Source organism: Yersinia hibernica, assembly GCF_004124235.1.
GTDB classification, from domain to species: Bacteria; Pseudomonadota; Gammaproteobacteria; order Enterobacterales; family Enterobacteriaceae; genus Yersinia; species Yersinia hibernica.
Window position 1 is genome coordinate 57,672 of sequence record NZ_CP032487.1, and the last position, 56,108, is coordinate 113,779.

Consider the following 56,108-nt stretch of genomic DNA (forward strand, 5'->3'; position numbering starts at 1 on the left):
GGGTAGAGCGCTTCAAAACCTAGCTCTTCCAGCTCGGTTTTTAAATGATGAATCCCTAGCCGGTGGGCAAGTGGGCTATATATTTCAAGGGTTTCGCGGGCAATGCGGCGACGTTTATCCGGGCGTAAGGAGCCCAGTGTTCGCATGTTATGGGTGCGGTCAGCCAGTTTGATCAAAATGACGCGGATATCTTGCACCATCGCCATGATCATCTTGCGGAAGTTTTCCGCCTGAGCTTCTTTTTTATCGCGGAAGTTTAATTTATCGAGTTTAGAAACACCCTCGACCAACTCGGCTACGCTTTTCCCGAACAACTGCTCCATATCTTGATATGTGGCAGGTGTATCTTCAATGACGTCATGTAACAGCGCCGCCATTAAGGTTTCGTAATCGAGCCGCATCTCCGCGAGAATACAGGCCACAGCTACCGGGTGAGTGATATAGGGCTCACCGCTGGAGCGTGTCTGACCCTCGTGAGCATCACGCGCAACAAGATATGCCTGTTTGAGGCGCTTAATCTGCTCCTCTGGCAGGTAACGTTGAATCAGCAGATTCAGGCTTTCAAACAGGTACAAGGCAGACTCGCTGTCTAATTAACGACGACCTTCAGCAATCGCGGTTACCGCTTGAATCTCTGCGGCTTCCTGCTCTTGCTGTTCTTGGCGTTCACGCACATCGAGAATCTGATTAGTAATCAGGCCTTCTTCGATTTCGCGCAGCGCGATCACAGTCACTTTATCGTTTTCTTCTGGAACCAGTGCGTCTTTACCGCCGGACTGGATTTGACGTGCCCGACGAGCAGCGACCAACACCAGGTCAAAACGGTTACCAATTTTCTCTACAGCGTCTTGAACAGTTACGCGTGCCATAATTCTGCTACTCCACAGGTGACGAAATGACTGGGCATGATACTGAAACTCTGTTCAGTCTGCCAATAATTTGGTGATTAAAGCGTCATGCCGCTGTTTCTGGCGGCCTAAACGCAGTCGTTCAGCACGAATAATGGTTTTCAGATCAGACAATGCCAGATTGAAATCATCATTCACGATTAAATAATCATATTCAGCGTAATGAGCCATTTCAGCGACAGCTTGCGCCATTCGCTTTGCAATAACCTCTTCGCTATCTTGCCCGCGGCCGCGTAAACGGCGATCCAATTCTTCTTTGGATGGCGGCAAAATAAAAATACTGCGCGCGGTGGGCATTTTTGCGCGAATTTGCTGCGCGCCTTGCCAATCGATGTCTAAAAACACATCGACACCAGTTGCAAGAACCTGCTCAATTGCCAGACGTGAGGTGCCATAGTAATTTTCAAAGACTTTGGCATGCTCAAGAAAAGCATCGTCATCAATCATTTGGCAAAACTCTTCCTTAGAAACAAAGAAGTAATGCTCGCCGTGATTCTCCCCTGGACGTTTAGCGCGCGTGGTATGAGAAATAGAAACCTGCGTGTCGTACAAAGGTTGTGTTTTTAACAAAGCCTGAATCAGGCTTGATTTCCCTGCCCCACTGGGTGCGGAAACTATGTATAGCGTGCCTTGAACCATGATGACGTTTCAGTTGATTAGGTTGATTTATAGAAAGCAGAAGTGTGAATCTCCGCACAGTATACACGGCTGCTAAGTGTGATGCAGCGTTACAACGCATTTCACCTCAATGTTTCGTCCATAAACAGCACGTTTTTATGATTTTGCGGGGAGCATTGCGTAATTTCAGCTTGTTGCAGCAAGTGCAAAAGTATTGTTGGACCATGTGCGCATTTAAATTTTTTCACCTTCGACGGATGAGCATTTTCAGGTTTTACTGCCAGCCATCAACGGGGGGACTGATGAATGTGCAAAAAATTGAAAATACTAAGCTTGCTGATTGTCGGTTTTATCAATTGGAATGCTAACGCGGGGCCTATTTGCCCTGAATGGCCAGAAGAAAGAATGTCGGGCGAAATTAATCTATTGGAAAAGCAGCTACGTCAGTGGGATGTAGCTTATCACCAGCAAGGTATTAGCCCGCTTTCAGATGATATTTACGACCAATTGCAGGATAAATTACATGGATGGCGATCATGCCATGGCTTACCCGATAAAACGAATAACACACTGATACCGGGTAACGGAAAGACACCTCATCCTATTGCCCACACTGGATTAAAAAAACTTAAAGATGAAACTGCACTTATTGATTGGATATCAAGGCGGAAAAATCTATGGGTGCAACCCAAAATAGACGGTGTGGCGGTCACTCTGGTGTATCAGACCGGAAAATTGACCCAAGTGTTAAGCCGAGGTAATGGTGTGAAAGGCCAAAATTGGACGGATAAAGCGCCACTTATTTCTGCTATTCCTCAATATATTGCCACTGCCCCGCCTTTGTTAACTCTGCAAGGAGAATTATTCCTACAAATGGAGGGCCACCAACAAGCAAAATCAGGAGGTGTTAGTGCCAGAGCATCCGTTGCAGGTGCCCTGATGCGCAAATCTACATCTCCACTGCTAACCAAGTTGGGTATTTTCATTTGGGCATGGCCAGATGGGCCAAAAGATATGGTTGAGAAAACCAGGCTATTACAAGAAATGGGTTTTCCTTTGACTGCTTACTACAGTAAGCCAGTTACTGCAGCTAGCGATGTTATTTACTGGCGAAAACTTTGGTTTCAAACACCGCTGCCTTTTGTGACGGATGGTGTTGTTATCCGCCAAGAGGAAGAACCCGCAGGGCGGTATTGGCAGGCAATGCCGGGAAACTGGTCTGTAGCGTGGAAATATCGGCCACCGCAGCAGCTCACTGAAATTAAAGATATCCATTTCACGGTTGGGCGTACCGGGAAAATCACTACTATTTTACAGGTTACCCCGGTAAAGATTGATGATAAATGGATCCGCAGAGTGAATATTGGGTCTGTTTCCCGTTGGAAAAAATGGAATATCATACCCGGTGACCAAGTCATTATCACATTAGCTGGTCAGGGTATTCCACGGCTAGATGAGGTTATTTGGCGAGTGAGTCAGCGGCATAAATTTACCCCGCCCGCTGTGGGTACGTTTCATCATCTAAGCTGCTTCAGCCGCTTACCGGTTGAGTGTGAACCCCAGTTTTTATCTCGCCTAGTGTGGCTTAGTGGGGCCAACGGCCTCGACATGCAGGGAGTAGGGAGCGGTTTGTGGCGAGATCTTGTCCATTATGGGCTTATTAATGATTTAGTCGGTTGGCTCTCACTGTCTGTTGAGCAAATTGCGGCGGTTCCTGGTATTGGGCAGGGACGGGCAGAAAAGATTTATCAGCAATTTCAACGCACCAGACAGCAACCTTTTTCTAAATGGCTGCAGGCTTTGGGATTCCCGTTAGCAATATCTGTTGATTCTCCATGGCGCTCTTTACAGCAAAAGAGTAGTGCCGAGTGGCGATTAATATCGGGTGTTGGGCCGATACGTGCAAACCAAATTAATCATTTCTTACATCATCCGGAAGTACAGGCTATGGTTGATTTCTTGTCACTGCAGGGAATTGCAGGGTTTCGGCCGGAAGAGTAGTCCCCTTATTTAACTTAATGTTCAGAATGCTCATATTTGAATACTGGTAGACCCAATCGAAATCTCAATGCTAGCAATCGAGCACTTAGCCCAGTGACAAGTGTAATGATAACAACCCAGTTATGAGATAGCGGTGTGTACTGCAGTGCAATATATATCCATGCGGCAGCAAATGAGATGCCAGCATAAATTTCTTTCTGAAATACCAATGGGATACAGTTACAGAACATATCGCGTAGGACACCGCCAAAGACACCGGTAATCACTGCGGCGATAGCTGCAATGATAGTGCTATGGCCCATGTCGAGAGCTATTTGTGCGCCAATAATGGAAAATACAATGAGCCCAATAGCATCAAGCACTAAAAATAAATGGCGTAAATGCTTCATTAATGGAGCCATCCACGTTGTGACGATTGCAGCAACGGCGACAATAACAATATATTCAGGATGCTTAACCCAACCAAGTGGATAGTGGCCTAACAGCATATCTCTGACCGAACCGCCACCGATGGCAGTTGCGGATGCAATGATAATAACGCCGAACATATCCATCTGACGGCGTCCCGCAGCCAGAGCTCCGGTCATGGCTTCAGCTGTGATACCAATAATATAAAGAACACTGAGTAGCATATTGAATTTAATTTCTTAAGGGCTGCGAGGGCCGCAGAGTAGTCATTAAACTAGGCTGTCGCGACTGAGATTTTCTAAGTCGTACATTTCAGATTATTTTATCTAATCTTAGTATTAATTATTTAATTGATATCAATTAATAAAAAATGAAAAATAGATTTATTAATCATTAATAATTCTATGGAAAAATCGATCGTCAAGATGATGTTAGAGTCCTAAAGCTAGACTTGAGCACTATTCCGCCTGATTGCAGAGTGACTTATCGAATGGTAGTTTTTATCTCTATTTTATCTTTTGTTTCAGTGGGATTATGGATATGTGTCTTAATTCGTTCCAATACCGAGCCTGGCTCTTCACGAGTATGGCTGCCATCGGAATATCACTAAGCGGTTGTATTGATAGAGCAAACCCGGTAAATACAGCAACGGTAAAGGTTCCAGCTCCCCACTGTGTTAAAGGTGAACTGATGACACAAACAACGCTCTATTTTGGCTCGAACCGACCTCATGGCTCCGTTATTTCATCCACTGAATGGCAGTCTTTTGTTAATAATGATGTGACCAGCCGTTTTAAAGATGGCCTGACAGTAATTGATGCTAAAGGGCAGTGGCTAGGAAATGATGGAAATATAGCCAAAGAAAATAGTAAGATTTTGATACTTATTCACAAAAATGAAAAAGAAACTGCCATTGAAACTTTGCGCTCCCGTTATAAACAGCAGTTTGCGCAAGAGTCTATTATGCGAGTGGATGTTCCTATATGTGTTGATTTCTAAAGGCAAATATTGAGCTTTAGTTTTGGCCTTTTATTTCTCTCATAAGAGGTGAAAAGGCCAGTTATATCATTGATTTTATGCAGTTGAACCGTACTTTCTTATAAAGCAACCCCGGCAATAGTGGCTGAAAGCAAACTGACTAAAGTTGAACCATATACCAATTTTAATCCGAATCGTGAAACCACATTGCCCTGTTGTTCATTCAACCCTTTAATAGCACCCGCTACAATCCCGATTGAAGCAAAATTAGCGAAAGAGACTAAAAATACAGAAAGAATACCCAAACCTCGCGGAGACATTTCAGCTGCAACTTTTTTCAACTCGATCATAGCTACAAACTCATTTGCTACTAGTTTGGTTGCCATAATACTTCCTGCATGCAGAGCATCTTGAGCAGGTATGCCAATTAGTAAAGCCAGTGGATAAAATAAATATCCCAGCACCTCTTGAAAACTGATGTGGAATAAAGTACTAAATAAAGCATTAATAGCTGAAATTATTGCAATAAACCCGATTAACATTGCAGCTATAATCATCGCAATTTTAAACCCAGCCAGAATATATTCTCCGAGCATTTCAAAAAAACTTTGATCTTCATGAAGTTTATGTAGCTTTAATTCAGGTTCTTCTGTGACGGGATAAGGGTTAATAATCGAAAGTACAATAAAAGTACTAAACATATTCAGTATCAGTGCTGTTACCACAAACTTTGGCTCGAGCATGGTCATATAAGCACTGACAATTGACATGGAGACTGTCGACATTGCTGTGGCGGCCATGGTGTACATTCTGCGTGGAGATATATCAGCTATGATGCCTTTGTACGCAATAAAATTCTCTGATTGCCCCAAGATTAATGTACTTACTGCATTAAAAGATTCTAGTTTTCCCATGCCATTTACTTTAGATAGCAGAGTACCGATAACCCGTATAATGAGAGGTAATATACGGAAATGCTGTAAAATACCAATCAATGCAGAAACGAAAATGATTGGGCAAAGAACGTTCAGAAATATAAATGCCAAGCCTTGTTCATTCATCTCACCAAAAACAAAACTGGTGCCTATTGAGGCAAATTTCATCAAGGATTCGAGTAATCCAGCAAAATATTTAATGGCACCTAATCCACTGTCCGCGTGTAAAAAGAAATAAGCTAGTGCAATCTCTATAATCAGTAACTGAAGAATATAACGAAGTTTGATGTTTTTACGGTCATGGCTCGCCAGTAAAGCCAAGGCTGCAATAGCAATCAATGCCAAAAGAAAGTGCAGAATCTGCAGCATAAGAAATCCGTCAGGGATAAAATTCAGCCAGCATTTTATCCATATCGGAAGATTTTTTTCATCTGAAATTCTACCCCCTTGAAAATGTATATTCTACAAAGCCTTTAATTACGCTTTAAACATACTGGTCGTTTAAATTTTTCCTGCTTTATTCATCATTTATCCATTGGGTGACTCACTATTTATCTGCCAGCTTAAGTTGCCGTAATCAAGGCAAATGTAGCACTTCCTCAAGAAGGATTAGGCGATAGCACGACTTGTGTTTAACTCACTTATTGGATGGAATATGAATATGATTAATTTGCCTAGCTGCCGCTCTTTTACTGAAGCCGGTCATCTCTCTCAAATATCGGCTTATTACGAAGAGGGGCGCAATACTTTATGGATGTTACTGCATGCTCATCCTCGCCCTTGTTTTAACCTGGAGCTAATCGAAAATATTATGACCTTGGCGCAAGCCGCTAAAGAGTCAAAATTACCTATAGATTTTTGGGTCACGGGCTCAGTCGTCCCCAATATGTTTAATGTCGGAGGGGATTTAAACTTTTTCGCTCAAACAATCAGAAATCATAAACGGGAAGCGCTGATGGCATATGCTCGAGCTTGTGTTGATTGTGTGCATGCGGCTTCTCGTGGGTTTGATACTGGCGCTATTTCTATTGCAATGATTGAAGGCAGTGCATTAGGGGGGGGATTTGAAGCGGCATTAGCTCATCATTTTGTGTTGGCACAAACTACCGCCAGAATGGGGTTTCCAGAGATTGCATTTAATTTATTTCCTGGCATGGGCGGGTATTCACTGGTTGCCAGAAAAGCAGGTATGAGGGTGGCGGAACAACTGATTTGGACTGGTGAATCTCATGCTGCTGAATGGTATGAGAGCCGTGGTTTAGTCGATAAGTTATTTCAACCTGGGGATGCTTATCTCGCGACACGGACATTTATAGACACGATCAGACCTAAGCTTAATGGTATGAGGGCAATGATTCGAGTTCGGCAGCGTGTTTTACAATTAACACGTTCAGAGTTAATGGATATTACAGAAGATTGGGTTGATTCTGCATTTTCTATTGAGCCGAAAGATATCACTTATATTGAACGGTTGGTTATGTTGCAAGACCGGCATACTTCAGGAATACCAAAGGCAATATAGTTTTTTGCACCTAATCGAGTAAAAGGTAAGGATGTTGTGTTACCAGCCAATGCTCCAGTTCATCTGCGGGCATTGGCTTGGCGTAAAGAAACCCTTGTTTTTCATCAATGCCAATAGAGTCCAGGAATTCTTCCTCCTCTTTAGTTTCTACTCCCTCAGCAATCACCCGCATGTTAAGTGCCTCGGCGACAACAATAATGGCTCGCACCAAGGATTGTGAAATAGGATTAATATCAATATGGCGAACAAAACTTTGATCCAGTTTAATGGCATCAATGGGGATACGCGCTAACTGGGAAAGTGAAGAATAGCCCGTACCAAAATCATCTAAATGAACTTGAGCACCTAAGTGCCGTAGTTGCTTTATTATATTAATCGCGGCATCTTCATTATCAATTAAGCAACTCTCAGTTAATTCGACATCCACCAGACTTGAAGCCAGTTCACTGGCTTCAAGGGATTCAATAAAACTAGTGACGATAGCTTCATCAATCAATTGCCGAGCAGAAACATTTACTGCAATACGCAGATTAATGCCACGTTTTTTCCAATCCACGGCTTGTTGCATTGATGTTTGCAGTACCCATCTACCCAAAGGCCTGATAAGCCCAGATTCTTCTGCATATGAGATAAACTCTAGGGGGGCAATTAAACCTCGTTCCGGTGATAGCCATCTGACGAGGGCTTCGACACTGTGTACTTTTCCTGTTTTGGTGGATATTTTGGGTTGGTAAAAGACTTGTAATTGATACTGCTCTAGACCTTTACGTAAATTGGTATCGAGCCAAACATATTCTGATACTTTTTTATTCATCTGTTGCGAGAAGATGGAATAGGTTTGTTTTCCATGTTCTTTCGCTGTGTACATGGCTGTATCTGCACTACGTATAATATTTTCCAGTGTGTCACCATGTTCTGGACATAGCGCAAGACCAATTGAACAGCCGGTATATACCTCAATTAATCCAACTCTAAACGGCAATTTCATGCGGTTGAGAATTCGTTGTGTAGTGGTTTCAAGTAAATCCATGGTGGCGTTTTCGACGAGAATAATAAACTCATCTCCACCTAGCCGGGCAAGCATTTCGTTATCACTCAAACAACTTAAAATAGCGAGTGAGACATCTTTTAGTAATCGGTCACCAAACATATGACCATAATGGTCATTCACTTTTTTGAAGTTATCGAGATCGAGATAAATAACCCCCACAGAAGTCTCACCACGGGTTTGGATTGCACTGTTAATACGTTCATGAATTGCATGGCGGTTAGGTAAACCAGTAATCATATCGGTATTGGCTAAAATCCTAAGGCGCTCTTGGGCGCGTCGCTCCTTGGTAATATCTGTACCGGAACAGATAAGATAGCGCTCGTTTTTTCCACTGCCGCTACGAACGAATTTATTGCGGAATAAAAAGAGACGCTTCCCCTTGACGGTATTTACCCAACGCTCAACTTCATAAGATGCGCCGCGCTGAAAAAATCCCTCAATATTTTTCCGTGATGATGCCCCTTCCTTGGCTGTCATAAACAAGTCGTAGACATTTTTGCCAATAACATCCTGCTCTTTCTTGCCAGTATATTCTTCGCTAAGGTGGTTAAAACGTTGTACGCAGCCATCTTTATCAAGAATAACAATAACTGAGTTAGCTTCAGAAACGACTTGTTCTGCAAAAGAAAGGCCCATGACTAAATCACGAGCGACAGATTCCGTATCAGCATAGGCTGAGGCTGTGCCACCCCACTCTTTGTCATTAATTTTTCGGCCGACAAGGTGTAAATGAAGGGGATGACCGTAAATCTCAACTTCAATATCTAAACTGGCAGTAATACCGGTTAAGCCCCGAATTTTCCTTGTTTGAACAGAATTGAGGGGAAGTGCAATATTTGTTGTCTCTTTAATTGCAGACAACTCCAAAGCTTGGCTATCAAAAGCAAGCCGCCAAAAGGGGCTATTAGTACCAAAGTAGGTATTAAGGATCGACGTGTCTTGATTTTCGAACATATGCGATCCCCTAAAAGTGTATATGTATTTTTTACTTACCTTAGCCAGAAAATGAGCTGATCCTATTTCTAGCTTTCCCAGTCATGATAGTCATCCTGACTTCTGGAGCATGACTTTACAGCGAGTACCCAACCAATAAAGTATATGTGTAATTTATTCATACCAGATCGTAGATAGTCGCGATAATCATTTTAAATGCGCTATCTGCTCTCTGGCTGTGATAAAAGTTAAGCATGAAAAAAATAAAATGCACTATTTTTATATTGTTATGCTCATTTAGGTAAATTCCTAAAGTAGTAAAGAAAAGGTGGGAAACAGTTTACCGGGGCGTGTAGCGGGAGATATTTATCTATTAAGGGATTGTTATCTACCACTACAGTTAACTGTATATACATTATCCTAGCTGACTATATGTATGGCGTTATTCACAGTCTTTTGGGGCCTGATGTTGTGGTTAGTACTGCATAACGAGTGTGGAATAATATCGCCGTTAAAATTTGAGAAAAAGCGGTCAGAGAAACGTATTTGTTTCTAACCGAGGCAGATATTCATAAAGTGCGGTTTTGCAACAACGGTTCGTTCAGGAGGGGGGCTTTTCTACTGATTCATTTGGCATATGCCGAGTAATAAAACCCCGGATTGCTCCGGGGCCGGGTAAAACTTATGAATAAATATCATTACTCGATGTTTTGAATCTGTTCGCGCATCTGCTCGATAAGCACTTTCAACTCAATGGCAGAATTAGTGACCTCGGCATTGATAGATTTTGATGCCAGCGTATTCGACTCGCGGTTAAATTCCTGCATCATGAAATCAAGACGGCGACCAACGGCCTCTTTCTTCTTCAGAATATTGTGTGTTTCTTTGACGTGCGCTTCCAGGCGATCCAGCTCTTCAGCCACATCGACACGCTGCGCCATCAGCACCAATTCCTGCTCCAGACGAGTATTTTCCAACTGAACCTGTGCTTCTTCAAGCTTGCTCAGCAACCGCTCACGTTGCCACTGCAAGATGTTTGGCATATGCGCCCGGACTTTAACCACTTCTGCACTAACGCCGTCAAGTCGCTGTTCAATAAGGGCTTTCAGAGCAGCGCCCTCAGTTTCGCGCGAAATGATAAAGTCATCTAGCACAATATCCAGTGCCTGCATCAGCTCGGTACTGATAGCGTCCAAATCTTGTTCTTCAGCGGCCATTACTCCCGGCCAGCGCAAGATATCGACCGGATTGATTTCACCTTCGTCACTTTGCATTTTGACCCAGTTGCCAGCTTCAACTAACTGTTTTGCCAGTTTTTCATTAAGGATCAAAGAACTTTGTGTGCTGGTATCCAGTTCGAAACGCAAGTTACACTCAATCTTGCCACGCGTTAAACGGCCGCGAATACGTTCACGGATGACGGGCTCCAGACTGCGGAACTGTTCTGGTAAGCGAATATAAGTTTCTAAGTAACGTTGGTTAACGGAACGCAGCTCCCAGGCTGCGCTACCCCATTCACCCTTAATGTCACGCCGGGCGTAGGCGGTCATGCTGCGGATCATTGTTGCGTACCCGTTTTAAAGAAAAGATGCAGGGATTATAGCCTCCGAGGCGCAGGCAGGATAGGCTTTACATCACTAAGGCCGTATAATGCGCGACCAATATCGATTTAAAGCCGGAGAAAGCCCATGCGTCCAGCAGACCGAGCAGCACAACAAGTCCGCCCATTGACCCTGACCCGTAATTACACGAAACACGCTGAAGGTTCCGTGTTGGTTGAGTTTGGCGATACCAAAGTATTGTGCACCGCCACGGTTGAAGAGGGTGTTCCGCGTTTTTTAAAAGGCCAAGGCCAGGGCTGGATAACCGCTGAATATGGCATGTTGCCGCGTTCTACCCACAGCCGTAATGCGCGCGAAGCTGCAAAAGGTAAACAAGGTGGCCGCACTTTAGAAATTCAACGCCTGATTGCTCGCTCTTTACGTGCCGCGGTGGATTTGAAGAAGCTGGGTGAATTCACCATCACTTTAGACTGCGATGTCTTGCAGGCTGATGGTGGCACCCGTACTGCCTCAATCAGTGGCGCTTGTGTGGCATTGGCTGATGCACTGAACAAATTGGTGGCCAGCGGCAAATTGAAGGCGAACCCAATGAAAGGGCTGGTGGCCGCGGTTTCTGTTGGTATCGTTAAAGGTGAAGCCCTTTGCGACCTGGAATATGTAGAAGATTCTGCGGCAGAAACGGATATGAATGTGGTTATGATGGAAGATGGTCGGATGATTGAGGTGCAAGGCACCGCTGAAGGTGAGCCGTTCAGCCATGAAGAGTTACTGGCGTTGTTGGATTTGGCCCGGGGAGGGATAGAAACTATCTTCCAGGCGCAGAAGGCGGCGTTAGAACAATAATTGATTTAGGCGACTTGCTAGTCGCCTTTTTTTTGCCCGCTTATCAAGGAGTCATACCGGTATAGCGGTAGTGAATCAGGTTTGTGGTGGAACAAATTAATAAACCCAGTGATTAACGAAAGCGATCACAATCTGGAAAGGAGAAGTACCAATGAAAGCCTATCAGCGCGAGTTTATCGAGTTTGCGCTTAACAAGCAGGTGTTGAAGTTCGGCGAATTTACCCTAAAGTCAGGGCGGATTAGCCCCTATTTCTTTAATGCAGGGTTGTTTAATACCGGGCTTGATCTGGCAAAACTCGGGCGCTTTTATGCTGCGGCATTGATGGATTGTGGCGTGGAGTTTGATCTCTTGTTCGGGCCTGCTTATAAAGGCATCCCGATTGCGACCACCACTGCTGTTGCATTGGCAGAACATCATGCGCGCGATGTGCCTTACTGCTTTAACCGCAAAGAAGCGAAAGACCACGGCGAGGGCGGTAGTTTGGTCGGAAGCCCATTACAGGGCCGAGTCATGCTAGTGGATGATGTTATAACGGCTGGCACTGCAATTCGTGAATCAATGGAAATTATCAATGCACAGGGCGCGACTCTGGCTGGCGTGATGATTTCATTAGATCGCCAAGAACGTGGCCGTGGTGAGATTTCTGCGATTCAGGAAGTTGAGCGCGATTATCACTGCCAAGTGATTTCTATTGTGACCCTGCAAGATGTTATCAGTTATCTGGCAGAGAAACCTGAAATGGCTGACCATTTAGCTGCGGTACGCCAGTATCGTGAACAATACGGTGTTTAGTATTTTCTAAATCAAGAATACAAAAAAGGGCCTTATGGCCCTTTTTATATAGCTATTACAATGAGTTGTGGCTTACTGCAATTGAGCCACAATCAGTGGCCAGCGGGCATCAAACTCTTGTGTTGGTCGGTAACGGAATTCTGAACGAACAAAGCGTGAGAGCATCCCTTCACAAAATGCCAGTAACTGTGTTGCTAGCAGGGCTTCATCATGGATAAAACCTTGCCCATCACGCAGTTTTTTCTCGCGTAGAACCTGGCGCAGCTGCACTTCGATTCGTTCAAATAACTGGTTAATCCGCCCTTGCAAGCGGTCTTGTTCGAACATCAATGCATGCCCAGTCATGATGCGAGTTAGCCCTGGATTGCGTTCTGCAAACCCTAATACCAGCAGCAGGATCAGCCGGAGGCGATTAAACGTCTCTTTTTCATCCTGCAGAATTAAATTAATGCGGGACATCAGACTGTCTTCAATAAACTCGATCAGGCTATCAAACATCCGCGTTTTGCTGGGGAAATGCCGATAAAGCGCGGCTTCCGAAACCCCCACATTTGCGGCGAGTTTGGCGGTAGTAATGCGTTGGCTGCCATCGCTGGATTCCAGCATTTGCGCTAAAGCCTGCAAAATTTCCTCGCGCCTATTCCTTTTCGTATTTTCTTTTTCTGCCATGTCCGAGTAGACCCTTGCTAAAAATGACTTAATAACAGAAACCCAAATACCGGCCACACTGAGGTTAGGCCCCGGCGGCTTATGTGATAGCTTTTTTACGGTATCGAGGTCTAGGGTAGGTTATTGGCGCCCAGAATGACCAAAACCACCGGTACCACGTTCACTAAGATCAAAATCTTCAACCAGATTGAATTCTGCTTGTACAACAGGAACAAACACCATTTGTGCAATACGTTCGCCTGGCTCGATAGTGAAAGGTTGTTGACCACGGTTCCAAACTGAGACCATCAACTGACCTTGATAATCAGAGTCAATCAGCCCGACCAGATTACCTAATACTACCCCATGCTTATGCCCAAGCCCTGATCGCGGCAAAATAACCGCAGCCAGTGCGCTATCGCCGATATGTATCGCCAAGCCCGTAGGTAACAAGGTTGTTTGCCCTGGCTGTAAATCCACGGCGTCACTTAGACAGGCGCGTAAATCCAGGCCAGCAGAGCCTTCTGTTGCATAAGTTGGTAAGGGAAATTCATTGCCAACACGTGGGTCCAGAATTTTAATGTCGATTTTTTTCATCATAACGGCTGACAATCTCGTCTATTAAATACTGACTGAGGAGTTGCTTATCACAAAGCGGTAAACGTTTCTCGCCAGTCGGCCAAAAAAGGTGCAAAGCATTAGTATCACTATTAAAACCATGCTCTGCGAGCGATACATCATTAGCGCAAATAAGGTCCAGATTCTTCCGCGCCAGTTTTTGTCGCGCGTATTCTTCCACATTCTGGGTTTCGGCAGCAAATCCAACAACAAATGGACGCTTTTTAACCATTGCAGCAACCCCGGCGACAATATCCGGGTTTTTCACCAACTTAAGGGTAATTTCATCGCCCTGTTTTTTTATTTTCTCGTCAGAAACTTGCTCGGCGCGGTAATCCGCTACTGCTGCGCAAGAAATAAAAATATTCTGCTGGGCGGCTAAGTTTTGAACTGTCTGTTGCATCTCAAGCGCGCTGACAACATCAATACGATTCACTCCTGTGGGGGTTGGGAGCGCTACTGGCCCGGCCACCAGAGTCACTTTTGCCCCTCTGGTGGCAGCGGCTTGAGCAATAGCGAAGCCCATCTTGCCCGAACTTTGATTACTGATAAAGCGCACTGGATCAAGTGCCTCACGCGTCGGCCCCGCAGTAATCATGACACTCAAATGTTGCAGGTCTTGTTGTGCAGAGAAATGATCCTGTGCCAGTGCGACAATTTCCAGTGGGTCTAGCATTCTGCCTGGGCCTACATCACCACAGGCCTGACTACCACTGTCTGGCCCCCACAATAACATTCCACGATTGGCAAGTGTCTGTAGGTTTGCTTGAGTGGCTGCGGCCCGGTACATCTGCTGATTCATGGCGGGGACGGCTGCAACAGGTGCTGCGGTTGCCAGACAAACCGTGGTCAGTAAGTCATTTGCCATACCTGCAGCCACTCTGGCCAGTAAATCTGCGGTTGCTGGGGCCATAATGACTAAATCAGCCCATTTACCCAGCTCAATATGTCCCATCGCCGCTTCGGCAGCTGGATCGAGTAAATCATCAGAGACGGGATAACCCGAGACTGCCTGCAACGTCAGCGGCGTAATGAATGCTTTGGCGGCGTTGGTCATCACCACGCGTACCTCTGCGCCCCTGTCACGCAAGCGGCGTACCAGCTCAGGAGATTTATACGCGGCAATGCCCCCGCTAATCCCGAGCACAATATGTTTGCCGGAAAGTCCCGTCATCATGATTGTCCAAATGAAAGCCGTAAGAGGCGATATTTTAGCATAATCGCGGGCTAGATTTGCTATCGGGACATCTCTCGATGCCATCAATCATCAAATTTGCGAGGCGCTACGCATGCTGTTAACCGTGGTGTCGCAGCCCACAAAACCTTCTGCCATGCTGCTCGGGCTGTCTAGGGATAAACAGGAGCCAGGGAATGGATGAATGGTATGGGGCTATGGCCCCAAGAGAAAAATTATTGAAATACGGCGCTGCTGTGCTGACGGATACTGAGCTGCTCGCTATTTTTCTACGTACGGGTATCTCGGGCATGCATGTAATGAGAATGGCTGAATACCTGATAGATGAGTTCGGTTCACTTCATGGGCTTGTCTCTGCCGATTATCAGGCGTTATGTGCCAAAAAGGGGATTGGTGTTTCGAAATTTAGCCAGATTCAGGCTATCTCAGAACTCGCGTGCCGTTGTTTTTCATCTCATCTGATGCGGGAAAGTGTCCTGCTTAATGCCGATATCACCCAAAAATTTCTACAAAATATTCTTTCTCAGCGTGAACGAGAGATTTTTTTAGTGATGTTTTTAGATAACCAGCATCGTGTTATTCGCCATGAGGAGATGTTTACTGGTACCATCAGCAGCGTTGAGGTCTATCCGAGGGAAATTGTGCGTGAAGCGCTGAAGGTTAATGCCGCCGCGCTGATTCTGGCGCATAATCACCCGTCGGGTAAGGCTGAACCGAGCCAAGCCGACCGTTTGATGACTACGCAGGTGATAAAAGCCTGTTCATTATTGGATATTCGGGTGCTCGATCATTTGGTGGTTGGACGGGGTGAATGTGTCTCATTTGCCGAACGCGGATGGCTTTAGCGAAATAATAATTGATCCTTTCGGGATCTTTAGCTGTTCGGGACTTGAGCACTTACGCTTCAGAGCGTATACTACGCCACCTTTGAGAATCTTGGGTTTGGCGTGAAGAGCCTATCTCAGCAGGTTTATAACCTGGTGACAGGGGTTTCTGACCTGATGACAGTGAGTCTTCTCAGTGAATTTGCTGAGATGGGCTCTAAAGCCTGACGAGGCGGCCAAATCCTATACGAAGCTCGAGCTGATTTGATTTTTGGAGAATAGACATGTCCCGAGTCTGCCAAGTTACTGGCAAGCGCCCGGTGAGCGGTAACAACCGTTCCCACGCAATGAACGCGACCAAACGCCGTTTTCTGCCGAACCTTCACTCTCACCGTTTTTGGGTTGAGGGCGAGAAGCGCTTTGTAACTCTGCGTGTATCTGCTAAAGGTATGCGTGTTATTGATAAGAAGGGTATCGAAACGGTCTTGGCCGAAATTCGTGCCCGCGGTGAGAAGTATTAAGGAACTGAATCATGGCTAAAGGTGTTCGCGAGAAGATCAAGCTGGTTTCTTCTGCTGGTACTGGTCACTTCTATACCACTACGAAGAACAAGCGTACTAAGCCGGAAAAATTGGAATTGAAGAAATTCGATCCAGTTGTCCGTCAACACGTGATCTACAAAGAAGCTAAAATTAAGTAATTTTAATTTTGGTGGATTAAGAAAACCCGGCCTCGGCCGGGTTTTTTATTATATAAAGCCCAGTGAGATACGTTTAGGGAGGTTGCATGCCTGAATTACCAGAAGTTGAAACCAGCCGACGTGGGATTGAACCTTATCTTGTCGGCCAGACAATCCTTTATGCCGTGGTGAGGAATGCCCGTTTGCGCTGGCCAGTATCCGATGAAATCCTCGCGCTTAGTGATCAGCCGGTGTTAAGTGTTCAGCGCCGGGCTAAATACCTATTGATAGAACTGAAAACCGGCTGGATTATCGTGCATCTTGGGATGTCGGGTAGCCTACGTATTTTGTCTGAAGAAACTGCAGCGGAAAAACATGATCACGTCGATTTGGTGATCAGTAATGGCAAAATACTGCGCTATACCGACCCACGCCGCTTTGGTGCCTGGTTGTGGGCGAAAGATCTTGAAACCAGTAGCGTACTTGCACATTTAGGGCCTGAGCCACTGAGTGATGAGTTTACTCCTGAATATCTGTTTGATAAGTCACGTAATAAACGCACTGTCATTAAACAGTGGCTGATGGATAACAAAGTAGTGGTTGGGGTTGGCAATATTTACGCCAGCGAATCTTTGTTCGTTGCGGGGATTTTACCTGACCGTGCCGCGGGTTCACTAACTCAAGTTGAAACTGCACTGCTGGTGGGCACGATAAAAGCGGTGTTATTGCATTCTATTGAGCAGGGTGGTACGACGTTACGCGATTTTTTACAGTCGGATGGTAAGCCGGGTTATTTTGCACAGGAATTGCAGGTATATGGGCGGGCGGGGGAGTTATGCCGTCGCTGTGGGAATGTGATTGAAATTGCTAAACATGGGCAGCGCAGCACGTTTTTTTGCCGCCATTGTCAGCATTAATTTTATACCTGACGTTGTTGAAGTTGCAGGGGATTTTATCCGCAACTCCAATGACTTGGGGGATATGTGTAAATAAAGAATCACGCCAACTTAGCCATCAACGCCGCGGTTACGGGGGCAGGAAGGAATGGCGTGATATCACCACCATGGCGCGCTACCTCCTTCACCAATGAAGAAGAGATAAACGACCATTTTTCTGATGGCATCAGAAAGACACTTTCCAGTTTTGGCATTAGATGGCGGTTCATATTCGCCAATTGCCATTCATATTCAAAATCTGAAACTGATCGTAAACCCCGCACCAAAATATTCGCATTGTGCTTTTTGGCAAATTCCGCCATAAGCTCACTGAATCCTAATACTTCAACATTTTTCAGTGGCGCAGTGACTTGCTTTGCTAATGCTACCCGCTCGGCCAGTGTAAACATCGGTTTCTTGCTGGAACTATCCGCAATAGCCAGAATGACATGGCTAAACATTTCGGAGGCCCGGGTGACTAAGTCCAAATGCCCATTGGTAATAGGATCAAATGTCCCCGGATAGATGGCTTTAGTGGTCATGAATTCTCACTTTTCCGATATTGATGACTCAATGCCCACAGAGCGGCATATTTATTGAAGGTATATTGTGCATTAACTATCGCCAGCAATAGCCCTTGTTTACCATCGAGGAAACCGGCGCGTAATAGCCATGTTTTACAGAATGCCCCGAGAGTATGGCTGAGAATCGAGAAATAACGGCAACTTTTACCTTGTTGATGGCGCTGATTTGCCCAAGCTTGAGCATAATTGAGCTGTTTTCGCTGAAAGGCAAAAAAGTCACGACAGGTTAGATGCAGTAAGTCACCGGACAGCGCAATAACTTTAGCACCGCCGCTATCAAGTGATTCATGAACTAAATCATCGTTGTAACGGTATAGATTACGTGGATATAGGCGGGCCACTCTATCGGGATACCAGCCGCTATGGCGCATAAAACGGCCTAAAAACAGATTTCGCCGCGCGCAGCTATAAACGGCACCCTCTTCTGGGGCCAATAACACGGCTTCAATCGCGGTTTTAAGCTCTGGGGTGACTCGCTCATCAGCATCCAGCATCAAAATATAATCACCCGTGGCATATTGCTGGGCTAATTGCCGCTGTTTACCATAACCAGGCCATTCTGTGTTGCTGTAAACTTTTGCACCATACTGCTCGGCCAAAGCCACGGTTTCATCTTCACTGCCTGAATCCAATACTACGATTTCATCAGCCCAGTTAATAGATGCCAAGCAATCCGCCAGCAGTGCGGCTTCATTTTTGACAATCATCACCATTGACAGGCGTTTTGCGGCACTCATTTAGTGGCTCCGTTGCGGTAGATAAGGCTCCAGCAAGTGCAATAACCGTTGCAATGCGCCCTGATTTTCATGCAATACATCCACTGCATGGCGGCCATAATAGAGGCGGCAATCTTCATCAGTCAGCAGCATGGTGATTTCTTTCACCAGTGACGAGGTATCGGTGACGGTAATCAACCCCTCCGCTTGTTCCAGCTTGGCACAAATATCTTTGAAGTTAAATGTGTGTGGCCCCATCAATACGGGGATAGCATGAGCTGCCGCCTCGAGTGGGTTATGACCGCCGCGCTCAACCAAGCTGCCGCCCACAAAGGCTAAATCGGCAATGCCGTACAGCAGCATCAATTCGCCCATGGTATCGCCAATCACCACCTGGGTGCTGGCTGAAGGAACTTCGCCTTTGCTGCGCAATGTGTAACTCAGCCCTGCTTTTTGTGTTAATTCAATCGCTTTCGGGAAACGTTCTGGATGCCGAGGCACCAGAATCAGCAGCAGCGTTGGGGAATGTTGTAATAATTGGCGATGGGCTTCCAGTAAGAGCGTTTCTTCGCCGTCATGAGTGCTGGTCGCTATCCAGACTGGCCGATGCGGTGCCCACTGACGACGTAATGTCACGGCTCTGGCGGCTAATTCAGGTGTTACAGAAATATCAAATTTCAAGCTGCCAGTTACCGTCAGCTGTGAACGTCTGAGGCCTAATTCAATGAAACGGTCGCCATCTTCTTGATTTTGCGCGGCAATCAGTGTGATTCGTTGCAGCATATTGCGAATAAAACTACCGATTTTTTTATAGCCAGCGGCAGAGCGGGCCGAAAGGCGCGCATTGGCGATGACTAAAGGAATTTTGCGCCGATGCAGTGCATTGATTAGGTTTGGCCATAGTTCAGTTTCCATGATAATGACCAGCTTGGGATTAACTTGATCAAGAAAACGGTTCACTGAGCCGGGGAGGTCATAGGGCAGATACACATGGTGAACATCTTTGCCAAAAGCAGATTGCACCCGCTCAGAACCGGTGGGGGTCATGGTGGTCACGGTAATGGGCAGTGACGGGTAGCGGTGGCGTAATGCTCTCACTAATGGAATAGCGGCCAGTGTTTCACCGACTGAAACTGAATGCAGCATGATACCGCCAGCAACAACTTTACCGGCACAAAAACCATAGCGTTCCCCCCAGCGCTTGCGATAAGCGGGGGCTTTACGGCTACGCAACAGCAACCGTAGCCAAATCAGAGGTTGAATAAGGTAGAGTAATACCTGGTATAAACGCAGTAACATTCTATCAATTTCATTTATATGGATTATTAAGAATAATACCATATTTGAGCAAGAAAGGCTCTTTTCCACTGGGGGGCTGATAACCCGAGCAAGCTCAGGTTATTCATAAAAAAGAATATAAATTTTCAACAAATGGCAGGGATATAAATGATTTCCCGAATTTAATAGTGAGAATGATTTTCATTACTTATAAATAGTAAATCATGCAGCTGTTGATATCATAAACTGATTCAATAATGATATTTTTAGCTGCTAACATTTTGTTATTTAGCCGTTTATCGCATACCCATCTCATTTCAGTTTTATGGCTAATGTATTGAATAATTAATTAGATACTCAGAGAAACCAATAGGCGGTTATTAGCGAAAGTAAATTAGTGGGTGCTCTTAATAACTTGAATAATATATTAGCAATGCTTAACTATCAGCATATGGAAAACCATCGACTCTAATAATTATCAAAGTCGATGGTTATTACACAGTGAATGCTAATGCGCGAATTTTTAAGTCAACATTAGGTTAAGAATAATAACGACTTATGAGATCAGCGTTTCTAGCTTTGCCATAATGGCTTCAGCCGTGATGGTGTCCATACTTTTTTGTTCAGAAATCACCGCAATCTGATTTTTTCCATAGCCACCAATCAAACCAGGGTCGGTTGGGCCGAACAGGGTAATATTCGGGCGATCCAAGGCGGCGGTCAGATGACTGAGGCCCGTATCCACGGAAACCACCGCTTTTGCACCGGCCAGAACCTCGGCAACTTGCTGAAGAGTCAGTTTAGGCAAGACCTCAACATTAGGAGCATGCTCCGCTAACCGCAACGCCCGCTGATACTCATGTTCTGCGCCCCAGGGTAATTTTATTTTTAACCCGCTGGGGGCAACCAGTTCAATCAGCTGCAACCAATGGCTTTCAGGCCAGTGTTTACTGTCGCGGGTGGTTGCATGCAGGAATACCAGATACTGGCCGGCATCTGCGGGTAACTCACTTAAAAAGCGTGGCGCGATAGCATAATCACCGATACTTTCTGGTTTGTCATAACCGAGACTTTTGGCGAACAGTTGCCGGGTGCGCTCGACAGCATGTTGTTTGGTATCAATCTCATGGCGGCAGCTATAAAACCAACTGGCAAAAGGTTCACGGGCACTTTTGCAATCCGGGCCATGTTTCATCCCTTTCGCAATCCGGGTAATGAGCGCGGCACTTTTAATCAGCCCCTGAGCATCGATCACCACATCATAACTGCGTTGCTGTACCACGCGCTTAAAATCACAGCGCTCTTGGCGGGTATCACTGCCAAACCAATTTTTGCGCCAACGGCGAATAGCCACCGGGATAACTTTATCTACCGCAGGGTGCCACCCCGGAATTTGGCTGAAGCCCTCTTCTACTACCCAGTCAAAGCGAATCCCGGGAATCGCCTTCATGGCATCCGTCAGCGCAGGCAATGTATGTAAAACATCCCCCATTGATGAGGTTTTAACGATTAATACATGCATTAATCGGCCTCTTTCGCTGAGCAGGTTTGTGTGTTGAGTTGTTTCTCAAGGGCTGCCATCACTTGTTCAGGTTGAATATCAATCAAACTTTGATGATAACCCTGAGCGCTGTCGCCTTTACGCACTTTGTGGTAGCCAGTGATCAGGCGAATAACTGTGGCTTTATCAGACAGCGGTGGGGTGAAATCCGGGCTGCTAGGGCCATATAAGGCGACTAAGGGTTTATTTAATGCCGCGGCCACATGCATCAAACCTGAGTCATTGCTGACCACGGCGTTACAAGCGGCAATCATAACTACGGCTTGATCCAGCGAGGTTTGGCCTGCGAAGTTGAGGCAATATTCACGAGCACTTTCAGCGAGCGCTTGGCGAATTTCTTCACCAGCTTCATTATCTTTGGCTGAGCCCAATAAGATCACCTGATAGCCAGCATCAATCAGTTTCTGTGCTAATGAAGCATAGTGGTAATGCGGCCACCGTTTGGCTGGGCCAAATTCGGCACCTGGGCAGAAACCAATAATTGGCCGGTTATCTGTCAGGTTAAATGATGCTGTAATCTCGGCAATTTCTTCATCCTGAACCTGCAATTGTGGCCATAGCAAAGGCTGGGGTAAATCTTCGGCTGAGTGGATGTGCTCTTTATCGTAGGCCAGCGCCACATAGCGCTGAACCATCATCGGGAAGGCTTGTTTATCCAGAATGCGCAGGTCGTTGAGCAAGAAATAGCGCATTTCGCCACGCCAGCCAATACGCTGTTTAATCCCTGAAAAATAAGGTATTAGGGCAGATTTAAATGAGTTTGGTAGCACATAGGCGCGGTCATATCCGGTTTCCCGCAGGGCCAGACCTAAACGGCGGCGTTCCTCAAAAGCAAAAACGCCATGGCCTAATGGCATCGGAACCGCGTGACGCACCTCTGGCATTCTGGCCAAAAGCGGACGGCACCACGCAGGTGCCATCACATCAATTTCTGCTGCCGGATATTTGGCCTTCAGGGTGCGGTAAAGACTTTGCGACATCATCATATCGCCAACCCAAGAAGGGCCAATGACCAGTATTTTCATACCGTTTATCAATTCCTTGCAGCAAGTGATTTAGACTGAGCGGTTGAGCCAGGCCAGGTATTCTTTGACGCCTTCGGCGACGGTTTTGAACGGCTTGTCATAACCGGCAGCACGCAAATTGGTCAGGTCAGCTTGCGTGTATGCCTGATAGCGGCCTTTCAATTTTTCTGGGAATTCAATGTACTCCACCGGCCCGCTGTGGTGGAAATCCACTACTGCATCGGCCACTGCCTGGAAGGATTCCGCGCGACCCGTGCCGCAGTTGAAAATGCCGGAGACTCCGTTTTGCCAGAACCACAGGTTAACGTCGGCAACATCACCGACATAGATGAAATCGCGTTTGAAGTTTTCGCTACCGGAGAACAGTTTAGGGTTTTCACCCGCATTTATCTGATTATTCAGATGGAAAGCCACACTCGCCATGCTGCCTTTATGGCCTTCACGCGGGCCATAAACGTTGAAATAGCGGAACCCACAAATCTGTGAGTCGGCTTGCGGCAGGATCTCGCGCACATATTGGTCAAACAAGAATTTGGAGTAACCATAAACGTTAAGTGGTTGTTCGTATTGACGATCTTCAATGAAATTATCAGTACGCCCGCCATAGGTGGCCGCCGATGAGGCATACAAGAACGGGATGCCGCGATCCAGACAGAAGTGCAGGATATCTTTAGAATACTGATAGTTGTTATCCATCATGTACTTGCCATCCCACTCAGTGGTGGAAGAACAGGCACCTTCATGGAAAATTGCGTCGATATCACCCATATCATCACCGGCAACAATGCTGGCAACAAAATCTTCTTTATCCATGTAATCAGCGATATCCAGATCAACCAGATTGACGAATTTAGTGCCGTCTTTCAGGTTATCTACAACCAGAATATCTTTATAGCCTATATCATTCAGTGCCTTAACGATGTTGCTGCCAATAAAACCGGCGCCGCCAGTGACGATAATCATCAGGTTCACCCTTGCTAATCTTCTCGGTCGGGCACAATGCCCTACACCCTATTTGCCCTTATCATAACATTTCATAGGATAGCGCACAGCCGGAAGGGGGCTAATCTCTCGGTTTCTATGCGGCTTTAGGATTGTTCACCGTGATATGTGCTGCAATTTTTATAATATAAGACAAGGTTTCTCGTCAGTTCATCCGTCAGGCAGTAAAATGTAGTGTGAAATTGCCAATTCTGGAGATAACTGAATGTCCCTGCCTTTTGCTAGAAACCCCTTTTATCAGCAATTAGAACAACAACTCACAACGACCCGTGCTGAAGGGCTGTATAAAAATGAGCGCATAATCACTTCCGCTCAGCAAGCCGATATTGCGGTGGCGGATGGTCGTCACGTGATTAATTTCTGTGCTAACAACTACTTGGGCCTGGCAAATCACCCAAGGCTGATCGCTGCGGCTAAAAAAGGTATGGAGACGCACGGCTTTGGTATGGCCTCGGTTCGTTTTATCTGCGGCACCCAAGATACTCATAAGGTGCTGGAACAGCAGCTGGCCAATTTCCTGGGTATGGAAGATGCCATTCTTTACTCATCTTGCTTTGATGCTAACGGCGGTTTATTTGAAACCTTGCTGGGGCCAGAAGATGCCATTATTTCCGATGCACTGAATCATGCCTCTATCATTGATGGAGTGCGGTTATGTAAAGCGAAGCGCTACCGCTATGCCAACAATGATATGAGCGAATTGAAAGCCCAGTTAGAACAGGCTAAAGCAGAGGGCGCGCGCCATATTATGATTGCGACCGACGGCGTGTTCTCAATGGACGGCGTGATTGCCAACCTGAAAGGGGTTTGTGACCTTGCTGATGAGTATCAGGCACTGGTGATGGTCGATGATTCTCATGCTATCGGTTTTGTCGGTGAAAATGGTCGTGGGACTCATGAATACTGCGAAGTAATGGATCGCGTTGATATTATCACCGGCACCTTAGGTAAAGCACTGGGTGGGGCATCAGGCGGCTATACCGCTGGACGCAAAGAAGTGGTTGAGTGGTTGCGCCAGCGCTCGCGCCCCTATTTGTTCTCAAACTCATTGGCTCCAGCAATTGTTGCCGCCTCAATTGAAGTGTTATCGCTATTAGAGGACGGCGCTGAATTACGCGAGCGCTTATGGTCGAATGCCCGTTTATTCCGCGAGAAAATGAGTGCCGCCGGTTTCACCTTAGCCGGTGCCGATCACGCCATTATCCCGGTGATGCTGGGGGATGCAACACTGGCACAAGAATTTGCCAATGCGTTGTTAAAAGAGGGGATTTACGTGACGGGGTTCTTCTATCCGGTGGTGCCGAAAGGCCAGGCGCGAATCCGCACCCAGATGTCAGCAGATCACACGCCAGAGCAGGTTGAGCGGGCTGTTGCAGCTTTCATCCGTATTGGCAAGCAGCTTAACGTTATTGCGTAAGGAATGTTCATGAAAGCACTATCCAAACTGAAAGCAGAAGAAGGCATTTGGATGACCGAGGTGCCGCAGCCGGAGCTGGGTCACAATGACATCATGATCAAAATTCGCAAAACGGCTATTTGCGGCACTGATGTGCATATTTATAACTGGGATGAATGGTCACAAAAAACAATTCCTGTTCCCATGGTCGTCGGCCATGAGTATGTCGGTGAAGTGGTGGCTATCGGCCAGGAAGTTAAAGGCTTTAATATCGGTGACCGGGTGTCTGGTGAGGGCCATATCACCTGTGGGCATTGCCGTAATTGTCGTGGTGGCCGTACCCATCTTTGCCGCAATACGGTGGGGGTCGGTGTAAACCGGCCGGGTTCTTTTGCCGAGTATCTGGTGATTCCTGCTTTTAATGCATTCAAAATCCCCGACAATATTTCTGATGAGCTAGCAGCTATTTTCGACCCGTTTGGCAATGCCGTGCATACCGCATTATCCTTTGATTTAGTTGGAGAAGATGTATTGGTCTCCGGTGCAGGCCCCATCGGCATTATGGCGGCTGCGGTTTGCAAACATGTTGGTGCTCGCCATGTTGTTATCACCGATGTGAATGAATATCGACTGGATTTGGCGCGTAAAATGGGGGTGACCCGGGCAGTCAATGTCAGTAAAGAAAATCTGAATGATGTGATGGCTGATCTGGGTATGACTGAAGGATTTGATGTGGGGCTGGAAATGTCCGGCGCGCCGCCAGCTTTCCGTACATTACTCAACTCAATGAATCACGGTGGCCGTATTGCGATGCTGGGGATACCGCCATCTGATATGTCCATCGACTGGAATCAGGTGATATTTAAGGGGCTGTTTATAAAAGGGATTTATGGCCGCGAGATGTTTGAAACCTGGTACAAAATGGCGGCATTGATTCAATCTGGCTTGGATTTAACCCCGATAATTACTCATCGTTTCTCTATTGATGAGTTCCAGCAAGGGTTTGATGCCATGCGCTCGGGTAAGTCGGGCAAGGTGGTTTTAAGCTGGGACTAACGTACTGTCAAGCTTGAAATTACACAATCGAAAGCGGGGCTGTCAGGTGATGACCGCCCCGATTTTATTGAACAAATTACCGATTTCCAGCTTTATCGACTGTCGGCTGCTCAACCGGTGTCATGGGGAGTGCGGGTGGAAAATATTGTTGCCAATGCCGTTGAACAAATATCACGGCCGGACTTTGCATCAGGCTTTCACCCAAGATAATAAACATCTTGTCGGCGTAGATTTTCTCTGCAACATAATGGTTTTTGGCTTTGCATTGCTTAATCACTTTCAGACGCCCGTCTTTCGCCGAGTCACGTGGTTTTGACTGACCCGGTACGGCCGTGCCACTGCCGCCATTATTGTGTACCGGTTCATTGAGCAACGAACTGGGTTTAACCAATACAATATCGGCAGGTAATTGAGGCAACATTTGTTGCAGCACTTTAATGGTCGCCGGATGCGGATGCCCAATAGCAATGGCCGAGCCATTACGGCGCGCCAGCTCTACTGCGCGATTAAATTGCTGGCGGATGGCGGCTTCATTTTGTGAGTCATCCAAAAAGACTTTGCGCTTAATGACTTTAACGCCAGTGCCTTCGGCCGCTTTACTGGCCTGGCTGTTGCCAATCGTGACGCTATCAAGAAAATAGAGTTGATAGTGTGCCAGCTCCTGCATCACTTTCTGCATCCCGGGCAAGCTGGAGGTCATCGCGCTCCCCATATGATTATTCATGCCGGTGGCGTAAGGGACGTTATTGACCGCCTGACGAATAATGCGCTGGATCTCTTCGCTACTCATTGATGGTTGTAATGTATCGCGCTCCAATGGTTGTTTGCTCAGCGGCGCCATCGGCAAATGAATCAGAATTTCACGCCCTTGATTATGCGCTTTGACGGCCATTTCTTTGGCGTAGGGAGCATTCGGCAAGATGGCCACGGAAATGGGCAGTGGCATCTGTAACACTTTGTTTTCGTTCTGAGGACGATATCCAAAGTCATCAATAACAATGGAAAGTTTGCCCGCCTGTGCGGCGTTGGCGATGAGTAGGGTGCTTACTATGGTAAACCGACGTGTATTGAAATAGCGCAATAGGTGTTCCCTAATGTTGTTCTTTATCTTCCTAACCAAGGTTGTGGGTTAACAGCTTGCCCCTGACGGCGGATTTCGAAATAGAGTGAGGGTTCGCCCTGACCGCCGCTGGTGCCCACCAGAGCAATCGGCTGGCCTGCTTTCACCTGAGCACCGACATTAACCAGCGCACTCTGGTTGTAACCATATAAACTCATGTCCCCTTTGCCGTGCTCGACGACCACCACCAGGCCGTAGCCCTGTAGCCAGTCCGCCAGTAGCACCCGGCCATCCGCAATGGCTTTGACTTCGCTACCCTCTGGGGCGGAAATAACCATACCTTTCCAGCGGAGTTCACCTTGTAAAGCTTCGCCGAAGCGATGGGTTACATTACCCCGCACCGGCCAAACAGCTTGAGCACCCGGCCGCCCCAGGCCACCGGTTCGCGCCATTAATGAGCGCTCACTTTCACTTGGTTTATAGCTCGAACCCGTTTTCTTGGCTTGTTGTTCTTTGACTTTCACTTGTTCGCGTACCCGAGCGGCTTCTTTAGCTTCCCGCTCGGCGCGTGCTTTGGCTTCGCGTTCGGCTTTGGCGATTTGATCACGTAACCGTGATTCGTTCAGTTTTAGCTCCGCCAGACCTTGCTGATCTTTCTCCAGCGAGGCCTCCAACGACGTTAGGGTTTTCTTACGTGCTGTACGCGCTTGCTCAAGCTTTTGTTGCTGAGTTTGTTGCTCATCCAATAACACTTTTTGCTGGTTTTTCTTTTGCTCCAGCACTTTCTTCTCAGCAGACAGATTGGTGCGAGTTTGTTCCAATGCTTCGATAGATTTCTGGCGGGCTTCATTGAGATAACTGAAATAGGCCAAAATGCGCTCACTGCGCTGGCTCTCTTCGCCACTTAAAATAAGCTGTAAACCACTGTGCTGGCCTTGCTTAAAGGCGGCATCAAGTTGTTTTGACAGGATATCTTGTTGCTGGGATTGCTTACTTTGTAGCTTGCCAATCGAGGCGGTGAGGTTGGCGATTTCTTTGTCCAGTTCAGTCAGGGTACTTTGGGTTTCACGCAGGCTACGACTGGCCTGAGCAATAGTGTTTTCCTGTTGTTTCAACTGATCAAGCAACGAACTACGTTGCTGTTTTTGTTGCTGGACACTTTTTTCTTTCTCAGCGATATCTTGCTGAATAGTTTTCAACTGGGTTTTGTTGTCGGCCGTTTTTGCAGCCGCGGGGGCATCAGCAGCATGGCTGGATAATGGCAACAGCAATACGCCAGCGCAAAAAACGCTGGCGTACAGTGCTGACCACGGGCGACGCACCAACTTATGCGGCAATACTGAGGAGCTCAGGATATTGCCGTTGATGGAAGCTTCCGTAACCATTGATATCGCAAATGACGCCTTTTCCTTCATAACGAAGGATTATTCCACGATGAACAGCGGCTTACCAGTCATCTCTTGCGGGATTTCCATTTCTAACAGTGACAGCATGGTGGGCGCAATATCAGAAAGCTTGCCGCCCTCGACGGCTTTAACCGCTTTATTGCCGACATAAATCAGCGGAACAGGCAGGCTGGTATGGGCGGTGTGTGCCTGACCGGTTGCCGGGTCGCGCATCTGCTCAGCATTGCCGTGGTCGGCGGTGACAAGCAATTGGCCATCAACCGCTTTCACGGCCGCGACCACTTGCTCAATGCAATTATCCAGTGTTTCTACTGCTTTCACCGCGGCATCGTAATCGCCCGTGTGGCCGACCATATCGCCATTCGGATAGTTACAAATGATCACATCATATTTGCCGCTTTTGATTGCCGCGACCAGTTTTTCGGTCAGTTCTGCTGAGCTCATTTCAGGTTGCAGGTCATAAGTTGCCACTTTCGGTGAGTTAATCAGAATGCGATCTTCACCTTTGAATGGCTCTTCAACCCCGCCGTTATAGAAGAAAGTCACATGAGCATATTTTTCAGTTTCAGAAATACGCAACTGCGTTTTGTCGTGTTTCATCAGCCATTCACCGAAGGTATTCTCCAGTGATGCTGGTGGATAAGCGCAGGCCACTTTAATATCCGCAGCGTATTCGGTTAACATCACGAAATCGCCGAAGTTAACCACCTTATCGCGCTTGAAGCCGTCAAAGTCGGCATTTACAAAGGTGCGCGTGATTTGGCGAGCGCGGTCAGCTCGGAAATTCATGAAGATTAATGCATCACCATCATTCATGGCTGCATCGGCTTCATCTGTTGCTTTAATGACTGTGGGTTTAACGAATTCATCATTTTCATCACGGGCATAAGCTGCTTGCAGGCCGGCCACCGCGTTATCAACGGTGAATTGGCCTTTGGCTTGGGTCAGCAAGTCGTAGGCCAGTTGTACACGATCCCAGCGGTTATCACGATCCATGGCATAGTAGCGGCCAATGATTGAGGCGATGCGCCCTTTGCCCAGTTCAGCAAATTTTTCAGTGAATCGTTTCAGTGAAGATTCAGCACTACGCGGCGGCGTGTCACGTCCATCAAGGAACGCGTGCAGATAGATTGCCGTTGCGCCGCGTTTGGCTGCCAACTCAATCATTGCCAGAATGTGGTCTTCATGGCTATGGACACCACCGGCGGATAACAGACCCATGATATGGACGGCTTTACCTGCTTTAACCGCTTTATCAATGGCGGCGGTCAGGGTTGGGTTCGTGAAAAAGTCACCATCTTTGATTTCTTTGTCGAGGCGGGTTAAATCTTGATAAACAATCCGTCCGGCCCCTAAATTAACGTGGCCCACTTCAGAGTTACCCATTTGCCCATCTGGCAGACCGACATCCAGACCTGAAGCGGCAATCAAGGTATGAGGCTGTTGCTGCCATAACCGGTCCATAACCGGTGTTTTGGCATTCAGAATGGCATTATCTTGCTGTTCTTCACGGTGACCATAGCCATCCAGAATTGTCAGAACCAGCGGTTTTTTAGTGCTCGACATTGCATAACCTCTTTCTTATTAGAAAGGCGGTAATTTACTACAAAACCGGTTAAAAATAGCCCAAAGAGATCAACATTGGGGCGGGGTTTTGCGTAAAACTCCTCAAAGAGGTAAAAGACTTCCCGAGATTGCTCGCAGTTTCTGCAATAGCACTTGCATATTGGCTGTATTTGCTGCAACGCGCAGGTATACTCTGTGACCTTGAATATTATCCCCTAACTAACGGGAGTTTTTACCCCCATGTTGCAAGAAATTATGCAATTCATTAGCCAGCACCCGGTGTTGAGCTTGGCTTGGGTGGCGTTGTTCGTCGCCGTAATTTTCACCAGCTTTAAAACGACGCTGTCAAAGGTCAAAGAGATTACTCGTGGTGAAGCGACACGTCTGATTAATAAGGAAGATGCGGTGGTGGTTGATATCCGCACACGTGATGATTACCGCAAGGGCCATATCGCCAGCTCTATTAATTTGCTGCCAAGTGACATTAAAAACGGCAGTCTGACCGAGTTGGAAAAGCACAAAGCACAGCCTATTATTGTAGTTTGTGCTACAGGGACAACTTCTCGTGCTTCCGCTGAGTTGTTAAATAAAGCCGGTTTTGAGCGGGTGTTTACCCTGAAAGAGGGGATCGCCGGCTGGAGTGGTGAAAATCTACCACTGGCGCGCGGTAAGTAAGAACTATATTCGCTATATCAATAGATTGTAACTTTAACTGAGGTGTCCCTATGGCGAAAATTGAGATTTATACCAAAGCAACATGCCCATTCTGTCATCGTGCTAAGGCGTTGCTGAATAGCAAAGGTGCTGCTTTCCATGAAATCGCAATTGATAATGACCCGGCCAAACGTGAAGAGATGATTGCTCGCAGCGGGCGGACGACGGTGCCTCAGGTATTTATTGATGGGCAGCATATCGGCGGCTGTGATGATTTACACGCCCTGGATGCGCGCGGTGGGCTTGACCCGCTGCTTTAACTCGTCAGTGGGCCCCATTAATCTAATGGAAAGAGCCCATGGCGGCAGTGCTGTTTAATAAGGACGTCTAACTTTAGGGTATCTATACACATGTCAGAACAAAACAACACCGAGATGGCTTTCCAGATCCAACGTATCTACACCAAAGATATCTCCTTCGAAGCCCCAAATGCTCCGCAGGTTTTCCAGCAGGATTGGCAGCCAGAAGTTAAACTTGATCTTGATACTGCTTCCAGTCAGCTGGCTGAAGATGTGTATGAAGTAGTACTGCGAGTGACTGTAACGGCCTCTTTGGGTGAAGAAACTGCATTCCTGTGTGAAGTCCAGCAGGGGGGTATTTTCTCCATCGCGGGTATCGACGGCACCCAACTGGCGCATTGCTTAGGTGCATACTGCCCGAACATTTTGTTCCCGTATGCGCGTGAATGCATCACCAGCTTGGTTTCTCGCGGTACTTTCCCGCAGCTGAATCTGGCACCGGTTAACTTTGATGCCCTGTTCATGAACTATCTGCAACAGCAGGCTGAAGGCGAAGGTGCTGAACAACGTCAGGATGCCTGATGAACACCACCCATGCTTCAATGACTGTCATCGGTGCCGGATCTTACGGCACCGCATTAGCTATCACGCTGGCGCGTAATGGCCACCAAGTCGTGTTATGGGGCCATGATCCTAAGCACATTCAAACCCTGCAACAAGACCGTTGTAACCAAGCTTTTCTGCCCGATGTCCCTTTCCCTGACACACTGTTGCTGGAAACTGACCTAGCGCGTGCGCTGGCAGCCAGCCGTGATGTGTTGGTAGTGGTGCCCAGCCATGTCTTCGGGGCGGTATTGAATCAGCTCAAACCATACTTACGCCCAGATGCGCGAATTGTCTGGGCCACCAAAGGGCTTGAGGCTGAGACTGGCCGATTACTGGCGGATGTGGCGCGGGAAGTGCTGGGCGAGAGTATCCCGCTGGCGGTGATTTCCGGCCCAACTTTTGCCAAAGAGCTGGCCGCCGGTTTACCGACTGCAATTGCATTGGCTTCGACCGATGGGCAATTTAGCGAGGATCTGCAGCAATTATTGCATTGCGGTAAAAGTTTCCGCGTCTACAGCAATCCAGATTTTATCGGAGTGCAGCTCGGTGGCGCGGTTAAAAACGTGATTGCGATTGGTGCTGGGATGTCCGATGGCATTGGTTTTGGTGCCAATGCGCGTACTGCATTGATAACCCGTGGTTTAGCCGAAATGACGCGGTTGGGCTCGGCCCTCGGCGCTGACCCCTCCACCTTTATGGGCATGGCAGGGTTAGGTGATTTGGTGCTAACCTGCACAGATAACCAATCCCGCAATCGGCGGTTTGGCATCATGCTTGGGCAGGGGCTAGGTGTACAAGAAGCACAGGATAAAATTGGTCAAGTGGTTGAAGGTTATCGCAATACCAAGGAAGTTCTGGCGCTCGCGCAGCGCTATGGTGTCGAAATGCCAATAACTGAACAAATTTATCAGGTGCTGTACAGCCATAAAAATGCGCGTGAAGCGGCGCTGACCTTATTGGGTCGGACCAAAAAAGATGAGAAAAGCGGCATTTAGGTTGTTCAGCTGAAATAAAATAATAAAAATATATCCGCAATCCTTAGTATTAAGGAATCAGGATATGAGCCGCTTCGGTCGTTCCCGAGGCGGCTTGCTTATGGGCAGGAGTATGCGATGTCGTCAGAAGAGTTAGAGCTGGTCTGGAGTAGCATTAAATCAGAAGCGAGAGCACTGGCCGAGTGTGAACCAATGCTGGCGAGTTTTTTTCACGCGACATTACTGAAGCATGAGAATTTGGGTAGCGCACTGAGCTACATTCTGGCGAATAAACTGGCTAACCCTATCATGCCTGCCATTGCCATCCGTGAGGTGGTTGAAGATGCCTACCATGCCGATGCGCAGATGATTGTCTCTGCTGCGCGCGATATCCTGGCGGTGCGCTTGCGTGACCCCGCTGTCGATAAATATTCTACGCCATTGCTGTATCTGAAAGGTTTTCATGCACTCCAGGCCTATCGTATTGGTCACTGGCTGTGGGCGCAGGATCGCAAAGCGCTGGCAATTTATCTGCAAAATCAAGTTTCTGTTGCTTTTGGTGTGGATATCCACCCCGCGGCAACCATTGGTTGCGGCATCATGCTTGACCATGCCACCGGTATCGTGATTGGTGAAACCGCCGTGGTTGAGAATGATGTTTCCATTCTGCAATCCGTCACCTTAGGTGGCACCGGTAAAACCAGTGGTGACCGTCATCCAAAAATCCGTGAAGGGGTGATGATTGGCGCAGGTGCCAAAATTCTGGGGAATATCGAGGTCGGGCGCGGTGCTAAAATTGGTGCCGGGTCAGTGGTGTTGCAGGCGGTACCGCCTCATACAACCGCGGCGGGTGTCCCAGCCCGCATTGTCGGCAAGCCGGAGAGTGATAAACCCTCGTTGGATATGGACCAGCATTTCAATGGGGCTAGCCATGGGTTTGAGTACGGCGACGGCATTTAATCATCTCCTTCGTACTTGAAGCTGCAGGGGGTTGGCTACGTTCGCTCACCCGAATCACTTACTCGTGTAAGCTCATCGGGACTCGTTCACTTGCCGCCTACCTGCAACTCCAATGCCTTTGGGGATACACCTTTTTATTGAGTTGCCAGCCGTCGGCATATTTCGGCTAAAACAACTACTCTTTCAGTAATGCCCCCGGATAACCCAATTGCCGCCAGGCTTCATACACGACAACGGACACGGCATTTGACAGGTTCATACTGCGGCTTTCGGCTAGCATCGGAATTCTGATTTTTTGTTGCGCCGGTAAAGCATCCAGTACATAGGGCGGCAAGCCACGGGTTTCTGGGCCAAACAGCAGATAGTCATTGACTTGATAATTCACCGCGCTGTGGGCGGGCGTACCTTTGGTCGTCAGGGCGAATAAGCGGGCCGATTGTGGGCCAGTAGATTGCGCGCCATCAAGTTTTTCACTGTCTAAAAATGCTTGATAATCATGGTGATGCTTAATGTTAGCAAACTCATGATAATCAAGACCCGCACGGCGCAAGCGCTTGTCATCCCAAGTGAAACCTAGCGGTTTAATCAGATGGAGCTGGCAGCCAGTATTGGCACACAACCGGATAATATTGCCGGTATTCGGCGGGATTTCGGGTTCAAATAAAACGATATTAAGCATATGTCCCCCAATAATGAGGGGCGCAGGATATCAGAAACCCCCGCTCAGTGCAGCGGTTGCCCATTTGGCTGATAATAATTAGGTTGTCATAAAAAAATTTGACAGCAAGGAGCGGAGAGCAGCCGCTGTGATGATTTTATATGTTGGTCAGCACAGTCGCTATCAATGGGGGTATTCAACATGACATCAATTAAGGGCGTTATAGACAGTGTGCTAGACCCTCGTTGGGTTGCCATTGTTAATCGTGATAAAACTGCCGATGGTCAGTTTGTTTATGCGGTGAAAACCACCGGCGTGTATTGCCGGCCCTCATGTCCATCCCGGCAGGCTAAAGCACAGCATATTGAATTATTTACAGATAATGATGCGGCTGAACTTGCTGGTTATCGCCCCTGCAAACGTTGTCGACCCAATCAGTTATCTCTGGCGCAACAGCAGGCTGAGAAAATCAGCCAAGCTTGCCGCCTAATTGAGCAAGCCGAAACGCCCTATACACTCGATGCGCTCGCGGCTGAGTTAAATCTCAGTACCTTTCATTTCCATCGGCTCTTTAAATCCATCACCGGGTTAACGCCCAAGGCATATGCCACCGCGACCCGTAGTGCGCGTATCCGTGAGCAATTGGCGGGGCAAGGCTCGGTGACAGACGCCATCTTTGACGCGGGTTATAACTCCAATGGCCGTTTTTATGAGCAATCGAATCAATTATTAGGGATGACGCCGACCCGCTATCGCAAAGGTGGCCGCGATGTCAGGCTGCATTTTGCTGTGGGGGAAAGTTCTCTCGGGGCACTTTTAATGGCAAAAAGTGAACTGGGCATCTGCGCCATTCTGCTGGGCGATGACCCGCTCCTGCTGGTGCAGCAATTACAGGACAAATTTCCCCATGCTGAATTAATCGGTGGCGACGCCGAGTTCGAGCAATGGTTCGCACAGGTGGTTGGGCTGGTTGAAGCCCCTCAACTTGGGCTGGATTTACCGCTGGATATCCGTGGTACAGCTTTCCAGCAGCGAGTATGGCAGGCACTACGCGATATTCCGGTGGGTGAGACCGCCAGTTATGCTGATATCGCCGCTAAAATTGGCTCACCGAAAGCCGTGCGTGCGGTTGCCGGCGCTTGTGCAGCTAATATATTGGCCGTCGCTATTCCTTGTCATCGAGTTATTCGCCAGGATGGTGCCTTGTCAGGCTATCGCTGGGGCGTTGAACGCAAGAAACGGTTGTTGGCAAAGGAGGCTGGGGCCTGAATCAGAGTTAAAATCCCGCCGCTATCCAATCTAAAATTATCCGGTAGCGGCGGGGATGTTGGTAGGCAGCTTATGACTTGAGTGGGTGCAGTGGCAGCCAGATTATCAGGCGCAACCCCCCTAATGGGCTGTCTTCGGCCCGAACCCACCCGCGATGTTGATTAACTGCGGTTTCCACAATGGCCAGCCCCAACCCGGTTCCGCCGGACTCGCGGTCTCGCGCTTCATCTGTGCGGTAGAATGGCCGGAATATCTGCTCACGATCTTCTGGGCTAACCCCCGGGCCATCATCATCGACAGTGATAGTTATCCCCTGATTATCCGAGCTGAATGCCACGGCAATGTGATGATGAGAATAACGTAGTGCATTACGCACGATATTCTCCAGCGCACTGTCGAGGGCTGCAGGATTGCCAAATAACATCCATGGGCCAGGAGGCGCAGTCACTTCGAGTGTTTTCCCCATCTGGTCAGCTTCAAACTGTGCATTTTCCAGCACATCAGACCAAAGTTCATTGGCTTTGATGGGCTCTCGATGTAACTCATTTTTGTGCTGACTGCGAGATAACACCAGCAAGTCATTGATCATGCTATCTAACCGCTGGGCTTCCATCTCGATACGTTCCAGCTCTTTCCCCTCGCCATGGCGACGGCGCATCAGTGCGGTGGCCAGTTGCAGGCGGGTGAGTGGCGTGCGTAATTCATGAGAGATATCCGAAATCAGCCGTTGTTGGGCGACTACCATCCGGTCAAGAGCACTGATCATCTGGTTGAAACTAGCGCCAGTGGCCAAAAATTCTTGTGGGCCGGATTCCAGCTCAGGGTGCTGCTTCAGATTACCTCGCGCGACATCATCAGCAGCATTTTTCAGCTTACGCGCCGGTTTTGCCAAGCTCCATGCCAGCCACAACAACAGTGGCGCACTGATTAGCATCGTGGCAATCAATAACAGCAGCGGCCGGTCAAACATCAAATTGATAAAATCAGATTGCGGGCTGCTGGCTGGGCGCAGCAGATAAAGCTGATAGTTATCTTCGCCATCCCGAATGGAGAAAGGGCCAACCATCTCCAGACGGCCATATTTTTTCTTTTTCGGCTGGTCTGAGTTATCTGACTGGCCGATAAAATTGCGCACCATTTGCATTTCGTGGCGCTGAGCACCAATAACGCGGCCTTCGGTGGTCACTAGCACTAAATGCTGGCCGGGTGGCGCCCACTTTTCGATGGCGCGATAAAGTCTGCGCCACCACATGAGGTCATTGGCAGGATCACTGGCCAGTTCGGCCTCAATATGTTGCTCCAGCATCGTTCCCTGACGCTGTTCACTGTCGAGCAAGGTCGTCATTTGACGCGAATCGAGCTTGGGCACCATCAACACCAGCATTAATACCAGCGCTAAAGTAAACCAGAAAATCGCAAAAATTCGCGTCGTTAAACTGTTAATCATGTTTCAGAGACCATCAGATACCCGCGACCCCGCAGAGTTTTAAACCAAGGTAGCCCGTCTTTGCGATCCGGTAGCTTACGGCGCAGGTTTGAAATGTGCATATCAATGGCACGGTCAAAAGGTGTTAATCGTTTACCCAACACTTCTTGGCTGAGATGCTCGCGCGAGACCACTTGGCCGAGGTGCTGAGCCAGCAGGTAGAGTAAGGTAAATTCAGTACCGGTTAACTCCAGCGATTGCCCCTCAAAGCTGGCTTCCTGACGGCCCGGGTTCAATTGTAGGCAGTCAACCTCTAGGATTGGCGCACCTTGATCGACATTTTGCTGTTGTTCACTCCAGTTAGAGCGGCGCAAGATAGCCCGGATACGCGCCACCAACTCACGGTCATTAAACGGTTTTGCCAGATAATCATCGGCACCCAGCTCAAGGCCAAGTACCCGATCCAGCTCGCTGCCACGTGCCGTCAGCATAATAACTGGGGTCTGGTGGTGCTGGCGTAGCTCTTTCAATGTTTCGATACCGTTTTTACGCGGCATCATAATATCAAGTAATAACAAGTCGATAGAGCTGTCCAGCAGATTTAATGCCTGCTCACCATCGTGAGCAACAACAACATTAAAACCTTCCATCTCCAATAATTCTTTCAACAGCGACGTCAGTTCACGATCATCATCAACTAATAGGATTTTATGCATGATTGTTTCTCCTCTTGACGCAAAATACGTTATCAATTGCCGGTATTCCATGACTTTACTTAGCTTTACATGCCCTGACTCCAGTTTTACATCCACTGACGCTAGTTTGCAGCGGGGCCGGTAGACTGCTCCTCATTGAATCGCAGAGCGTAAATCGCTTAGCAGATAGAACCTAGGAGTTAAATGATGCGTAAAGTAACTAAAGTAGCAACGTTAATCATGGCGTCAATGTTAGTTCTCGGCTCTCAAGCCGCCTTCGCTGCTGATAAAACCGGTGCCACTGATGGCTGGTGCCACGGTGACGGTACGATGATGAACAAGAAAGATGGCCGTGGCCACCATAACATGTTTGATGGCGTCAATCTGACAGAGCAGCAACGCCAGCAAATGCGAGACCTGATGCGTCAGTCTCGTCAAGACCGTCCTCGTGTCGATTTAACTGACCGCGAAGCCATGCACAAACTGATTACTGCGGATAAATTCGACGAAGCCGCGGTCAGAGCGCAGGCCGAAAAAATGTCCAAAGACCAAATTGACCGTCAGGTCGAAATGGCCAAAGTCCGTAACCAAATGTTTAACTTGCTCACTCCAGAGCAAAAAGCTGCCTTGAACCAAAAGCACCAGCAGCGCATTGAGAAAATGCAGCAGGCGCCAGCAGCACAACCCTCTTCTGCCCAGAAGTAAGTAGTACCCAGTAATACCCTGTTTTCCTTGCTATAGACACCATCCCTGTCTTTCCCCGCCATGATGGCGGGGCTTTTTTTTGTCTCATTTCCGTTATACTAATAACCCCTGAATATTATTCGGTATGAGTTATGGATCCGCAATATGCTCGGCTGGTGAAAGCGGCTGCGCTCAGTGCCACGGTGCTGGCATCAATCTTACTGATAATTAAAATTTTTGCTTGGTGGCATACCGGATCAGTGAGCTTGTTGGCTGCATTAGTTGACTCTCTGGTGGATCTGGCCGCCTCTTTGACCAATCTTTTTGTGGTGCGCTATTCCCTGCAACCCGCGGATGAAGAACATACTTTTGGTCACGGCAAAGCTGAGTCCCTGGCAGCACTGGCGCAAAGTATGTTTATTTCCGGCTCGGCGCTGTTCCTGTTTTTGACCGGTTTCCAACATTTGGTCTCACCGACACCATTACAAGATCCCGGCATCGGTATCTGGGTAACCTTAATTGCACTATTCAGTACCCTGATATTAGTCACATTTCAGCGTTGGGTGGTTAGAAAAACACAGAGCCAAGCTATTCGGGCCGATATGTTGCACTATCAATCTGACGTCATGATGAATGGTGCTATTCTTATTGCATTGGCATTGAGTTGGTATGGCTTTCATCGGGCGGATGCGCTGTTTGCATTGGGTATCGGTGTTTATATTCTGTATAGCGCACTGCGTATGGGTTATGAAGCTGTGCAAGCTTTGCTGGATCGGGCCTTGCCGGATGATGAACGGCAGGAAATTATTGATATTGTGACTTCATGGCCTGGTGTTATTGGTGCTCATGACCTGCGGACACGTCAGTCTGGGCCAACACGTTTTATTCAACTCCATCTCGAAATGGAGGATATGTTGCCATTGATGGAGGCGCATATTTTAGCGGATCAAGTGGAGCGGGCATTATTACACCGCTTCCCCGGCGCGGATGTACTTATCCATCAAGACCCAAGCGCGGTGGTGCCAAAAGAACGTCATGCGCATTGGGAGTTATAATTTATTCATCAGTTATTGCTAGATTAGCTATTGTGGCATTAGCGGCAGGTAAATTGTGGTTACTAATGGTTAGGTTGTGAAGAAAATACCGCCAAATGGCATGACTTGAATCAATTCAGCTTGGTGTTTTTGCTATAATATTCAATATTAAGCTCATAAAGCTGATTTTCTGTACTGTTCGCCTGTGCAAGATACAATCGGCAAATAAAGAATTTTAAAAAATCGCATCTACAAGTTCAGAGGTAGTCATGGTCAAGAAAATCGGTGTACTAACAAGCGGCGGTGATGCGCCAGGCATGAACGCGGCCATTCGTGGGGTTGTTCGTGCTGCTTTGTCAGCAGGATTGGAAGTTTTCGGTATTGAAGATGGCTATCTTGGCTTGTACGAAAACCGCATGAGAAAGCTGGACCGCTATAGCGTGTCAGATATGATTAACCGCGGCGGTACTTTCCTAGGCTCAGCACGTTTCCCCGAGTTTCGTGATCCGGAAAAACGTAAAGTTGCGCTCCAGAATATGAAAGACCGTGGCATTGATGGTCTGGTTGTTATTGGTGGTGACGGCTCTTATGCGGGTGCAGATTTACTGACCAAAGAGGGTGGGATTCACTGTGTTGGCTTGCCGGGCACCATTGATAATGATGTGGCAGGTACGGACTACACCATCGGCTTCTTTACTGCACTGGGCACCGTGGTCGAAGCGATTGACCGCTTACGTGACACTTCTTCTTCGCATCAGCGTATTTCCATTGTTGAAGTCATGGGCCGTTATTGCGGCGATTTGACACTGGCGGCGGCCATTGCCGGGGGCTGTGAGTTTATTGCCATCCCTGAAGTCGAGTTCAAACGCGATGATTTAGTAAAAGAAATCAAAGCGGGTATCGAGAAAGGTAAAAAGCACGCCATCGTTGCCATTACTGAAAAACTGGACAACATCGACGAACTGGCCAAATACATTGAGAAAGAAACCGGCCGTGAAACGCGTGGCACGGTACTGGGTCATATCCAGCGCGGTGGCGCTCCGGCTCCTTATGACCGTATTCTTGCCTCTCGTATGGGCGCTTATGCTGTTGATCTACTGTTGGAAAATCATGACTATTCCCACGGTGGTTTCTGTGTTGGCGTACAGAATGAGAAGATGGTGCATGAGTTAATCTCAGTGTGTATTGCGCCAGAAAACAAGAAAAGTAAATTTAAAGAAGATTGGTACGACACGGCGAAAAAACTGTTCTAAAACAGTCAATAGCCTGAGAAAAAAGGCCTCCGCTTGCGGGGGCTTTTTGCATTTAATCGGCGGTATATTTCGTATTGATATAATCAAAACTTTTTTATTCTTTAATTGGCTGGAAAGTTTCTGGCACGCTCTGTATCAAGCCAACCAATTGGGTTGATTACATTTTAAGTTAATAACTATTCAAGTTAATGACAATAAATCTGGGGAGCGGGTCAATGCGTAAATGGGGTGTAGGTCTTTCATTACTGCTGCTGGCATCAGGTGCCATGGCAAAAGATATTCAATTGCTGAATGTGTCATATGATCCGACACGTGAGTTTTATCAAGAATATAATCAATCATTTAGCAAGCATTGGCAAGAGCAAACCGGTGACAAAGTGACGGTGCGTCAATCACATGGCGGTTCGGGTAAGCAGGCGACCTCGGTTATTAATGGTATTGAAGCTGATGTCGTGACTCTGGCTCTGGCTTATGACGTCGATGCTATTGCTGAGCGTGGTCGTATTGATAAAGATTGGATCAAGCGCTTGCCGGATAACTCCGCGCCTTACACCTCAACTATCGTATTCCTGGTGCGCAAAGGGAATCCAAAACAGATTCAGGATTGGTCAGATTTAGTCAAGCCGGGTATTTCGGTCATTACGCCGAATCCCAAAACCTCCGGCGGCGCGCGCTGGAACTACCTAGCGGCATGGGGTTATGCGCTAGAGCACAATAATAATGATCAAGCCAAGGCGCAAGAATTTGTCAAACAGTTGTATAAGAATGTGGAGGTCTTGGATTCTGGCGCTCGTGGTGCGACCAATACATTTGTAGAACGTGGCATTGGCGATGTATTGATTGCCTGGGAAAATGAAGCCCTGTTGGCGGTGAATGAAGTGGGCAAAGACCAGTTTGATATTATTACACCGAGTGTTTCTATTTTGGCCGAGCCGACAGTCTCGGTGGTGGATAAAGTGGTCGATAAGCGCGGCACCCGTGAAGTGGCTGATGCGTATTTGAAATATTTATATTCACCTGAAGGCCAGACCATTGCCGCGAAAAATTACTATCGGCCACGAGATCCGGCGGTAGCCGCCAAGTTTGCCAAAGAATTCCCGCAACTGAAGTTGTTTACCATTGATGACGTTTTCGGCGGCTGGACGAAAGCACAGCAGGTGCATTTTGCCACCGGCGGCGTATTTGACGAAATCAGTAAGCGATAAAATAACATAATGATTTGATAGCAATAATAGACTCAGCGCCCGCAAGTTAATGCTTACGGGCGCTTTGTTTTATCCGCCATTTTAACCCTCTGATTATTTTCATAATTCCTCTCTTTATTACAGATAAAAACCGCGTAATTCGCCAGCACGTGTTAAATGCGCTATTGAGTTATTTGGTCTAATAAATGTGGCAAATTATGCGGAGAAAATTATGAATATTAGTGGCGTTTCAAGTGCGAGATTGATAGATAACCCAGATTTGGACTCATCAAGTCCGCCATCGGGGGCATTATCGAGGTGGGACAGTACTGAATCACTGCATAGTAACGCGTCAATTCTATATGTACCTGATGGATGTGATGGCGATTCAGCAGCTATCACTGAGTATACACCACCTAAAATAATAAACAGGCCAGTTGACAACGCTTTAAAACCGCAAAATTATCCTGTTAATAAGAATGGAGGATCCCCGTTAAGTCTGGAAAATTACTTATCAGACTATTTATTAAATAAAGTGAATGATGAGGGTAAAGCACCTGTATGGCTAAGGCCATTGGCCGCTTTGCTGGCGTTATTTGGAATTCATGGTTTTGGTCAAACTAACTGTGCTTCTTGTGCTACGGCGGTTATCGATACATTAGAGCAAAATAAGCTACATCTGGCATTGCCATATCTGAGGGGAGCTGATGTTAAAGGAAATATGGATAGGCTTATTTATGAAAAAACATCGGTTACTGAGTTGATGACTAAGCTACAAGGCTATCAGCGTGACGAAGCCTTATATGGTGTTTTGGTGATTAAACGTCCAGCTTTATGGCGCATATTGCCATGGATGACAGAGGGGCACGCCTGCAATGTGATCAAATTTGCAGGCAGTAATTTCATCCATTTTCTCGATACTCAGAAGAGGACATATATAAAATATGATCTCAATCTTTATAAGGAGGAAGAGATTGCCGATTGTGAAGAACAAATAAGGCTCTCTAGTCAGATACGCCAGAAAGCTCAGATAAGTAAATTCTTTGGTTTGGTAGGAACGGACGGAATTGATTTATATGAGAAAATTTTTAGACACTCAGATAATAAAAAAACCGGAGCAACAGCCCCGGCTTTATCAAAAACTTAAAAGCAAAAATTAGGCTTTTTTAGCTTCAGCAGCGGCTTTTACGATAACCGCGAAAGCCTCTGCTTTCAGTGATGCACCACCTACCAGCGCACCGTCAATATCTGGCTGGGTGAACAATTCTGCTGCATTTTTATCATTTACAGAACCGCCGTACTGAATGATAACTTGTGCGGCAACAGCAGCATCTTGCTTGGCAATGTGGTCACGGATGAATTTGTGAACCGCTTGAGCCTGTGCTGGCGTGGCTGATTTACCGGTACCGATAGCCCAGATTGGCTCATAAGCGATAACGGCACCTTCGAATGCTTTTGCACCCAAAGTGTTTAGCACGGCGTCCAGTTGTTTGGCGCAAACAGCTTCAGTTTGGCCTGCTTCGTTTTCGGCTTCAGTTTCGCCGATGCACAATACTGGGATCAGGCCAACTTCTTTCAGAACACCGAATTTCTTCGCGATGAATTCATCACTTTCTTTGTGATAAGTACGGCGTTCAGAGTGGCCAATGATGATGTATTGAGCACCAATGTCTTTCAGCATTTCAGCCGAGGTATCACCAGTAAATGCACCAGACAGATTCACATCAACGTTCTGTGCGCCCAGTGCGATACGGCTGCCGGCTAATTCATGTTTGGCTTGGTTCAGGTAGATAGCGGGTGGGGCAATAGCGACGCCACAACCTTCAACGGTGCTCAGTTCTTTGCGCAGGTTAGCGATAAGTTCGTTAACCATGTGAGTGCTACCGTTCAGTTTCCAGTTACCCATAACTAATGGATGACGCATGTTTCTTCCTCCAACAAGGGGACACGAGGGTCAATAATAATGACTGCCCGACAGGCAGTTTACCTGTCCAACAGTATAGAGATGATTAGCGGCAATGGCTTTGCTTTTCGTCATTAATTGCGGCGAGATTATGCTTCAGATAGTGACAGCTTAATCGGTTCAACAGCGAAGGTAAGCCCTTTTTCGCCATTATCTGCCACAACATAGCGAATTGCGCCGACAGGATGGGCAAAGAAAGGCAAACCTTTACCCTGAGTGAGCAGTTGCTGCACATTGTCGAGACTTTGTTCGACCGTCAATGTTGGTTCAAACTGGCGCATCAGTGCCGCCATATAAGTGACAGCGACTCGTCGAGCCGCTTTCTCTTCATTTCCTTTGATTGGTAGATAAGTAATTTGTATGGTTTTTATCTTACCGGTACCTTTCTCCAATGCGGTTGAAGCATAGAGATTTTCATTAATCTTACTGGCCGCCCGCGTCAGGGGTGGCGCATCATCCTTGACTGTAATCGCGTGAAACTCACTGATTGGCAGGGTTGGGTTGGCGTGATTATAGCGCTCACGGAATTTTACCAGAGTTAAATCGAAGGTTGGTGCGCCAGAAAGCAGATAAGGTGCCGTTGGCTGCGTTTCTTCTGCTGACTTATCACCGCCAGCATCGGGGTCGGCATGAGCGCGGCTAACCGTTGCGATGAGCAGCAGTATTGTCAGCATGGCGGTTATTTCTTTTCTCATGACTTATCCGTGGTCTGAAGTGTATAGGGGATTAAAACGGTAATGGGGGGTGATTGTCAAAATTCACTGCAAAGATTATAGGTTAGTTGCGGTGTTGAGTTACTCTATTGTGCATATCAACACGACGTTATATCAGTTAAATGGATCAGGTTATTGATGACAATACAGCAGTGGTGTTTCTCGTTTAAAGGCCGTATCGGGCGGCGTGATTTTTGGATCTGGATCGGGTTGTGGCTCTTGGCGATGTTGGTTATTTTTACCTTAGCAGGGCAACATTGGCTCCCGACTCAAACTGCTGCTTTTGCTATTGTTTTTTTGCTGTGGCCCACGGCGGCGGTGGTCGTCAAGCGGCTACATGACCGCAATAAAGCCGGTTGGTGGGCATTACTGGTGGTGCTCGCCTGGATGTTGATGGCCGGTAACTGGCAGATGTTAGCGCCTATCTGGCAATGGGGGGTAGGGCGGTTTATTCCCACGCTGATTATTGTCATGATGTTTATTGACTGCGGCGCATTTCTCGGCACTGAGGGGGAGAACCGCTTTGGCCCGGAGGCGGTGCCGGTGAAGTTTCTGGCCGATAAAGCGCAGTAGAGCCGGTGTAAAGCACAAGGGCGCAGTAGCGCCCTTGAATATGAGATGCGGAGTTTACCAGTATTGTTCGCTGGTCATATGCCCCGGTTTACGGCGTAAATGTTTGCGCATCCCCCGCTGTTCTTTCAGCAATTGCTGGGTATCACGCACCATTTGCGGGTTACCACACAGCATGACATGGCTATCTTCTACATCAATCTTCAGGCCAACTGCCGCTTCCAGCGAGCCATTTTCAATCAGCGCCGGGACTCGGCCGGTCAATGATCCTGGGGATTCTTCCCGGCTGACCACTGTTTGAATCCGCAATTTACCATTATAACGTTGCTCGAGCTGCTGCATCAGTGGCAGATAGCTGAGGTCACGAGCAAAACGGGCAGCATGAACCAGCACCAGATTTTTGAAGCGCTCCAAATCGCGCCCTTCCTGCAAAATAGACAGATAAGGCCCAATGGCGGTGCCGGTTGCTAGCATCCAGAGCGTGTCACAATCCGGGATTTCTTCCAGGACAAAGAAACCCGCCGCTTGCTTGGTCACCATGATTTCGCCGCCGACGGCCAGTTGGTCTAGCCGTGGGCTGAGTTTCCCCTCTGGCACGGTGACCAGATAAAACTCCAAGTTATCGTCACTGGGGGCATTAACGTAGGAATAAGCCCGCTGCACCCGTTCACCATTAATATCTAATGCCAGCTTGGCAAATTGACCGGCGGTAAAGGGATCGACGGGCGCATTGACCCGAATACTAAATAGAGCGTCCGTCCAGTGTTCGATGTGAGTAATCTTGCCACTAACCCATTCAGCCATATTCTTTTCCCGTCATATACTTATCTGATGTCATACCTAAAACGATGGCCATATTTTATGGCATCTGGCTTAAAAGTATTATCGATTAAATGTGATGCCCTGCTTTGGCCACAGGGAAATGCCCACTTGGCGAATATGGACAGTTAACTTTACGATAATGGTGTTTTTATCTGCCAGTTGGCTATTTTGTAATATGTCGTGCTGGCTCGCTAAAAAATCTGGATTTGTTAGCTTAGGCGCCAATAGTGAGGTGTGTCGCAAAATCCAGTTTTTCACTGCTAGAGATGTGTGACACGAAGTCCAGCTAACAATTAGTTAAGATCATGAGAAAAATAGAAAATTTCCACCTGCTGGTGATGTTGATTCTGTTAGTCGCTGTCGGTCAAATGGCGCAAACCATTTATGTGCCGGTGATTGCGGAAATCGCCCGTGATTTATCGGTTCGCACCGGTGTGGTACAGCGGGTGATGGCGGCATATCTGTTGACTTACGGCTTCTCGCAATTGATTTACGGCCCGCTCTCTGACCGGGTCGGGCGTCGGCCGGTGATTCTGGCGGGCATGATGATCTTTATGTTGGGGGCATTGGGGGCTTGGCTGGCGGATAGTTTGCCAATGCTGGTGGCGGCCAGTGCTTTGCAGGGCATGGGGACGGGGGTCGCGGGGGTGATGGCGCGCACCATGCCGCGCGATTTATATGCTGGCACGGCGCTGCGCTACGCTAACAGTATGTTGAATATGGGGATTTTGGTCAGCCCGCTGATGGCCCCGGTTATCGGTGGGGTACTGGCGAGTCTGTTGGGCTGGCGTGCTTGCTATGCTTTCCTGCTCTTTTTATGTGGTGGGGTCGCATTTTGTATGTTCCGCTGGTTACCGGAGACTCGCCCGCAGCAAACTGAAAAACGGCGCATGCTGGCCAGCTTCCACTTACTGCTATCTGACCGCGCTTTTAGCTGTTACTTAGTGATGCTGATTGGGGCCTTAGCCGGGATTGCAGTCTTTGAGGCCAGTGCTGGGGTATTGATGGGCGGAGTGCTGGGGCTAAGTGGGGTGACGGTCAGTATTTTATTTATCCTGCCGATTCCAGCGGCATTCTTCGGTGCATGGTATGCCGGCCGTGAGGGTAAAACTTTCCATAATTTGATGTGGCACTCGGTGATTAGCTGCCTGTTGGCGGGGCTGATGATGTGGATACCCGGCTGGTTCGGCATCATGAATATTTGGACATTAGTGATACCGGCAGCGCTATTCTTCTTTGGTGCCGGGATGTTGTTCCCGCTCGCCACGACTGGGGCAATGGAACCTTTCCCTTATCTGGCGGGGGCGGCAGGGGCTTTGGTCGGCGGCTTGCAGAATGTTGGGTCAGGTTTAGCGACGTGGTTATCGGCCATGCTGCCACAGACCGGGCAATTCAGTTTGGGGTTGCTGATGTTTGCCATGGCGGTATTGATTTTATTGTGCTGGTGGCCATTATCTCACCGGATGCAACCGCAAGAGCGCCGCATCTAATCGATTGATAACACTGAACTAAAATGGGCGCGGCTTAAATGTAGCGCCCATTTTTAATTAATGGCGATAATATGAATGAGCCGGATTACAGCAAAAATTCATGCAGCGCCGGGTCTTTACGGTCAAGAAAATGAGTGGAGCGGATACGGCGGATAGTGCGGGATTTGCCGCGAATCAGCAGGGTCTCGGTGGTCGCCATGTTTCCTTTGCGATAAATACCCTCCAGTAGGTCACCTTTAGTGATGCCGGTGGCGGAGAAAATCACATTGTCATTGCGGGCCATGTCCCCCAGTAACAGCACTTTACCGGCTTCAATCCCCATTGATTTACAGCGCACCAGCTCTTGTTCACCAATGCGGCGGTTATCTGCGTTATCACCTTTTACTTGATGACGTGGCAATAAACGCCCTTGCATGTCGCCGTCCAGCGCGCGTATCACCGCCGCTGAAATCACCCCCTCAGGCGCGCCGCCGATGCAGTACATCACATCGACTTCACTTTCTGGCATGCAAGTTAAGATGGAGGCGGCGACATCACCATCTGGAATAGCGAACACTTTGACCCCAAGTTGCTGCATTTCGGCGATTATCCCGTCATGGCGCGGTTTGGCGAGGGTGATAACCGTTAAATCGGTCAAGGGTTTATTGAGCTTGATAGCAATATTGCGCAGGTTCTGTCCCAGTGGCAGATTAAGGTCGATGGCTCCTTGTGCGCCGGGGCCAACCACCAGCTTTTCCATATACATATCTGGGGCATGCAAAAATGTGCCTTTATCCCCCACCGCCAATACCGCGAGGGCATTGGCCTGGCCCATTGCGGTCATGCGGGTGCCCTCAATAGGGTCAACCGCGATATCAACAGCATCGCCTTGGCCGGTACCGACATGCTCACCGATAAACAGCATCGGCGCTTCATCGATTTCACCCTCCCCGATAACAATCTGCCCATCAATATTAACCTGATTGAGCATAATACGCATCGCCCGTACAGCAGCGCCGTCGGCGGCATTTTTATCGCCTCGACCCAACCACTTGTAGCCCGCCAGTGCAGCAGCTTCAGTGACACGGGAAAACTCGATGGCTAATTCACGTTTCATGGTTAGACCTGTTGGTTACACAATGGAAGAATAGGATATGGGCGGGAATTCTAACACATTGAAGAATGAGCCGAGCGAACACGAATAAAAAACGCGCCATTGGGGGGATGGCGCGTTATGCGAGCTTAAAACAGACTTGATTTTAGCAGCAGGCCGTTATTCTTCGTGCTCTTCCCAAGCTTGGGCACGGGCCACCGCTTTCTTCCAGCCCTTATAGCGGAAGTCACGTTCGGTGGTTTCGATCCCTGGACGGAATTCGCGCTCAATGGTGGCTTTGCTCTGTACTTCATCCAGATCATTCCAGAAGCCGGTCGCCAGACCCGCCAGGAATGCAGCACCCAGCGCGGTGCTTTCACGGACTGCTGGGCGCTCAACGCGGGTGCCCAGAATATCGGCCTGGAACTGCATCAGGAAGTTGTTGGCGACCGCACCACCGTCAACACGCAGTGCTTTCAGGCGTTCGCCGGAGTCGGCTTGCATGGCATCCAATACATCACGAGTTTGATAAGCAATGGACTCCAGTGTGGCGCGGATAATATGGTTGCTATTCACCCCACGGGTCAGGCCAAAAATAGCGCCACGGGCATACGGATCCCAATATGGGGCGCCCAGGCCGGTGAAGGCTGGCACCACATACACGCCATTGCTGTCTTTGACTTTCGTCGCGAAATATTCTGAGTCGAATGAGTCGCTAATCAGTTTCAGTTCATCGCGCAGCCATTGGATAGAGGCCCCGCCAATAAACACGGCACCTTCCAGCGCGTAGTTCACTTCGCCACGTGGGCCACAGGCGATGGTGGTTAAGAGGCCATTTTTGGATTGCACCACTTCAGTGCCGGTGTTCATTAACAAGAAGCAGCCAGTGCCGTAAGTATTTTTCGCCATCCCTGGTTGCACACAAAGCTGGCCGAACAGTGCCGCTTGTTGGTCACCGGCGATACCGGCGATTGGAATACGTGTGCCGCCTTTACCACCAATGTTGGTTTGGCCGTAAATTTCTGACGATGGGCGAACTTCTGGCAGCATAGAGCGCGGAATGTTCAGCGCTTTCAGCATGCGCTCATCCCACTCTTTGGTGCGGATATTGAACATCATGGTACGCGACGCGTTGGTGTAATCCGTTACGTGTACGCGGCCCTGTGTCATGTTCCACACCAACCAAGTGTCTACGGTACCAAACAGTAACTCGCCACGCTCAGCGCGCTCACGTGCGCCCTCTACGTTATCAAGGATCCATTTTACCTTGGTGCCAGAGAAGTAAGGGTCGACCACCAGCCCAGTATTGAAGCGGATGTATTCTTCCAAACCTTCTTTTTTCAGTTTTTCGCAGATTTCCGCTGTACGGCGACATTGCCAGACAATGGCGTTATACACGGGTTTACCGGTTGCTTTATCCCAAACAATGGTCGTTTCACGTTGGTTGGTAATGCCGATACCGGCAATTTCATCCGAGCTGATACCGGCTTTGGCCAGCACTTCAACCAGTGTGGAGCTTTGGGTTGCCCAGATTTCCATCGGGTCATGCTCAACCCAACCTGCTTTCGGGTAAATTTGGGTGAATTCGCGCTGAGAAACACTCACGATATTGGCATCGTGGTCCAGCACCACTGCTCTGGAGCTGGTGGTTCCCTGATCAAGCGCGACAATATATTTCTTTTGAGTAGTATTTTCAGTTGTCATAGTTAGCCTACTTTTAAGTTGCCGTTTATACCCGCCATCTTGCGCGTTGCTGGTGTATTGGCTGCACCATGAAATCTAGCGGGCATATTGAATTATCTATCAATTACGCTTTGCGTTCTGTGGTCGTCACCGTGGTTTCTTCATCATCAGCAGCACACACATCACATGGCAAATGGCGGCCAATCAGAGCGCGATAGCCGAATGCGCCCACTAATGCACCCACGATAGGCCCAAATATTGGCACCAAGAAGTAAGGAATGTCGCGCCCGCCCGTGAAGGCGACTTCGCCCCAGCCGGCGAAATAAGCAAAGAGTTTGGGGCCAAAGTCACGTGCTGGGTTTAATGCGAACCCGGTCAGTGGGCCCATTGAACCACCGATAACGGCAATCAGAATACCAATCAGGAGCGGGGCCAGTGGGCCGCGGGGAATGCCGTTACCATCATCCGTCAGCGCCAGAATCAGGCACATCAAAATAGCGGTAATCACTGTTTCAACCAAGAATGCCTGGAAAACAGAAATGTGAGGATTAGGATAAGTAGAGAAAATGCCAGCCAGATTTAGGCTCTCAACACTGCCGCGTGCTATCTGATGAGTTTGTTCAAAATCGACGAACAGGTTGTAGTAGAGGCCGAACACCAAGGCCGCAGCACAAAAGGCCCCGGCAATTTGCGCCAAAATGTAGGGAACAACTTTACGACGATCGAAACAGGCAAATAACCACAAGGCAATGGTGACTGCCGGGTTAAGATGAGCACCTGAAATTGCTGCCGTGAGATAAATGGCCATGGCAACGCCCAAGCCCCAAATGATACTAATTTCCCACTGCCCAAAACTGGCCCCTGCCAATTTTAATGCAGCGACACAGCCCACACCAAAAAAGATGAGTAGAGCGGTACCGAGAAATTCCGCGATACATTGGCCCTTCAAGGTCGAACTAGCGGTTTGGCTCATAGTAGATGTCCTAGAGACAGAGATTTATAGGGTATTTCTTATTTTTGCCCTTCAAACGCAAAGGGAGTGATGTAAATTTATCGTTAACGAGCACAAACGAGAAATAGCGAAATCAAAATGTGTGTGGTTCGTCATAAAAATGAGCGATTTCGCGTTGTTCGCGGCTGTTAAGGGACTTTAAAAGTGTGATCAGACCAGTGCTTTCGTCCTCAGTTGTTAAGCGGGTGTATAACTTTACATTATGGGTCATAGAGGTTTTTCAGTTTTTGCTGATGGTTCCTGACATGAAATTGCTACAGAGTGTGGTTTGTACCGGTATGGCGCTAGACAGGGGGGGACTGGCTACATACAATCGCCCTACAGGGTCATTGCTTTACTCGACCATCGTTTTTATCAAACTGCGTGTGCGCTCGGGCATATAGCGCGATAAATCAGTATTCACCGCAGTTTCATTTGTCGGGGGCTGCTTTAGTGAATGCAGCCACTGAAGTTAAGAATGATGACTGCGACCAAGAGATGTACGCCTTGCTACCATAAGGGGACCGAAGAATGTCATTTGAAGTATTTGAGAAATTGGAAGTTAAAGTTCAGCAGGCGATTGATACCATCACTCTGTTACAGATGGAAATTGAAGAGCTGAAAGAGAAAAATAACACCCTGTCCCAAGAAGTTCAGGAGGCGGCTGGTGGTCGTGAAGCGCTAGTGCGCGAAAATGAGCAACTGAAACAAGAACAGCATGTTTGGCAGGATCGTCTGCGGGCACTGTTGGGAAAGATGGAAGAAGTCTGATTTCTTATGCCCTTCATACTTGAAGCCGCAGGGTTGTTAACTGCCACTTCAATGATTTTGGCTGTAGAATAACATTCTGTTATTGAAAGAAATTTGTCACATAGTGACGTCAAGTAATAGTGACTGTGGGTCAAAAAGCAAAAGGGCGATATCAACATCGCCCTTTCTTATGCAATCAGTGGAATATTACTCAATATCCAAGGGTTCTTCTGACAAGATGATCCCGGTGTTGTCTGCGTACAAGTGGTCACCGGAGAAGAATGTCACCCCGCCAAAATTAACGCGGATATCACTCTCACCAATACCTTCATCTGCGGCACCGACCGGGATGGCGGCCATCGCCTGGATACCAATATCCAATTCGGCTAGCTCATCAACCTGACGGACAGCACCATATACCACAATGCCTTCCCACTCGTTTTTCAATGCCAAATCAGCTAATTCCGCATTGACTAATGCGCGGCGCACTGAACCACCGCCATCGACAACTAAAACACGGCCAAGACCATTTTCTTCAAGCAGGTCAAACAACAAGCCGTTATCTTCGAAACATTTTACAGTGGTTATCTTGCCACCAAATGAAGTACGTCCGCCAAAATTGGAGAACAGTGGTTCTACCACATTTACCTCTTCATGATAGATATCACAGAGATCGGAAGTATCATATTTCATAGGATTAACGTCTGGTTGCGGCTGGGATGTTAAGTATATCCCTTTCTGGCTACTGTTGGCAAAATCATCAATTGTTAAATTTCTCCGGGCCGGTTCTATCGGCGATGGCCCGGAGAGACAAAAGGCAGAATTAACTGAGCACCAGGCCAATCGCGAACAGGATATTGGTCAGTAGCGCGGCTTTGACCATATGCTCGAGCATCGGGCGCATACCCGCTGCGGTCGGCTCACGCAGTACAAATAAGGCGTGCTTGACCAGCAAAGGAACAGCGAGAAGAAAAATCCAACCCGCCCAGCTATGCAGATTCAGCAGGCTAAATAAGGCCAGGCAGCAGATAGCGGCGGCAATCAACAGAGCATGGTAATAGCGGGCGACGACCGGGCCTAAACGCACTGCGAATGTGTTTTTGCCATTGGCTTTGTCATTTTCGATATCGCGCAAATTATTAATATTTAACACCGCAGTTGCCAGCAAACCACAGGCGGTCGCGGGTAGCATGACGATACTGTCAAAGTGCCCGGCTTGGAGATAATAAGTCCCGGCGACACTCAGCCAGCCGAAGAAAACTAAGACTGAAATATCACCTAACCCCATATAACCATAGGGTTTACTGCCGACGGTATAGGTAATGGCGGCCACAATCGCCATCAACCCGAGCAGTAAAAAACCTAAAATATCGCTGGGTTTCTCACAGGCGACGGCAATGAGGGCGATACCCGAAATAACCGTCAGGCTGACAGTTATTATCAGCGCAATTTTCATTTGGTGGCGGGTAATCATCCCTTTTTGCATGCCCCTCAATGGCCCGATACGCTCTTCGGTATCACTGCCCTTAATGGCATCGCCATAATCATTGGCGAGATTGGACAAAATTTGCAGCAGACCCGCGGTCAACAAGGCGAGCAAAGCGACGGCGGGTTTAAAGCTACCGAGCCAGACAGCGAGGGCTGAACCGGTAACGATAGAGGCAAAGGCCAGTGGCAGTGTTCTTGGCCGTAGGCTTTCCAGCCAAGCCTGGGTCTGGCTGGTGTTGGTTGATAGGCTCATTTTCTGCTTCATTTTATAGGAGTCTGGTTCGCCGATTATCGGCGAGTAACAAAAATCATACGATAAAAATAACAGTGGGAGGCGATGCCTCCCACTCAATATTATTTTGGCGAACCATTTTATCCAGCATAGGCTTATAAAGCGAATTATAGGATAAAACGACTCAAATCTTCATCAGCGACCAGCTCATCCAGATGCTTACCAACATACGCCGCATCAATAGTAATGGATTGGCCATTACTCTCGCTGGCGTCATAAGAGATATCTTCCATCAGCCGTTCCAACACGGTATGCAAACGGCGGGCGCCGATATTCTCGGTGCGCTCGTTAACTTGCCACGCCGCTTCCGCAATTTTGCGAATACCCTCACGGGTAAACTCAACTGTCACGCCCTCGGTTGCCATCAATGCTTTGTATTGCTCAGTCAGTGAGGCGCTCGGCTCGGTCAGGATGCGCTCGAAATCATCGGTGGTCAGTGCCTGCAATTCTACCCGAATTGGCAAGCGACCTTGCAGTTCCGGAATAAGGTCTGACGGGCTAGAGACCTGGAATGCCCCGGAGGCAATAAACAGGATATGGTCAGTTTTGACCATGCCGTGTTTGGTCGATACGGTGCAACCTTCGACCAACGGTAGCAAGTCACGCTGTACCCCCTCGCGGGACACATCCGGGCCTGAAGTCTGGCCGCGTTTACAGATTTTGTCGATTTCATCGATGAACACTATCCCGTGTTGCTCAACCGCATCAATCGCCTGTTGTTTTAGCTCTTCAGGATTAACCAGTTTCGCGCCTTCTTCCTCAATCAGCAGTTTGAATGCATCTTTGATTTTGATTTTACGCGGTTTTTGTTTCTGTCCAGCAATATTCTGGAACATGGACTGCAACTGGTTAGTCATCTCTTCCATGCCCGGAGGTGCCATAATTTCGACGCCTACTGGCGCGGCAGCCAGATCGATTTCAATTTCTTTGTCATCCAATTGGCCCTCACGCAGTTTCTTGCGAAAAGCCTGACGCGTCGGGGATGGCTCTTGGGTTTCATCTGGCTGGCCCCAGTTATTTTTGGCCGGCGGGATAAGCACATCCAGAATACGCTCTTCGGCCAATTCTTCCGCCCGGTAGCGCATTTTCTCAATGGATTGATGACGAACCATTTTTACCGCCGCATCGGTCAGATCGCGGATGATAGAGTCTACTTCCTTACCCACATAGCCAACTTCGGTAAATTTGGTGGCTTCTACTTTGATAAACGGTGCATTGGCCAGTTTTGCCAGACGACGAGCAATTTCAGTTTTACCGACACCGGTCGGCCCGATCATCAGAATATTTTTAGGGGTAACTTCGTAGCGCAGCTCTTCATTAAGCTGCATCCGACGCCAGCGGTTACGCAGGGCAATAGCCACTGCGCGTTTAGCTTTATCCTGACCGATGATGTAGCTATCAAGCTCGCTGACGATTTCGCGTGGAGTCATTTCAGACATGTTATTCTATCCTTACGCTTAGTACGTTAATTCTTCAATAGTTTGGAAGCGGTTGGTATAGATACAAATATCCCCCGCAATACTCAGAGATTTCTCAACGATATCCCGTGCACCTAATTCGGTATTTTCTAGCAAGGCGCGCGCGGCAGACTGGGCATAAGGCCCGCCCGAACCGATAGCAATCAGGTCATCTTCAGGCTGAACCACATCACCATTACCGGTGATAATGAGTGATGCGGTTTCATCCGCGACTGCCAGCAGCGCCTCAAGTTTGCGTAGCATACGGTCGGTGCGCCAATCTTTGGCTAACTCAACCGCCGCTTTAGTCAGGTGGCCTTGGTGCATCTCCAATTTGCGCTCAAATAGCTCAAACAGAGTAAAAGCATCAGCGGTACCGCCAGCAAAACCAGCAATGACTTTATTGTTATAAAGACGGCGTACTTTTTTAGCATTGCCCTTCATTACGGTATTGCCCAGAGTGACCTGACCATCACCACCAATAACTACATGACCATCACGGCGTACACTTACAATTGTTGTCACGAGCGGACCCTCGTTGCAGACTGAATGAGTCCCCATACTGTCTTTCAGAAAAACAGTATGAGGTATATTGAGATTGTAAATGGGGGAGGATTATGACTTTTCAACCCCCAGCAGCGAGAGGAATACATCCTGATTGACCAGCGCCTTTCAAACGCTGTAAGGCTTTATCTGCAGCTGCCTTGGTGCTGTATGGGCCAAGTACCACGCGATTCCAACCACCGCCGGCAGTAACTCGGCTTTCGATGCCCTCAAATGCCAATTGCGCGCGAATAGATTCGGCCTGATCCACGGCTTTGAATGAACCACATTGCACCATCCAGCGTTGTGCTTTTTCTTTCTCTTTCTCCGGTTTCGGCGGTGTAGCGGCCTGGGTTACCGGAGCCACCGGTTGTTGGGGCCGTGGCGGTGTCGTGACTTGCGGCTGCACTGGTGTCTGCTGCTGTACCGGCGCGGCCGTCTGACGCGGCGGTGTTAATGGCTGCTGCTGCATATTGG

58 protein-coding genes (2 of these 58 cut by a window edge) are annotated in these 56,108 nt (G+C 48.0%); 25 read left to right on the forward strand and 33 right to left on the reverse strand.

Going from position 1 to position 56,108, the window contains the following annotated elements; all coding sequences use genetic code 11:
• The 3 genes in view from spoT to gmk are tightly spaced (at most 54 nt apart) and all read right to left on the reverse strand, a layout consistent with a single transcriptional unit that may run on beyond the window.
• Positions 1–575, reverse strand: the 5' end (the start) of a protein-coding gene (gene spoT, locus D5F51_RS00245) for a bifunctional GTP diphosphokinase/guanosine-3',5'-bis pyrophosphate 3'-pyrophosphohydrolase (RefSeq protein ID WP_129195299.1). It extends 1,528 nt beyond the left edge of the window; the window shows 575 of its 2,103 coding nt (coding positions 1–575); the start codon lies at positions 573–575; its stop codon lies off the left edge, out of view.
• 18 nt (positions 576–593) lie between these two features.
• Positions 594–869 (reverse strand): DNA-directed RNA polymerase subunit omega, encoded by a 276-nt coding sequence (gene rpoZ / locus D5F51_RS00250; protein ID WP_004392061.1) that lies wholly within the window; start codon positions 867–869, stop codon positions 594–596.
• Positions 870–923: 54 nt separating this feature from the next.
• Positions 924–1,547 carry a guanylate kinase gene (gmk, locus tag D5F51_RS00255; RefSeq protein WP_025380037.1) on the reverse strand — a complete coding sequence of 208 codons (624 nt, stop codon included), beginning with the start codon at positions 1,545–1,547 and terminating at the stop codon, positions 924–926.
• A gap of 285 nt (positions 1,548–1,832) precedes the next feature.
• On the opposite strand from gmk, the gene ligB reads away from it, so the two are divergent.
• Positions 1,833–3,527 carry an NAD-dependent DNA ligase LigB gene (gene ligB / locus D5F51_RS00260; protein WP_129195300.1) on the forward strand — a complete coding sequence of 565 codons (1,695 nt, stop codon included), beginning with the start codon at positions 1,833–1,835 and terminating at the stop codon, positions 3,525–3,527.
• 14 nt (positions 3,528–3,541) lie between these two features.
• On the opposite strand, the gene D5F51_RS00265 is transcribed toward ligB, so the two are convergent.
• Positions 3,542–4,159, reverse strand: a complete 618-nt coding sequence (locus D5F51_RS00265) for a trimeric intracellular cation channel family protein (RefSeq protein ID WP_005165881.1) — start codon at positions 4,157–4,159, stop codon at positions 3,542–3,544.
• Positions 4,160–4,469: 310 nt separating this feature from the next.
• Here D5F51_RS00265 and D5F51_RS00270 point away from each other — a divergent pair, with 310 nt between their 5' ends.
• Positions 4,470–4,934, forward strand: coding sequence for a DUF3574 domain-containing protein (locus D5F51_RS00270; RefSeq protein ID WP_129195301.1), 465 nt, complete (start codon positions 4,470–4,472; stop codon positions 4,932–4,934).
• A 98-nt stretch (positions 4,935–5,032) separates the two neighbouring features.
• Here D5F51_RS00270 and D5F51_RS00275 read toward each other — a convergent pair whose 3' ends face one another.
• Entirely contained in the window at positions 5,033–6,217 is a 1,185-nt protein-coding gene (locus tag D5F51_RS00275) for a NupC/NupG family nucleoside CNT transporter (protein WP_129195302.1), read from the reverse strand.
• A gap of 286 nt (positions 6,218–6,503) precedes the next feature.
• Between D5F51_RS00275 and D5F51_RS00280 the strand changes: the two genes are divergently transcribed.
• Positions 6,504–7,370, forward strand: coding sequence for a crotonase/enoyl-CoA hydratase family protein (locus tag D5F51_RS00280; RefSeq protein ID WP_162301817.1), 867 nt, complete (start codon positions 6,504–6,506; stop codon positions 7,368–7,370).
• Positions 7,371–7,380: 10 nt separating this feature from the next.
• Here the strand turns inward: D5F51_RS00280 and pdeR are convergent, their stop codons facing one another.
• Complete coding sequence (pdeR, locus tag D5F51_RS00285) at positions 7,381–9,375, reverse strand: cyclic di-GMP phosphodiesterase (protein WP_087768424.1); 1,995 nt, start codon at positions 9,373–9,375, stop codon at positions 7,381–7,383.
• A 677-nt stretch (positions 9,376–10,052) separates the two neighbouring features.
• Positions 10,053–10,916, reverse strand: coding sequence for a YicC/YloC family endoribonuclease (locus D5F51_RS00290; protein ID WP_129195304.1), 864 nt, complete (start codon positions 10,914–10,916; stop codon positions 10,053–10,055).
• 126 nt (positions 10,917–11,042) lie between these two features.
• On the opposite strand from D5F51_RS00290, the gene rph reads away from it, so the two are divergent.
• Together rph and pyrE are read left to right on the forward strand one after the other, a co-directional pair.
• Entirely contained in the window at positions 11,043–11,759 is a 717-nt protein-coding gene (gene rph, locus D5F51_RS00295; protein ID WP_025380020.1) for a ribonuclease PH, read from the forward strand.
• A gap of 151 nt (positions 11,760–11,910) precedes the next feature.
• On the forward strand, positions 11,911–12,552 hold the full coding sequence (gene pyrE / locus D5F51_RS00300; RefSeq protein ID WP_025380019.1) for an orotate phosphoribosyltransferase: 642 nt from the start codon (positions 11,911–11,913) through the stop codon (positions 12,550–12,552).
• Positions 12,553–12,624: 72 nt separating this feature from the next.
• Here pyrE and slmA read toward each other — a convergent pair whose 3' ends face one another.
• The 3 genes from slmA to coaBC form a co-directional block, all read right to left on the reverse strand.
• Positions 12,625–13,221, reverse strand: coding sequence for a nucleoid occlusion factor SlmA (gene slmA, locus D5F51_RS00305; protein ID WP_004714376.1), 597 nt, complete (start codon positions 13,219–13,221; stop codon positions 12,625–12,627).
• Between the two features lie 120 nt (positions 13,222–13,341).
• On the reverse strand, positions 13,342–13,800 hold the full coding sequence (gene dut, locus D5F51_RS00310) for a dUTP diphosphatase (RefSeq protein ID WP_025380018.1): 459 nt from the start codon (positions 13,798–13,800) through the stop codon (positions 13,342–13,344).
• Positions 13,778–14,995 carry a bifunctional phosphopantothenoylcysteine decarboxylase/phosphopantothenate--cysteine ligase CoaBC gene (gene coaBC, locus D5F51_RS00315; RefSeq protein ID WP_162301655.1) on the reverse strand — a complete coding sequence of 406 codons (1,218 nt, stop codon included), beginning with the start codon at positions 14,993–14,995 and terminating at the stop codon, positions 13,778–13,780. Before coaBC ends, dut begins: the two co-directional genes overlap by 23 nt.
• Positions 14,996–15,189: 194 nt before the next feature.
• Between coaBC and radC the strand changes: the two genes are divergently transcribed.
• The 4 genes from radC to mutM all read left to right on the forward strand — a co-directional run bounded on the left by radC (position 15,190) and on the right by mutM (position 17,433).
• Positions 15,190–15,858, forward strand: a complete 669-nt coding sequence (gene radC / locus D5F51_RS00320) for a RadC family protein (protein WP_129195305.1) — start codon at positions 15,190–15,192, stop codon at positions 15,856–15,858.
• Between the two features lie 263 nt (positions 15,859–16,121).
• Positions 16,122–16,358, forward strand: a complete 237-nt coding sequence (gene rpmB / locus D5F51_RS00330) for a 50S ribosomal protein L28 (RefSeq protein WP_005164747.1) — start codon at positions 16,122–16,124, stop codon at positions 16,356–16,358.
• A gap of 11 nt (positions 16,359–16,369) precedes the next feature.
• A complete protein-coding gene (gene rpmG, locus D5F51_RS00335; protein WP_004392084.1) occupies positions 16,370–16,537 on the forward strand; it encodes a 50S ribosomal protein L33 in 168 nt (55 codons plus the stop codon).
• An 86-nt stretch (positions 16,538–16,623) separates the two neighbouring features.
• Positions 16,624–17,433: a bifunctional DNA-formamidopyrimidine glycosylase/DNA-(apurinic or apyrimidinic site) lyase gene (mutM, locus tag D5F51_RS00340; protein WP_025380015.1), complete on the forward strand. Its 810-nt coding sequence runs from the start codon at positions 16,624–16,626 to the stop codon at positions 17,431–17,433.
• Between the two features lie 80 nt (positions 17,434–17,513).
• Here the strand turns inward: mutM and coaD are convergent, their stop codons facing one another.
• The 6 genes from coaD to rfaD form a co-directional block, all read right to left on the reverse strand.
• The gene (gene coaD / locus D5F51_RS00345; RefSeq protein WP_025380014.1) at positions 17,514–17,993 is read right to left on the reverse strand and encodes a pantetheine-phosphate adenylyltransferase; all 480 of its coding nucleotides are present in this window, start codon (positions 17,991–17,993) and stop codon (positions 17,514–17,516) included.
• Positions 17,990–18,772 (reverse strand): glycosyltransferase family 2 protein, encoded by a 783-nt coding sequence (locus tag D5F51_RS00350; protein ID WP_129195306.1) that lies wholly within the window; start codon positions 18,770–18,772, stop codon positions 17,990–17,992. The genes coaD and D5F51_RS00350 overlap by 4 nt, the downstream gene beginning before the upstream one ends.
• Positions 18,773–20,050 carry a lipid IV(A) 3-deoxy-D-manno-octulosonic acid transferase gene (waaA, locus tag D5F51_RS00355; protein WP_129195307.1) on the reverse strand — a complete coding sequence of 426 codons (1,278 nt, stop codon included), beginning with the start codon at positions 20,048–20,050 and terminating at the stop codon, positions 18,773–18,775.
• Between the two features lie 535 nt (positions 20,051–20,585).
• Positions 20,586–21,551: a lipopolysaccharide heptosyltransferase RfaC gene (gene rfaC, locus D5F51_RS00360; RefSeq protein ID WP_025380010.1), complete on the reverse strand. Its 966-nt coding sequence runs from the start codon at positions 21,549–21,551 to the stop codon at positions 20,586–20,588.
• Entirely contained in the window at positions 21,551–22,615 is a 1,065-nt protein-coding gene (gene rfaF, locus D5F51_RS00365; protein WP_129195308.1) for an ADP-heptose--LPS heptosyltransferase RfaF, read from the reverse strand. Before rfaF ends, rfaC begins: the two co-directional genes overlap by 1 nt.
• 30 nt (positions 22,616–22,645) lie before the next feature.
• Positions 22,646–23,578 (reverse strand): ADP-glyceromanno-heptose 6-epimerase, encoded by a 933-nt coding sequence (gene rfaD / locus D5F51_RS00370; protein ID WP_025380008.1) that lies wholly within the window; start codon positions 23,576–23,578, stop codon positions 22,646–22,648.
• Between the two features lie 244 nt (positions 23,579–23,822).
• On the opposite strand from rfaD, the gene kbl reads away from it, so the two are divergent.
• On the forward strand, positions 23,823–25,034 hold the full coding sequence (gene kbl, locus D5F51_RS00375) for a glycine C-acetyltransferase (protein ID WP_129195309.1): 1,212 nt from the start codon (positions 23,823–23,825) through the stop codon (positions 25,032–25,034).
• Positions 25,035–25,043: 9 nt separating this feature from the next.
• Positions 25,044–26,069 (forward strand): L-threonine 3-dehydrogenase, encoded by a 1,026-nt coding sequence (tdh, locus tag D5F51_RS00380; protein ID WP_129195310.1) that lies wholly within the window; start codon positions 25,044–25,046, stop codon positions 26,067–26,069.
• Between the two features lie 76 nt (positions 26,070–26,145).
• Here the strand turns inward: tdh and D5F51_RS00385 are convergent, their stop codons facing one another.
• Genes D5F51_RS00385 through gpmM form a run of 3 tightly spaced genes read right to left on the reverse strand, consistent with a single transcriptional unit; the run spans position 26,146 to position 30,101 of the window.
• Positions 26,146–27,150, reverse strand: a complete 1,005-nt coding sequence (locus D5F51_RS00385; RefSeq protein WP_129195311.1) for a divergent polysaccharide deacetylase family protein — start codon at positions 27,148–27,150, stop codon at positions 26,146–26,148.
• 23 nt (positions 27,151–27,173) lie between these two features.
• A complete protein-coding gene (gene envC / locus D5F51_RS00390; protein WP_391592424.1) occupies positions 27,174–28,514 on the reverse strand; it encodes a murein hydrolase activator EnvC in 1,341 nt (446 codons plus the stop codon).
• A 39-nt stretch (positions 28,515–28,553) separates the two neighbouring features.
• The gene (gene gpmM, locus D5F51_RS00395) at positions 28,554–30,101 is read right to left on the reverse strand and encodes a 2,3-bisphosphoglycerate-independent phosphoglycerate mutase (protein WP_129195312.1); all 1,548 of its coding nucleotides are present in this window, start codon (positions 30,099–30,101) and stop codon (positions 28,554–28,556) included.
• Between the two features lie 240 nt (positions 30,102–30,341).
• Between gpmM and D5F51_RS00400 the strand changes: the two genes are divergently transcribed.
• From D5F51_RS00400 to cysE, 5 genes are all read left to right on the forward strand, one after another.
• A complete protein-coding gene (locus D5F51_RS00400) occupies positions 30,342–30,776 on the forward strand; it encodes a rhodanese-like domain-containing protein (RefSeq protein ID WP_025380002.1) in 435 nt (144 codons plus the stop codon).
• Positions 30,777–30,826: 50 nt separating this feature from the next.
• On the forward strand, positions 30,827–31,075 hold the full coding sequence (gene grxC, locus D5F51_RS00405) for a glutaredoxin 3 (RefSeq protein ID WP_005164717.1): 249 nt from the start codon (positions 30,827–30,829) through the stop codon (positions 31,073–31,075).
• A gap of 90 nt (positions 31,076–31,165) precedes the next feature.
• Positions 31,166–31,636, forward strand: a complete 471-nt coding sequence (gene secB / locus D5F51_RS00410) for a protein-export chaperone SecB (protein ID WP_005164715.1) — start codon at positions 31,166–31,168, stop codon at positions 31,634–31,636.
• Positions 31,636–32,655 (forward strand): NAD(P)H-dependent glycerol-3-phosphate dehydrogenase, encoded by a 1,020-nt coding sequence (gpsA, locus tag D5F51_RS00415; protein WP_025380001.1) that lies wholly within the window; start codon positions 31,636–31,638, stop codon positions 32,653–32,655. The genes secB and gpsA overlap by 1 nt, the downstream gene beginning before the upstream one ends.
• A gap of 117 nt (positions 32,656–32,772) precedes the next feature.
• The gene (gene cysE, locus D5F51_RS00420) at positions 32,773–33,594 is read left to right on the forward strand and encodes a serine O-acetyltransferase (protein WP_025380000.1); all 822 of its coding nucleotides are present in this window, start codon (positions 32,773–32,775) and stop codon (positions 33,592–33,594) included.
• Between the two features lie 175 nt (positions 33,595–33,769).
• On the opposite strand, the gene trmL is transcribed toward cysE, so the two are convergent.
• Positions 33,770–34,273 (reverse strand): tRNA (uridine(34)/cytosine(34)/5-carboxymethylaminomethyluridine(34)-2'-O)-methyltransferase TrmL, encoded by a 504-nt coding sequence (trmL, locus tag D5F51_RS00425; RefSeq protein WP_025379999.1) that lies wholly within the window; start codon positions 34,271–34,273, stop codon positions 33,770–33,772.
• A gap of 201 nt (positions 34,274–34,474) precedes the next feature.
• Here trmL and ada point away from each other — a divergent pair, with 201 nt between their 5' ends.
• Entirely contained in the window at positions 34,475–35,521 is a 1,047-nt protein-coding gene (gene ada / locus D5F51_RS00430) for a bifunctional DNA-binding transcriptional regulator/O6-methylguanine-DNA methyltransferase Ada (RefSeq protein ID WP_129199099.1), read from the forward strand.
• 70 nt (positions 35,522–35,591) lie between these two features.
• On the opposite strand, the gene cpxA is transcribed toward ada, so the two are convergent.
• Positions 35,592–36,968, reverse strand: coding sequence for an envelope stress sensor histidine kinase CpxA (gene cpxA / locus D5F51_RS00435; RefSeq protein WP_129195313.1), 1,377 nt, complete (start codon positions 36,966–36,968; stop codon positions 35,592–35,594).
• Positions 36,965–37,663, reverse strand: a complete 699-nt coding sequence (cpxR, locus tag D5F51_RS00440; RefSeq protein WP_025379997.1) for an envelope stress response regulator transcription factor CpxR — start codon at positions 37,661–37,663, stop codon at positions 36,965–36,967. The genes cpxA and cpxR overlap by 4 nt, the downstream gene beginning before the upstream one ends.
• A 186-nt stretch (positions 37,664–37,849) precedes the next feature.
• On the opposite strand from cpxR, the gene cpxP reads away from it, so the two are divergent.
• The 5 genes from cpxP (at position 37,850) to D5F51_RS00470 (ending at position 42,944) form a co-directional block, all read left to right on the forward strand.
• Positions 37,850–38,347: a cell-envelope stress modulator CpxP gene (gene cpxP / locus D5F51_RS00445; protein WP_025379996.1), complete on the forward strand. Its 498-nt coding sequence runs from the start codon at positions 37,850–37,852 to the stop codon at positions 38,345–38,347.
• Between the two features lie 131 nt (positions 38,348–38,478).
• A complete protein-coding gene (fieF, locus tag D5F51_RS00450) occupies positions 38,479–39,381 on the forward strand; it encodes a CDF family cation-efflux transporter FieF (protein WP_025379995.1) in 903 nt (300 codons plus the stop codon).
• 248 nt (positions 39,382–39,629) lie between these two features.
• On the forward strand, positions 39,630–40,613 hold the full coding sequence (gene pfkA, locus D5F51_RS00455) for a 6-phosphofructokinase (RefSeq protein ID WP_025379994.1): 984 nt from the start codon (positions 39,630–39,632) through the stop codon (positions 40,611–40,613).
• A gap of 215 nt (positions 40,614–40,828) precedes the next feature.
• The gene (locus tag D5F51_RS00465; RefSeq protein WP_129195315.1) at positions 40,829–41,818 is read left to right on the forward strand and encodes a sulfate ABC transporter substrate-binding protein; all 990 of its coding nucleotides are present in this window, start codon (positions 40,829–40,831) and stop codon (positions 41,816–41,818) included.
• 211 nt (positions 41,819–42,029) lie between these two features.
• Positions 42,030–42,944 carry a toxin glutamine deamidase domain-containing protein gene (locus D5F51_RS00470; RefSeq protein ID WP_129195316.1) on the forward strand — a complete coding sequence of 305 codons (915 nt, stop codon included), beginning with the start codon at positions 42,030–42,032 and terminating at the stop codon, positions 42,942–42,944.
• A gap of 9 nt (positions 42,945–42,953) precedes the next feature.
• Here the strand turns inward: D5F51_RS00470 and tpiA are convergent, their stop codons facing one another.
• Positions 42,954–43,721, reverse strand: coding sequence for a triose-phosphate isomerase (gene tpiA, locus D5F51_RS00475; protein ID WP_129195317.1), 768 nt, complete (start codon positions 43,719–43,721; stop codon positions 42,954–42,956).
• Positions 43,722–43,849: 128 nt separating this feature from the next.
• Positions 43,850–44,455: a DUF1454 family protein gene (locus D5F51_RS00480; RefSeq protein ID WP_162301657.1), complete on the reverse strand. Its 606-nt coding sequence runs from the start codon at positions 44,453–44,455 to the stop codon at positions 43,850–43,852.
• A 156-nt stretch (positions 44,456–44,611) separates the two neighbouring features.
• Between D5F51_RS00480 and D5F51_RS00485 the strand changes: the two genes are divergently transcribed.
• The gene (locus tag D5F51_RS00485; RefSeq protein ID WP_087768383.1) at positions 44,612–45,046 is read left to right on the forward strand and encodes a DUF805 domain-containing protein; all 435 of its coding nucleotides are present in this window, start codon (positions 44,612–44,614) and stop codon (positions 45,044–45,046) included.
• A gap of 54 nt (positions 45,047–45,100) precedes the next feature.
• On the opposite strand, the gene fpr is transcribed toward D5F51_RS00485, so the two are convergent.
• Entirely contained in the window at positions 45,101–45,847 is a 747-nt protein-coding gene (gene fpr / locus D5F51_RS00490; protein WP_025379988.1) for a ferredoxin--NADP(+) reductase, read from the reverse strand.
• Between the two features lie 323 nt (positions 45,848–46,170).
• On the opposite strand from fpr, the gene emrD reads away from it, so the two are divergent.
• Complete coding sequence (emrD, locus tag D5F51_RS00495) at positions 46,171–47,355, forward strand: multidrug efflux MFS transporter EmrD (RefSeq protein WP_129195318.1); 1,185 nt, start codon at positions 46,171–46,173, stop codon at positions 47,353–47,355.
• Between the two features lie 85 nt (positions 47,356–47,440).
• Here emrD and glpX read toward each other — a convergent pair whose 3' ends face one another.
• The 3 genes from glpX to D5F51_RS00510 form a co-directional block, all read right to left on the reverse strand.
• A complete protein-coding gene (gene glpX, locus D5F51_RS00500; protein WP_129195319.1) occupies positions 47,441–48,451 on the reverse strand; it encodes a class II fructose-bisphosphatase in 1,011 nt (336 codons plus the stop codon).
• A gap of 156 nt (positions 48,452–48,607) precedes the next feature.
• On the reverse strand, positions 48,608–50,131 hold the full coding sequence (gene glpK / locus D5F51_RS00505) for a glycerol kinase GlpK (RefSeq protein ID WP_025379985.1): 1,524 nt from the start codon (positions 50,129–50,131) through the stop codon (positions 48,608–48,610).
• Between the two features lie 103 nt (positions 50,132–50,234).
• The gene (locus tag D5F51_RS00510) at positions 50,235–51,083 is read right to left on the reverse strand and encodes an MIP/aquaporin family protein (protein ID WP_025379984.1); all 849 of its coding nucleotides are present in this window, start codon (positions 51,081–51,083) and stop codon (positions 50,235–50,237) included.
• A 549-nt stretch (positions 51,084–51,632) separates the two neighbouring features.
• Here D5F51_RS00510 and zapB point away from each other — a divergent pair.
• Positions 51,633–51,872: a septal ring assembly protein ZapB gene (gene zapB, locus D5F51_RS00525; protein WP_004392238.1), complete on the forward strand. Its 240-nt coding sequence runs from the start codon at positions 51,633–51,635 to the stop codon at positions 51,870–51,872.
• A gap of 186 nt (positions 51,873–52,058) precedes the next feature.
• Here the strand turns inward: zapB and rraA are convergent, their stop codons facing one another.
• From rraA to ftsN, 5 genes are all read right to left on the reverse strand, one after another.
• Entirely contained in the window at positions 52,059–52,544 is a 486-nt protein-coding gene (rraA, locus tag D5F51_RS00530; protein WP_025379983.1) for a ribonuclease E activity regulator RraA, read from the reverse strand.
• Between the two features lie 130 nt (positions 52,545–52,674).
• Positions 52,675–53,592 carry a 1,4-dihydroxy-2-naphthoate polyprenyltransferase gene (locus D5F51_RS00535; RefSeq protein WP_129195320.1) on the reverse strand — a complete coding sequence of 306 codons (918 nt, stop codon included), beginning with the start codon at positions 53,590–53,592 and terminating at the stop codon, positions 52,675–52,677.
• A 146-nt stretch (positions 53,593–53,738) separates the two neighbouring features.
• Positions 53,739–55,070, reverse strand: coding sequence for an ATP-dependent protease ATPase subunit HslU (hslU, locus tag D5F51_RS00540; protein WP_087768381.1), 1,332 nt, complete (start codon positions 55,068–55,070; stop codon positions 53,739–53,741).
• A gap of 18 nt (positions 55,071–55,088) precedes the next feature.
• Positions 55,089–55,613, reverse strand: a complete 525-nt coding sequence (gene hslV, locus D5F51_RS00545) for an ATP-dependent protease subunit HslV (RefSeq protein WP_002208942.1) — start codon at positions 55,611–55,613, stop codon at positions 55,089–55,091.
• Positions 55,614–55,713: 100 nt separating this feature from the next.
• Positions 55,714–56,108: the 3' end of a cell division protein FtsN gene (gene ftsN, locus D5F51_RS00550; RefSeq protein WP_129195321.1), read on the reverse strand. The gene runs 469 nt beyond the window's last position; only the last 395 of its 864 coding nucleotides appear in the window; the start codon falls outside the window, past its right edge; it ends in the stop codon at positions 55,714–55,716.

Excerpts from the sequence above, each read along its gene's own strand:
- rfaC (WP_025380010.1), bottom strand. The coding sequence starts at position 21,551 with ATGCATGTATTAATCGTTAAAACCTCATCAATGGGGGATGTTTTACAT.
- tpiA (WP_129195317.1), bottom strand. The coding sequence starts at position 43,721 with ATGCGTCATCCATTAGTTATGGGTAACTGGAAACTGAACGGTAGCACT.
- trmL (WP_025379999.1), bottom strand. The coding sequence starts at position 34,273 with ATGCTTAATATCGTTTTATTTGAACCCGAAATCCCGCCGAATACCGGC.
- gpsA (WP_025380001.1), top strand. The coding sequence starts at position 31,636 with ATGAACACCACCCATGCTTCAATGACTGTCATCGGTGCCGGATCTTAC.
- cysE (WP_025380000.1), top strand. The coding sequence starts at position 32,773 with ATGTCGTCAGAAGAGTTAGAGCTGGTCTGGAGTAGCATTAAATCAGAA.
- fpr (WP_025379988.1), bottom strand. The coding sequence starts at position 45,847 with ATGGCTGAATGGGTTAGTGGCAAGATTACTCACATCGAACACTGGACG.
- D5F51_RS00275 (WP_129195302.1), bottom strand. The coding sequence starts at position 6,217 with ATGCTGCAGATTCTGCACTTTCTTTTGGCATTGATTGCTATTGCAGCC.
- rpmB (WP_005164747.1), top strand. The coding sequence starts at position 16,122 with ATGTCCCGAGTCTGCCAAGTTACTGGCAAGCGCCCGGTGAGCGGTAAC.
- D5F51_RS00270 (WP_129195301.1), top strand. The coding sequence starts at position 4,470 with ATGGATATGTGTCTTAATTCGTTCCAATACCGAGCCTGGCTCTTCACG.
- mutM (WP_025380015.1), top strand. The coding sequence starts at position 16,624 with ATGCCTGAATTACCAGAAGTTGAAACCAGCCGACGTGGGATTGAACCT.
- ligB (WP_129195300.1), top strand. The coding sequence starts at position 1,833 with ATGTGCAAAAAATTGAAAATACTAAGCTTGCTGATTGTCGGTTTTATC.
- glpK (WP_025379985.1), bottom strand. The coding sequence starts at position 50,131 with ATGACAACTGAAAATACTACTCAAAAGAAATATATTGTCGCGCTTGAT.
- gmk (WP_025380037.1), bottom strand. The coding sequence starts at position 1,547 with ATGGTTCAAGGCACGCTATACATAGTTTCCGCACCCAGTGGGGCAGGG.
- D5F51_RS00290 (WP_129195304.1), bottom strand. The coding sequence starts at position 10,916 with ATGATCCGCAGCATGACCGCCTACGCCCGGCGTGACATTAAGGGTGAA.
- gpmM (WP_129195312.1), bottom strand. The coding sequence starts at position 30,101 with ATGTCGAGCACTAAAAAACCGCTGGTTCTGACAATTCTGGATGGCTAT.
- kbl (WP_129195309.1), top strand. The coding sequence starts at position 23,823 with ATGTCCCTGCCTTTTGCTAGAAACCCCTTTTATCAGCAATTAGAACAA.
- rph (WP_025380020.1), top strand. The coding sequence starts at position 11,043 with ATGCGTCCAGCAGACCGAGCAGCACAACAAGTCCGCCCATTGACCCTG.
- cpxP (WP_025379996.1), top strand. The coding sequence starts at position 37,850 with ATGCGTAAAGTAACTAAAGTAGCAACGTTAATCATGGCGTCAATGTTA.
- secB (WP_005164715.1), top strand. The coding sequence starts at position 31,166 with ATGTCAGAACAAAACAACACCGAGATGGCTTTCCAGATCCAACGTATC.
- rpoZ (WP_004392061.1), bottom strand. The coding sequence starts at position 869 with ATGGCACGCGTAACTGTTCAAGACGCTGTAGAGAAAATTGGTAACCGT.
- coaD (WP_025380014.1), bottom strand. The coding sequence starts at position 17,993 with ATGACCACTAAAGCCATCTATCCGGGGACATTTGATCCTATTACCAAT.
- pdeR (WP_087768424.1), bottom strand. The coding sequence starts at position 9,375 with ATGTTCGAAAATCAAGACACGTCGATCCTTAATACCTACTTTGGTACT.
- D5F51_RS00480 (WP_162301657.1), bottom strand. The coding sequence starts at position 44,455 with ATGAGAAAAGAAATAACCGCCATGCTGACAATACTGCTGCTCATCGCA.
- coaBC (WP_162301655.1), bottom strand. The coding sequence starts at position 14,995 with ATGATGACGGGACTTTCCGGCAAACATATTGTGCTCGGGATTAGCGGG.
- envC (WP_391592424.1), bottom strand. The coding sequence starts at position 28,514 with ATGGTTACGGAAGCTTCCATCAACGGCAATATCCTGAGCTCCTCAGTA.
- rraA (WP_025379983.1), bottom strand. The coding sequence starts at position 52,544 with ATGAAATATGATACTTCCGATCTCTGTGATATCTATCATGAAGAGGTA.
- D5F51_RS00400 (WP_025380002.1), top strand. The coding sequence starts at position 30,342 with ATGTTGCAAGAAATTATGCAATTCATTAGCCAGCACCCGGTGTTGAGC.
- cpxA (WP_129195313.1), bottom strand. The coding sequence starts at position 36,968 with ATGATTAACAGTTTAACGACGCGAATTTTTGCGATTTTCTGGTTTACT.
- tdh (WP_129195310.1), top strand. The coding sequence starts at position 25,044 with ATGAAAGCACTATCCAAACTGAAAGCAGAAGAAGGCATTTGGATGACC.
- zapB (WP_004392238.1), top strand. The coding sequence starts at position 51,633 with ATGTCATTTGAAGTATTTGAGAAATTGGAAGTTAAAGTTCAGCAGGCG.
- pyrE (WP_025380019.1), top strand. The coding sequence starts at position 11,911 with ATGAAAGCCTATCAGCGCGAGTTTATCGAGTTTGCGCTTAACAAGCAG.
- grxC (WP_005164717.1), top strand. The coding sequence starts at position 30,827 with ATGGCGAAAATTGAGATTTATACCAAAGCAACATGCCCATTCTGTCAT.
- D5F51_RS00485 (WP_087768383.1), top strand. The coding sequence starts at position 44,612 with ATGACAATACAGCAGTGGTGTTTCTCGTTTAAAGGCCGTATCGGGCGG.
- dut (WP_025380018.1), bottom strand. The coding sequence starts at position 13,800 with ATGATGAAAAAAATCGACATTAAAATTCTGGACCCACGTGTTGGCAAT.
- fieF (WP_025379995.1), top strand. The coding sequence starts at position 38,479 with ATGGATCCGCAATATGCTCGGCTGGTGAAAGCGGCTGCGCTCAGTGCC.
- slmA (WP_004714376.1), bottom strand. The coding sequence starts at position 13,221 with ATGGCAGAAAAAGAAAATACGAAAAGGAATAGGCGCGAGGAAATTTTG.
- emrD (WP_129195318.1), top strand. The coding sequence starts at position 46,171 with ATGAGAAAAATAGAAAATTTCCACCTGCTGGTGATGTTGATTCTGTTA.
- hslU (WP_087768381.1), bottom strand. The coding sequence starts at position 55,070 with ATGTCTGAAATGACTCCACGCGAAATCGTCAGCGAGCTTGATAGCTAC.
- D5F51_RS00265 (WP_005165881.1), bottom strand. The coding sequence starts at position 4,159 with ATGCTACTCAGTGTTCTTTATATTATTGGTATCACAGCTGAAGCCATG.
- cpxR (WP_025379997.1), bottom strand. The coding sequence starts at position 37,663 with ATGCATAAAATCCTATTAGTTGATGATGATCGTGAACTGACGTCGCTG.
- D5F51_RS00470 (WP_129195316.1), top strand. The coding sequence starts at position 42,030 with ATGAATATTAGTGGCGTTTCAAGTGCGAGATTGATAGATAACCCAGAT.
- pfkA (WP_025379994.1), top strand. The coding sequence starts at position 39,630 with ATGGTCAAGAAAATCGGTGTACTAACAAGCGGCGGTGATGCGCCAGGC.
- waaA (WP_129195307.1), bottom strand. The coding sequence starts at position 20,050 with ATGTTACTGCGTTTATACCAGGTATTACTCTACCTTATTCAACCTCTG.
- glpX (WP_129195319.1), bottom strand. The coding sequence starts at position 48,451 with ATGAAACGTGAATTAGCCATCGAGTTTTCCCGTGTCACTGAAGCTGCT.
- rfaD (WP_025380008.1), bottom strand. The coding sequence starts at position 23,578 with ATGATTATCGTCACTGGCGGCGCCGGTTTTATTGGCAGCAACATCGTT.
- rpmG (WP_004392084.1), top strand. The coding sequence starts at position 16,370 with ATGGCTAAAGGTGTTCGCGAGAAGATCAAGCTGGTTTCTTCTGCTGGT.
- D5F51_RS00280 (WP_162301817.1), top strand. The coding sequence starts at position 6,504 with ATGAATATGATTAATTTGCCTAGCTGCCGCTCTTTTACTGAAGCCGGT.
- D5F51_RS00350 (WP_129195306.1), bottom strand. The coding sequence starts at position 18,772 with ATGAGTGCCGCAAAACGCCTGTCAATGGTGATGATTGTCAAAAATGAA.
- D5F51_RS00535 (WP_129195320.1), bottom strand. The coding sequence starts at position 53,592 with ATGAGCCTATCAACCAACACCAGCCAGACCCAGGCTTGGCTGGAAAGC.
- rfaF (WP_129195308.1), bottom strand. The coding sequence starts at position 22,615 with ATGAAAATACTGGTCATTGGCCCTTCTTGGGTTGGCGATATGATGATG.
- D5F51_RS00465 (WP_129195315.1), top strand. The coding sequence starts at position 40,829 with ATGCGTAAATGGGGTGTAGGTCTTTCATTACTGCTGCTGGCATCAGGT.
- D5F51_RS00510 (WP_025379984.1), bottom strand. The coding sequence starts at position 51,083 with ATGAGCCAAACCGCTAGTTCGACCTTGAAGGGCCAATGTATCGCGGAA.
- radC (WP_129195305.1), top strand. The coding sequence starts at position 15,190 with ATGGATGAATGGTATGGGGCTATGGCCCCAAGAGAAAAATTATTGAAA.